This is a genomic window from Turicibacter sp. H121 (assembly GCF_001543345.1).
GTDB lineage: Bacteria > Bacillota_I > Bacilli_A > MOL361 > Turicibacteraceae > Turicibacter > Turicibacter bilis.
This window is the reverse complement of the sequence record NZ_CP013476.1, coordinates 2528700-2586370: the sequence shown is the minus strand read 5'-3', so window position 1 is coordinate 2586370 and position 57671 is coordinate 2528700. Positions and strand designations below refer to the sequence as shown.

The 57671-nt window shown below is 34.5% G+C and carries 48 protein-coding genes, 1 pseudogene and 2 riboswitches (2 of these 51 cut by a window edge); of the genes and pseudogenes, 11 read left to right on the top strand and 38 right to left on the bottom strand.

Annotated elements, in window-relative coordinates:
- The 5 genes from AT726_RS12340 to AT726_RS12320 all read left to right on the top strand — a co-directional run.
- A protein-coding gene (locus AT726_RS12340; protein ID WP_068759724.1) for an ABC transporter substrate-binding protein crosses the window boundary here: on the top strand, positions 1-553 show its 3' portion. The gene continues 428 nt to the left of window position 1, outside the view; the window shows 553 of its 981 coding nt (coding positions 429-981); its start codon lies off the left edge, out of view; its stop codon occupies positions 551-553.
- Position 554: 1 nt separating this feature from the next.
- Complete coding sequence (locus AT726_RS12335) at positions 555-1469, top strand: ABC transporter permease (RefSeq protein WP_068759723.1); 915 nt, start codon at positions 555-557, stop codon at positions 1467-1469.
- Entirely contained in the window at positions 1444-2238 is a 795-nt protein-coding gene (locus AT726_RS12330; protein ID WP_068759722.1) for an ABC transporter ATP-binding protein, read from the top strand. The genes AT726_RS12335 and AT726_RS12330 overlap by 26 nt, the downstream gene beginning before the upstream one ends.
- A gap of 444 nt (positions 2239-2682) precedes the next feature.
- Positions 2683-3675, top strand: a complete 993-nt coding sequence (locus tag AT726_RS12325; RefSeq protein WP_068759721.1) for an ABC transporter substrate-binding protein — start codon at positions 2683-2685, stop codon at positions 3673-3675.
- Positions 3676-3860: 185 nt separating this feature from the next.
- Positions 3861-4841, top strand: a complete 981-nt coding sequence (locus AT726_RS12320) for an asparaginase (protein ID WP_068759720.1) — start codon at positions 3861-3863, stop codon at positions 4839-4841.
- 47 nt (positions 4842-4888) lie between these two features.
- Here the strand turns inward: AT726_RS12320 and AT726_RS12315 are convergent, their stop codons facing one another.
- From AT726_RS12315 to AT726_RS12300, 4 genes are all read right to left on the bottom strand, one after another.
- Positions 4889-6268, bottom strand: a complete 1380-nt coding sequence (locus AT726_RS12315) for a GTP pyrophosphokinase (RefSeq protein WP_068759719.1) — start codon at positions 6266-6268, stop codon at positions 4889-4891.
- 114 nt (positions 6269-6382) lie between these two features.
- Positions 6383-7012, bottom strand: a complete 630-nt coding sequence (locus AT726_RS12310) for a YiiX/YebB-like N1pC/P60 family cysteine hydrolase (RefSeq protein WP_237297129.1) — start codon at positions 7010-7012, stop codon at positions 6383-6385.
- A gap of 132 nt (positions 7013-7144) precedes the next feature.
- Positions 7145-8959: an asparagine synthase (glutamine-hydrolyzing) gene (asnB, locus tag AT726_RS12305; protein ID WP_237297127.1), complete on the bottom strand. Its 1815-nt coding sequence runs from the start codon at positions 8957-8959 to the stop codon at positions 7145-7147.
- A gap of 302 nt (positions 8960-9261) precedes the next feature.
- Positions 9262-10137 carry an SDR family oxidoreductase gene (locus AT726_RS12300; protein WP_055241764.1) on the bottom strand — a complete coding sequence of 292 codons (876 nt, stop codon included), beginning with the start codon at positions 10135-10137 and terminating at the stop codon, positions 9262-9264.
- A 187-nt stretch (positions 10138-10324) separates the two neighbouring features.
- Here AT726_RS12300 and AT726_RS12295 point away from each other — a divergent pair, with 187 nt between their 5' ends.
- Positions 10325-11236, top strand: a complete 912-nt coding sequence (locus AT726_RS12295; RefSeq protein ID WP_068759716.1) for an FUSC family protein — start codon at positions 10325-10327, stop codon at positions 11234-11236.
- Between the two features lie 25 nt (positions 11237-11261).
- Here the strand turns inward: AT726_RS12295 and AT726_RS12290 are convergent, their stop codons facing one another.
- The 5 genes from AT726_RS12290 to AT726_RS12270 form a co-directional block, all read right to left on the bottom strand.
- Complete coding sequence (locus tag AT726_RS12290; RefSeq protein WP_055276156.1) at positions 11262-11846, bottom strand: hypothetical protein; 585 nt, start codon at positions 11844-11846, stop codon at positions 11262-11264.
- A gap of 81 nt (positions 11847-11927) precedes the next feature.
- Positions 11928-13943, bottom strand: coding sequence for a thioredoxin domain-containing protein (locus AT726_RS12285; protein ID WP_068759715.1), 2016 nt, complete (start codon positions 13941-13943; stop codon positions 11928-11930).
- Between the two features lie 54 nt (positions 13944-13997).
- The gene (locus tag AT726_RS12280; protein WP_068759714.1) at positions 13998-14423 is read right to left on the bottom strand and encodes a DUF3888 domain-containing protein; all 426 of its coding nucleotides are present in this window, start codon (positions 14421-14423) and stop codon (positions 13998-14000) included.
- Between the two features lie 145 nt (positions 14424-14568).
- Positions 14569-14982 carry a hypothetical protein gene (locus tag AT726_RS12275; RefSeq protein ID WP_068759713.1) on the bottom strand — a complete coding sequence of 138 codons (414 nt, stop codon included), beginning with the start codon at positions 14980-14982 and terminating at the stop codon, positions 14569-14571.
- A 296-nt stretch (positions 14983-15278) separates the two neighbouring features.
- Positions 15279-15656 carry a zinc ribbon domain-containing protein gene (locus AT726_RS12270; RefSeq protein ID WP_055241779.1) on the bottom strand — a complete coding sequence of 126 codons (378 nt, stop codon included), beginning with the start codon at positions 15654-15656 and terminating at the stop codon, positions 15279-15281.
- 180 nt (positions 15657-15836) lie between these two features.
- On the opposite strand from AT726_RS12270, the gene AT726_RS12265 reads away from it, so the two are divergent.
- The gene (locus tag AT726_RS12265; RefSeq protein WP_144436979.1) at positions 15837-16586 is read left to right on the top strand and encodes a hypothetical protein; all 750 of its coding nucleotides are present in this window, start codon (positions 15837-15839) and stop codon (positions 16584-16586) included.
- A 178-nt stretch (positions 16587-16764) separates the two neighbouring features.
- Here the strand turns inward: AT726_RS12265 and AT726_RS12260 are convergent, their stop codons facing one another.
- On the bottom strand, positions 16765-18126 hold the full coding sequence (locus AT726_RS12260; RefSeq protein ID WP_068759711.1) for an MATE family efflux transporter: 1362 nt from the start codon (positions 18124-18126) through the stop codon (positions 16765-16767).
- Positions 18127-18210: 84 nt separating this feature from the next.
- Entirely contained in the window at positions 18211-20145 is a 1935-nt protein-coding gene (locus AT726_RS12255; protein WP_068759710.1) for an LTA synthase family protein, read from the bottom strand.
- A 221-nt stretch (positions 20146-20366) separates the two neighbouring features.
- Between AT726_RS12255 and AT726_RS12250 the strand changes: the two genes are divergently transcribed.
- Complete coding sequence (locus tag AT726_RS12250) at positions 20367-21662, top strand: ISL3 family transposase (protein WP_055277709.1); 1296 nt, start codon at positions 20367-20369, stop codon at positions 21660-21662.
- A 221-nt stretch (positions 21663-21883) separates the two neighbouring features.
- Here AT726_RS12250 and AT726_RS12245 read toward each other — a convergent pair whose 3' ends face one another.
- From AT726_RS12245 to AT726_RS12225, 5 genes are all read right to left on the bottom strand, one after another.
- Positions 21884-22645: a S1 RNA-binding domain-containing protein gene (locus AT726_RS12245; RefSeq protein WP_068759709.1), complete on the bottom strand. Its 762-nt coding sequence runs from the start codon at positions 22643-22645 to the stop codon at positions 21884-21886.
- Between the two features lie 294 nt (positions 22646-22939).
- Positions 22940-23041, bottom strand: a riboswitch (purine riboswitch).
- Between the two features lie 560 nt (positions 23042-23601).
- A riboswitch (purine riboswitch) is annotated at positions 23602-23703 on the bottom strand.
- 97 nt (positions 23704-23800) lie between these two features.
- Positions 23801-24850: a M42 family peptidase gene (locus AT726_RS12240; protein WP_068759708.1), complete on the bottom strand. Its 1050-nt coding sequence runs from the start codon at positions 24848-24850 to the stop codon at positions 23801-23803.
- Positions 24851-24866: 16 nt separating this feature from the next.
- Positions 24867-25514 (bottom strand): SIMPL domain-containing protein, encoded by a 648-nt coding sequence (locus tag AT726_RS12235; RefSeq protein WP_068759707.1) that lies wholly within the window; start codon positions 25512-25514, stop codon positions 24867-24869.
- 121 nt (positions 25515-25635) lie between these two features.
- Positions 25636-26121: a hypothetical protein gene (locus tag AT726_RS12230; RefSeq protein WP_055276135.1), complete on the bottom strand. Its 486-nt coding sequence runs from the start codon at positions 26119-26121 to the stop codon at positions 25636-25638.
- Between the two features lie 197 nt (positions 26122-26318).
- Positions 26319-28760, bottom strand: a complete 2442-nt coding sequence (locus AT726_RS12225; RefSeq protein WP_201023063.1) for a DEAD/DEAH box helicase family protein — start codon at positions 28758-28760, stop codon at positions 26319-26321.
- 114 nt (positions 28761-28874) lie between these two features.
- Between AT726_RS12225 and AT726_RS12220 the strand changes: the two genes are divergently transcribed.
- On the top strand, positions 28875-29183 hold the full coding sequence (locus tag AT726_RS12220; RefSeq protein WP_055304121.1) for a nucleoside triphosphate pyrophosphohydrolase: 309 nt from the start codon (positions 28875-28877) through the stop codon (positions 29181-29183).
- Positions 29184-29487: 304 nt separating this feature from the next.
- Here the strand turns inward: AT726_RS12220 and AT726_RS12215 are convergent, their stop codons facing one another.
- The 15 genes and pseudogenes from AT726_RS12215 to AT726_RS12160 form a co-directional block, all read right to left on the bottom strand.
- Positions 29488-30216 (bottom strand): hypothetical protein, encoded by a 729-nt coding sequence (locus tag AT726_RS12215; protein ID WP_055304123.1) that lies wholly within the window; start codon positions 30214-30216, stop codon positions 29488-29490.
- Positions 30206-31054: a hypothetical protein gene (locus AT726_RS12210; RefSeq protein WP_068759706.1), complete on the bottom strand. Its 849-nt coding sequence runs from the start codon at positions 31052-31054 to the stop codon at positions 30206-30208. Before AT726_RS12210 ends, AT726_RS12215 begins: the two co-directional genes overlap by 11 nt.
- A 2-nt stretch (positions 31055-31056) precedes the next feature.
- Positions 31057-32931 (bottom strand): hypothetical protein, encoded by a 1875-nt coding sequence (locus tag AT726_RS12205; RefSeq protein WP_068759705.1) that lies wholly within the window; start codon positions 32929-32931, stop codon positions 31057-31059.
- A 382-nt stretch (positions 32932-33313) separates the two neighbouring features.
- Positions 33314-33541, bottom strand: coding sequence for a hypothetical protein (locus AT726_RS12910; RefSeq protein WP_068759704.1), 228 nt, complete (start codon positions 33539-33541; stop codon positions 33314-33316).
- Positions 33525-34094: a GNAT family N-acetyltransferase gene (locus tag AT726_RS12195; protein ID WP_068759703.1), complete on the bottom strand. Its 570-nt coding sequence runs from the start codon at positions 34092-34094 to the stop codon at positions 33525-33527. The genes AT726_RS12910 and AT726_RS12195 overlap by 17 nt, the downstream gene beginning before the upstream one ends.
- Positions 34095-34291: 197 nt before the next feature.
- Complete coding sequence (locus AT726_RS12650; protein ID WP_237297125.1) at positions 34292-34489, bottom strand: JAB domain-containing protein; 198 nt, start codon at positions 34487-34489, stop codon at positions 34292-34294.
- A 125-nt stretch (positions 34490-34614) separates the two neighbouring features.
- Complete coding sequence (locus AT726_RS12190) at positions 34615-35718, bottom strand: endonuclease/exonuclease/phosphatase family protein (RefSeq protein WP_068759702.1); 1104 nt, start codon at positions 35716-35718, stop codon at positions 34615-34617.
- 769 nt (positions 35719-36487) lie between these two features.
- The gene (locus tag AT726_RS12185) at positions 36488-37768 is read right to left on the bottom strand and encodes an urease accessory protein UreH domain-containing protein (protein WP_068759701.1); all 1281 of its coding nucleotides are present in this window, start codon (positions 37766-37768) and stop codon (positions 36488-36490) included.
- Between the two features lie 42 nt (positions 37769-37810).
- A complete protein-coding gene (locus AT726_RS12180; protein ID WP_055275819.1) occupies positions 37811-39145 on the bottom strand; it encodes an ATP-binding protein in 1335 nt (444 codons plus the stop codon).
- Between the two features lie 3 nt (positions 39146-39148).
- Positions 39149-39820: a response regulator transcription factor gene (locus tag AT726_RS12175; protein ID WP_068759700.1), complete on the bottom strand. Its 672-nt coding sequence runs from the start codon at positions 39818-39820 to the stop codon at positions 39149-39151.
- A 272-nt stretch (positions 39821-40092) separates the two neighbouring features.
- Positions 40093-41316: an IS256 family transposase gene (locus tag AT726_RS12170; protein WP_201023062.1), complete on the bottom strand. Its 1224-nt coding sequence runs from the start codon at positions 41314-41316 to the stop codon at positions 40093-40095.
- Between the two features lie 128 nt (positions 41317-41444).
- A pseudogene (locus tag AT726_RS12765) lies at positions 41445-41555 on the bottom strand (IS1595 family transposase); the annotation flags it as partial.
- Between the two features lie 735 nt (positions 41556-42290).
- Positions 42291-42377, bottom strand: a complete 87-nt coding sequence (locus AT726_RS13665) for a hypothetical protein (protein WP_144436993.1) — start codon at positions 42375-42377, stop codon at positions 42291-42293.
- A 130-nt stretch (positions 42378-42507) separates the two neighbouring features.
- Positions 42508-43017 (bottom strand): PadR family transcriptional regulator, encoded by a 510-nt coding sequence (locus AT726_RS12165; protein ID WP_068759699.1) that lies wholly within the window; start codon positions 43015-43017, stop codon positions 42508-42510.
- A 58-nt stretch (positions 43018-43075) separates the two neighbouring features.
- On the bottom strand, positions 43076-43924 hold the full coding sequence (locus AT726_RS12160; RefSeq protein WP_068759698.1) for a sialate O-acetylesterase: 849 nt from the start codon (positions 43922-43924) through the stop codon (positions 43076-43078).
- A 597-nt stretch (positions 43925-44521) separates the two neighbouring features.
- Between AT726_RS12160 and AT726_RS12150 the strand changes: the two genes are divergently transcribed.
- Positions 44522-45654 (top strand): IS3 family transposase gene (locus AT726_RS12150; protein ID WP_144436946.1). Its coding sequence is split into 2 segments (ribosomal slippage): positions 44522-44783 and positions 44783-45654, totalling 1134 coding nucleotides; the frame shifts between segments, so codons are not numbered across the junction.
- Between the two features lie 473 nt (positions 45655-46127).
- On the opposite strand, the gene tetB(P) is transcribed toward AT726_RS12150, so the two are convergent.
- From tetB(P) to AT726_RS12110, 6 genes are all read right to left on the bottom strand, one after another.
- Positions 46128-48086 carry a tetracycline resistance ribosomal protection protein TetB(P) gene (gene tetB(P), locus AT726_RS12140; protein WP_068759696.1) on the bottom strand — a complete coding sequence of 653 codons (1959 nt, stop codon included), beginning with the start codon at positions 48084-48086 and terminating at the stop codon, positions 46128-46130.
- Complete coding sequence (gene tetA(P), locus AT726_RS12135) at positions 48070-49332, bottom strand: tetracycline efflux MFS transporter TetA(P) (RefSeq protein ID WP_006440994.1); 1263 nt, start codon at positions 49330-49332, stop codon at positions 48070-48072. The genes tetB(P) and tetA(P) overlap by 17 nt, the downstream gene beginning before the upstream one ends.
- Positions 49333-49704: 372 nt before the next feature.
- Complete coding sequence (locus tag AT726_RS12130; protein ID WP_068759695.1) at positions 49705-50976, bottom strand: ISL3 family transposase; 1272 nt, start codon at positions 50974-50976, stop codon at positions 49705-49707.
- A 2998-nt stretch (positions 50977-53974) separates the two neighbouring features.
- Positions 53975-54820, bottom strand: coding sequence for an aldo/keto reductase (locus AT726_RS12125; protein ID WP_237297123.1), 846 nt, complete (start codon positions 54818-54820; stop codon positions 53975-53977).
- Between the two features lie 75 nt (positions 54821-54895).
- Positions 54896-55324: a MerR family transcriptional regulator gene (locus tag AT726_RS12120; protein ID WP_055304143.1), complete on the bottom strand. Its 429-nt coding sequence runs from the start codon at positions 55322-55324 to the stop codon at positions 54896-54898.
- A gap of 1140 nt (positions 55325-56464) precedes the next feature.
- Positions 56465-56824 (bottom strand): hypothetical protein, encoded by a 360-nt coding sequence (locus tag AT726_RS12110; protein ID WP_068759693.1) that lies wholly within the window; start codon positions 56822-56824, stop codon positions 56465-56467.
- Between the two features lie 148 nt (positions 56825-56972).
- Here AT726_RS12110 and AT726_RS13465 point away from each other — a divergent pair, with 148 nt between their 5' ends.
- Entirely contained in the window at positions 56973-57101 is a 129-nt protein-coding gene (locus AT726_RS13465) for a hypothetical protein (RefSeq protein ID WP_256637908.1), read from the top strand.
- Between the two features lie 54 nt (positions 57102-57155).
- Here the strand turns inward: AT726_RS13465 and AT726_RS12105 are convergent, their stop codons facing one another.
- On the bottom strand, positions 57156-57671 hold the 3' portion of the coding sequence (locus AT726_RS12105; protein WP_068759692.1) for a class I SAM-dependent methyltransferase. 75 nt of this gene lie beyond the right edge of the window; the window shows 516 of its 591 coding nt (coding positions 76-591); its start codon lies beyond the right edge, outside the window — the gene reads right to left on this strand; the stop codon is at positions 57156-57158.

The window sequence follows — 57671 nt, the reverse complement described above, 5'->3', positions numbered from 1 at the left end:
TGATTTAACGCCTGTTGCTAAACAAATGGAATTGATTACCGAGTTAGTTCCAGAGGCAAAAACAGTTGGTGTGATTTATACAACGAGTGAGATCAATTCGGAAGTTCAAGTCAAGATGGCAGAAGAAGCCGCATCTAACTTAGGGTTAGAAGTGATTCGCGTGGGAGTCACAACGGTTAATGATATTCCTCAAGCAGTTGCATCTGTGATTGATAAAGTTGATGCGATGTATGCCCCAACGGATAACTTAATTGCAAGTTCGATGCCAGTTTTATGGAATGTCTGTTTAGATAAAAAAGTTCCGATTGTTGCTGGAGTGGATACGATGGTCATTGATGGTGGCATCGCAACTGAAGGAATTGATTACTATCAATTAGGATATGAGACAGGTTTAATGGCTGCCCAAGTATTAGAAGGAAAAGATCCAAGTACGATGCCAATTAATACCCTTCAAAATACAACGTTAATCGTGAATCAAAAAAATGCAGAAGCCATTGGATTATCGATTCCTGATTCGATTTTAAAAGGCGCTGAAATTGTAGGAGGTGAATAATATGGGAGTTTTATTAACAGTCTTAGAGCAAGGACTCATTTTTGGGATCTTGGCTCTAGGTGTTTATTTGACTTATAAAGTGTTAGATTTTGCTGATTTATCGGTTGAAGGAACCTTCCCACTAGGAGCCGCTATTACAGCCTTCCTTCTGACACAAGATGTCACTCCCCTACTCGCTGTGTTGATTTCTTTTTTAGGTGGCATGTTAGCTGGCGCTGTGACAGGAATTTTACATGTTAAGCTTAAAATTACGAATTTGTTATCAGGGATTTTAGTGATGAGTGCTCTTTATTCCATTAACCTACGTATTATGGGAAAAGCGAATATTCCACTGTTTAATGAAGAACGTATTTTTTCAGGTGCGATTCCTGTTTTATTAACCATTGTGATCATCGTAGTGTGTGTTAAAATCATCGTCGATTTATTTTTAAAAACGAAGTTTGGATTTATGATTAAGGCCACAGGAGATAATCCCCAATTAGTGACGACATTAGGGGTGAATCTAGGATGGGTTAAAATTGTCTGTTTAATGGTTTCGAATGGATTGGTGGCTTTAGCAGGATCATTAAGTGCTCAGTATCAAGGATTTGCTGATGTTGGGATGGGAACAGGAACGATTGTCATTGGCTTAGCCGCCGTTATTTTCGGGGAAGCGATTTTTAAAAAAGCATGTTGGATTCTTCCAACAACGATGGCTATTATTGGAGCGATTTTATATCAAGGATGTACAGCTATTGCGTTACAGCTAGGATTCCCTGCAACAGATTTAAAATTATTAAGTGCGTTAATTGTTACATTAGCTTTAGCGTTAAATAATCATAAAATTAAAGCTTTTCCTACCCTATTATCTAAAACTTCGAAACCATCTAACATTAAAGGAGGGATTGCGCGTGCTAAACATTCAACAATTAAGTAAAACTTTTTATCCGAATACCGTCAATGAAAAGAAAATTTTTCAGGGGTTGGATTTAACGATTGAAGAAGGAGAGTTTGTGACGGTGATTGGAAGTAATGGTGCCGGAAAGTCAACCTTATTAAATCTAATCTCCGGAACGTTAACACCCGATGCAGGGGTTATTTCCTTACTTAATCATGAGATTACCCAACTAAAGGAATATCAACGGACACGCTTTATCTCACGCGTCTTTCAAGATCCAACGCTCGGAACTTCACCTTCTTTAACCATTCAACAAAACTTATCCTTGGCTCGTAATAAGGGAAAACGATTTGGTTTAGCATTTTTAGAATCTAGAAAAGATATTGAAACATTTAAAGCAATAGTTGCTCCTCTCCAACTTGGGCTTGAAAATCAATTGCAAACTCCAGTTGGTCTATTATCAGGAGGGCAACGTCAAGCGCTCTCTTTAATTATGGCGACTTTGGTGAAGCCCGATTTATTACTGCTTGACGAGCATACGGCAGCACTCGATCCTAAAACATCCGCTAAAATTATGGATTTAACGAATCAAATGGTCCAAGAATCAAAGATTACGACGTTAATGATTACGCATAATTTAACGCATGCGATTAAATATGGATCTCGTTTAATCATGCTACATGAAGGACAGATTGTTCTTGATATTAGTGGCCATGAAAAACAAGAACTAACGCCTGAAAAATTATTACATCAATTTGAAAAAAATGTGCATAATGGATCGCTCAGTGATGAATTATTATTCTCATAAAAAAGTGATGTCACGTAGCGACATCACTTTTTTTATGAATGGAAAAGAGACGATTCGATCTCTTTTATAAAACTGATCTAATATCATGATATCGTCGTATCTCCCCTATTCTACGATTTAAAGACTTTATTTTTAGTCGTTGATAGCTACGATTTTAAATACGATAGGCTACTTTTTTAAAACGTATTTAAAAATACCTTTTTGGAAAAAAATAGAAATAAACGTTTGACTTTTATTATTTAAGCTCATATAATAATCATAATTCATTGAAATCCAACTTAATCAATAGAAAATAATCCATGAGGTTGGTGTCTTTAGTAAATAGAGAGGTTTGAGAGACAACTCCTTTATTCTCAGCCAAAAGGTAATGTGATGTGAAGATAAAGAGGATGGTTTTACTCATTATGAGTTGAACAAAATAGATAATGATAGGAGGATGATCATATGAAAGCTAGTAAAGTATTAAAAGGTCTAGGGGTTGGGATGATTTGTTGTTATTGTAGCTTTCTAGCTGGTTGTAGTCAAAAGACGGATTCAGATATGAAAACGATTGGTGTTTTACAATATACAGAACATGCTGCCCTAGACGCTTCTTATGAAGGATTTATTGCTGCTTTAGAAGATGAGGGATATGTTGACGGAGACAACATTCACATTGATTTTAAAAATGCACAAGGACAAAATCCAACGGCACAAACCATTGCCAGCCAGTTAGTGAATAGTAACGTTGATTTAGTTTTTGCCATTGCGACACCAGCGGCTCAAGCGGCTTATAACGCGACAAAAGATATTCCAATTGTGATCACAGCGGTAACTGATCCTGTGGAATCAGGGTTAACAAAGGCATGGGATGTGAGCGGAACAAATGTGACAGGAACGAGTGATTTAACACCTGTGGCTAAACAAATGGAACTGATTCAAGAACTGTTACCTGAGGCAAAGACAGTTGGGATTTTATATACAACGAGTGAAGTGAATTCGGAAATTCAAGTGGCATTAGCAGAAGAAGCTGCGGCTAAGCTAGGGCTTGACATTATCAAAGTTGGAATTACATCTGTCAATGAGATTCCAAATGCCATTGCTTCTGTTGTTGATAAAGTTGATGTGATTTATACCCCAACGGATAATTTAGTTTCAAGCTCAATGCCAGTCGTTTGGAATGCCTGTCTTGAGAAAAAAATTCCAGTTGTCACAGGTGAAGAAGGAATGGCTAAAAAAGGTGGCGTTGCAACCGAAGGTATTGACTACTTCCAGTTAGGTTATGAAACAGGTTTAATGGCTGCTGAAGTATTAGAAGGAAAAGATCCAAGTACCATGCCAGTTAAAACGTTAGAAAATACGTCTTTAGTTGTGAATCAAGAACATGCCAATGCGATTGGTTTAACCATTCCGGATAGTATTTTAGAACGAGCTGAAATTGTAACGAGTGAAGAATAACAGGCTGGATTCCCCTACTCTAACATAAAATGATTAATTGGTTGCTAAAATGTATATCAAAGAAAGAGAGGTCTAAAAATTAGACACCTCTTTCTTTTTTTTGTCAAAAGGTTGCATCAAAGAACTGGAATGAGTAAAATAATTACGTAGTAAGATTAAAAAATAAATAACGTGGAGGCTTTTTTATGGCAAAAAAAGTAGCAGTAGTATTTACAGGTGGAACCATTTCAATGAAAGTAGATCCACGTCTGAAGGCCGCCATTCCGTCAATGTCTAGTGAAGATATTATGTCAATGGTCACAAACATTGATCAAATTGCTGAGCTTGATATTGTAGAGTTTGGAAAACTTCCAGGACCACATATGACACCTGAAAAAATGATGGAGTTAAAACGTGTGGTGGAAGAAAAATTAAATCAGGACGATATTGTAGGTGTTGTCGTGACACATGGTACGGATAACTTAGAAGAAACAGCTTATTTATTAGATGTTTGTTTAAATACTGAGAAACCAGTCGTTGTCGTTGGAGCGATGCGCAATGGATCAGAACTTGGTTATGATGGGCCAAGTAATTTAGCAGCTGCTATCTGTACAGCGGTTCATCCTAAATCACGAAATAAAGGAGTCTTAGTTGTCTTAAACAACGAAGTCAATGCAGCCCGTGAAGTGACTAAAACTCATACGATGAGCCTGGATACATTTAAATCGTTAGAATTTGGTCCGATTGGTATTGTCGATCAAGATGATGTCATCTATTATCATAAACAATCGATTCCAACTAAGCATGTGCAGACGGATCGTATTGAAACAGATGTTCATTTACTGAAGGCTGTCTCAGGAATGGACTCTACCCTTTTAGATTTCTTAGTTGAAAAAGGGGCGAAAGGAATCGTCATTGAAGCGATGGGACGAGGAAATGTTCCACCAATGATGATGGAAGGAATTAAACGTGCCGTTGCTCATCAAATTCCAGTCCTTATCGTGTCGCGTTGTCCAATGGGACGTGTCCTTGAATCGTATGGTTATGACGGTGGTGGTGCTCAATTAGTTGAAGCGGGAGCTATTTTAGCAAGTAACTTAAATGGTCAAAAAGCTCGTATTCAATTAATGTTAGTTCTAACAGTTGCTAAAAACTTAGAAGAAGTCAAATCATACTTTATAGATTAATTAAAAAGCGCAAAAGGAGGAAATTTCGCCTTTGCGCTTTTTTTCTATTAAGATAATTCTTCAAGTAAATATTGTTTGAAGTCTTCTATCAGACCTTCTTTTTGAGTTAGCCATTGATCGTAAGTCGTTATTTGGACTGTTATATCACGCAACGTATCCGCAATGACAGAGGCAACTTTGGTAATATTGTTTTCATAAATACATTCAACGTCATCAATAGAAACAATGGTATGAGCGACGGTTTCCATGAGGGTCTCCATGACTTCATCAGCATGCTCTTCCAGTTGTGAATATAAAATCTTTTTAAGTCGTGTGATTGAAGATGAAGTTTGATACGCTTGTTCGAGGAAGCCTAAGAACTTTTCAAAATCATCGACGCTATCTTGAGGTTCGATTTCAAATAAGATTTTAAAGAAGAGATTCCAATGGAACTCTTTATTCATTACATCTCTAAAATACGGCCCAACAATCTGCGCGAACTTATTCGTATAATTGGGTTCGCGTGAGAAAATAATTGGAACGTTGAATTCGACTTGCTCATTTGAAATTTGAGAAATACGTTCGAGTGCCTTAATAAGGGAATCACTAATATTTTGAATTTCTAGCATCCCATTTGGAAAGAATGTATATTTCATGATGGTTTGACATGCTTTTTTAATATTAACGTTCATTCCCAGTTGCTCTTTTAACTGTTTAGCAAAGACATCATTACACATTTTAGCCATCACGTCTTCTAGGTTACGACGTTGATACTCTTCATCCGTTTGTCGTTGTTCAACATTTCGGTAAATGGTTAATAATTGTTTATCGAGTAAAGCTAAGTTATTTTTAATCGAGTGCATCATTTCAATTAATAAATCATCGACTAAAAGGAAGTTATAATTTTTATAAATAATTTTATGTTCAATTTCACCCCAGAATGAGTTAACAAGTGATTTAATCTGTAACTCAAAGGGTAACTCATTATTCGTATCTGTGACAATTCCATCAATTCTGAAGATTTTGAATCCATTTTTCTGTTTTTGTGGTTGACGCTCGTCTAAGCTTAATTTAACATTTGGATTCATTTCATTGTAATAGTACCCATCATCATTTCTCACATTAAAATGTTTTTTTAAAACTTTATAAATCGCACGTTCATCTTGTTCAAAGCGACATTCAATACGTACTCCAATTAAATCGGATAATTGATAAATCAGGCGGATGGGGTCATTGTATTTTTTATAGTATCCTTGGCGAAGAATTTTTTCTTTTAAGCTGTCTCGTCCTTTCACACGAGTGGTAATATTTAAATACTCCATCGTATGGAGGTTCATAATTTCAGTGAATTCCATCTGAAGTAATTTTGAAATGACTTCTAGTTGGTCACGTTCTTTATCAAGTGTCGATAATGCTTTTTCAATATATCTAAATTCTGCTAATGGCAAGGTTAACTCCCCTTTTTGCTTAAAATCTTATATCTTTATTTTAACTCGATTTTTAATGTGATGCTAATGAAAAATTAGTATAAATTAAAAACCTAGCAAAATATCATTGCTAGGTTACCAAGCGCGTTCGGCTGAAAAACCATAAGATTCAACTTCATAAAGGTATTGACTTTGACTAATATCTTTTGGAGTGACCAACCAGCCACCATTACTATCGATATCCACGCCAATAGCATTAAAAACTTTCCAAACAATATCTGAACAATGCGTGAGATTCATGTTTGTTTTAGTTGCAATCAGATTATAATTAATATCTAAAAAATCTGACATCGCTCGTTCAACGAGTTCACTGATGGTTTCTTCAGTGCGGTTTTTGAGGCGTAGCACCTTCACAGTCGGATAATAGTTCCATTTTTCAAGTGATTCTAATCGCGAACTGGTTCCATACCCTAAGGCTTCAAGGACTAGTCCCGCTTCTGCATCGACCACAATTCCCGCATGTCCATGGCGATAGAGTAGCGTATGATTGGATTTGGTGATTAAAATATCTCCATTTTGAATATCTTGAAGCTGATGGCACTTGACTTGTTGATTCTGCTCATCGACACAACGCTCTTCTAACGTGATAAGACTAATAGGATAATCTACGACTTTAAAGTCTTCAGTTGTTTGCTTCATCACTGAAATAGAATTCTCAGCATGATTTGGCGTATAAGCATTCAGTTCAACTAAAAAATTTAGCATGGAAATGATTAAAATAAAAAAAAGAAATGTAATGAAATAATAGTTTGGTTTCATTTGATCCTCCAAAAGTGGTATAAGACAAAGTAGTTTCTCTATTATAACATACATTTCTTTCATTTATACAAGATTTTCTTACTTGATCCACGATTCATACCATAAAATAAAGGTCATTAAGGTCCAAATTTTACGACTATGATCCCCTCTTCCTTTAGCATGGGCTTCTAAATAGGAAAGCGCCACCTTTTGATTGATGAGATGCTCACAACTTGGCGCTAAAATGATGTCCCGTGCTTCGTCGAAAAGTTCGTTTTTAAACCATTTTTTTAAAGGGACCGGATAGCCTTTTTTCGGAGCCTCAAGGACATGAGCTGGGATAAAGCCTTCAAAAGCTTCTCGTAATAAAATTTTTGTTTGAACCCCCTCTATTTTTTCACGATGTGTTAAATATTTCGCTAGTTCGAGTACCTGTTGATCTAAAAATGGTACCCGAAGTTCTAGAGCATGTGCCATCGTTAGTCGATCTGATTTCACTAAGAGATCACCACGAAGCCACGTTTTTAAATCAATCATTTGCATTTGTGTTAGTGGATCGAGATTCTTGATTTGATCATAGATCGGATGGGTAATCTCCGTAAAGGAGTGAGATGGCTCATAAAAGGATAGGAGCTGCTCTTTTTCTTGCTCGTTAAAGACGAAGGCATTCCCAACATATCGATCTCTTAACGGAATACAGCCGCGTCTGATAAAGTTTTTCCCTTTCATATTCGGCAAATGATTCGCCACCCATAGAAGTATTTGTTTCATTGGTTTAGGAATCGGGTTAAACAGTTTTAAGGCATCGACTTCTCGATAAATTCGATAGCCACCGAAAAGCTCATCGGCACCCTCACCTAATAAGATGACTTTGACATGTTTTCTTGCTTCTCTCGCGATGCTATAAATGGCAACACTTGAAGGATCAGCAACGGGGCTATCTAAAAACTCAATGGCTTGCCTAGCTTCTTTCATGAATTCATGAGCATTTAACGTTTTTGTCGTTAAATCTAGCTTTAATTTTTCTGCTGTTTTTATGGCCTCATTGATTTCGCTATAACCCTCTTCTTCAAAGCCGATTGTAAAAGCTTTTAAATCCTCTTTAAACGCTTTAGCACATGTTGTAAGGATAGTAGAGTCTATGCCCCCTGATAAAAAACAGCCAACTTCTACCTCACTTTGTAGGTGAGATTTGACGGAAGAAACAATGGCTTGCTGGAGTTCTTCCTTTAAGACATAGGACGTTTTTTTAGTCGGTAATAATTCTACTGTGGCATACGTCTTTATCCTTAGTCCTTTCTCAAGTGAATAAGTTAAATAAGTCCCTGCTTCAAGTGCTTTAATATCTATGAGGCATGTATCAGGCTCGGGAATGTATTGAAAGGTAAAGTAATGCTGGAGTGCTTTAAAATCGAGAAACTGTTCTTTATCGTATATGGATTTAAACACTTTAAGTTCCGATGTTAGGAAGATTCCATCGTCAAGGTGGTAATAATACAATGGTTTAATCCCAAACCGATCTCGAACAGCAATTAACTCTTGTGTTATTTCATCGTATAGCACAAGGGAGAACATCCCTCGCAGTTGAGACATGAATTCTAACCCTAATAACTGATAAAGAGTCACAATCACTTCCGCCTCACAAGAAGTTTCAAAACTGAATCCTAATTTCTCAAGTTGAGTGCGAAGTTCTAAATAATTATAGATTTCTCCGTTAAACACAAGGTGGCACGTCTTATCACTTGAATGAAAAGGCTGTGATCCACCTTCTAAATCAATAATACTTAAACGATTGAATCCTAAAATAAGTTGTTCAGATACATATAATTGTTCATCGTCTGGTCCACGGTGCTTTATTTGTTGTAAAGCATACTGCATGAATTGGAGATCCTCAATCGTTGTTTTATTTTTCATCAAGACAACTAATCCACACATGGTTATCACCTATTCAGCTAACTTATAAGATAGTTTACGAACTGATTGTCTTAGAAAGAACTAAAAAACAAAATAATTAACACAAACATTTGTTCGTTCCTTGTTCGAACGGTGAGAAAAATAGACTCAGCTACGTGTATTTTTTGCTAAATGAGTGATAAATGACTTATTTTCATGCAATGATAACGCTTAATCAGGTCAGGTGCCATTTTGCCACCGTCTGGATAATCTTAGAACGAATGTTCGGAAATATAAAAAAAGATAGCAAATGCTATCTCTTTTTAACAGTTAATAATCGTTCCACCATTGACATGGATGGTAATACCAGACATATAAGATCCTTCATTAGAAGCTAGCAACACGTAAGCACCTGCTAATTCTACGGGATGTCCCATACGTTTCATTGGCACATTCGCTCCATGTTGAGACACTTTTTGAGCATCAAATGACGCTGGAATAAGTGGTGTCCAAATGGGACCTGGTGCCACTGCATTCACGCGAATCCCTTTTTTAGCTAAATTAGAAGCCAGTGAACGAGTGAAGGCTGTTAAGGCTCCTTTTGTAGATGAATAATCCAATAAAGTTTCATTTCCTTCATAAGCAGTGACTGATGTTGTGTTAATGATGCTATCTCCTTCAGTTAAATGCGGCACCACAGCACGCGTTAAATAGAAGGTTCCGAAATAGTTGACCGCAAATGTTTTATGAAGGTCTTCATCTTTAATTTGAGTGATTTCATTTTGTGGATATTGAACAGCGGCGTTGTTTACTAAAATATTAATTTGATTAAATTTTGCTAATGTTTGATTAACAATGTCCTGTGCGAAGCTTGGATTCGTCAGATCCCCTTGAATTAATAAGCATTCACCGTGCGCCTGCTCAATAGCTTGTTTAGTTTCATTCGCATCTTCTGTCTCATCATAATAAACAACAACCACTTTTGCTCCCTCTTTGGCAAAAGCAAGCGCAACAGCACGCCCGATTCCGGAGTCGCCACCTGTAATAATCGCCACTTTATTTTTTAAGCGTCCAGAACCATTATTGTATTCAGGATGATCATAGATCGGTTTGGGATCCATTTGTGATTCAATCCCTGGTTGTTTCGTTTGAGTTTGTGGTTTTGCGGTTTTGGGAAACTGACTGCATGGGCTAGTCATTTAACAAATCCTCCTTTTGATTAAAACATTCATTGATAGTTTTCACAAATGTCCTATTTTTATAAGAAAACCTGGAATGAAAATATGAACAAAAAGGCCATTAAATGTCTCTTGTCGAACCGCAAGACACATGCTATATTATAAGGTAGCAAAGTTCAAACTTTTTAGAGATTTAGGGGGACATGAGATGGATATTAAGCAACATGTTGGAATGAGAACACTAAAAACAGGAATAGCTGTTGTCATCACCGCCTGTCTCGGAAATACCTTTTTAATTAGTAACCCTTTTTATGCCGTGATTGGGACGGTGTTTGCGATGCAAAATACAGTGAAAAGTTCATTTGTTGCAGGAAAAAATCGATTACTTGGCACCGTACTAGGAGCTATCATTGGTTACCTATTTGCACTGATCCATTTTGATCACCCGCTTCATCTTGGTTTGGCCGTCATTGTGACAATTATTTGTTGTAATGCTTTAAAAATAAGCTCATCTATTATCATTGCAGCAACCGTCTGTATTTCGATTTTAATGGGGATTACATCCGACCAAAACCCACTGATTTATTCTCTGCTACGCACGACAGATACTTCAATCGGAATCATCGTGGGGATTTTAGTCAATTATTTTATTGCACAGCCGAATTATTTAGGGCGTTTAACGGATGAGATTGAAAAGATTGAACAAATGACGATTGAACTGGTCAAAAATATTTTAATTCATCAAGACTTAAATATATCTCCTTTAAATTCTGAATTAAGTCGTTTAAATGCGTTATATCATAATTATTGTGCTGATACAAAATTTCATAAGAATCCTGTTTCCTCTAAAAAATTAAAGAAATCCATTGATGCGTGCCACGACATTTATTTTCATGCTAAGTGTATTGCTAAACTGGAATTAGAGCAAACAGAGATGACGTTTGATAATAAAATGGAGATTATTGAGTTTTTTAATCAAGGCTGTCAAGAAAAAGTCAAGCTTAGGGAACCGATTCATCCTATTTTTGAATATCATATTCATAAGATGTTAGACCAAATTTATTTATTAACGTCTACCGTTGAAGATTTAACGGAGCATTTGAATCCAACACAAGAATAAAAGGACTAATCAATGATTAGTCCTTTTATACTATTTTTAAGGTGAATCGGTTGATGACGTGATGTTTACCACATCCAGGCATCTGCATGGCAAAGATAAGAGCTTCTTGTTTCGTTTTCCATGCAGAGTAATGACAGATTTTTACGTTATTTTCGGGAACAACATAAAGACAAAGCCAAAAGCATTCTGGATGAGCCAACACCATTTCTAAGTCATCAATATCAATGATGACATCTCCATCTAGTTCTAAAATTAAGATAGCTTGAGCTAGTGTATATTTATTAATATCAATATCTCCTTCATTCCATTTATCTTCGATGGTTTGAATGATATCGTTGATTTCTTTAATTAACTCATGTCCTTCAAGGGTCAAATCTAAGACATAAGGTGTGAATTCAGTCTCTAAATGACTGTAAATGCGATACAGGGCTTTTCGAACTTTTGTTAGCTTGGCACACTCCTCTTTGAGTTTGTGATAAAGCGATCGATTAATCAAGATGATAATGTTATTGTTTTCAAGCAAACTATGACAACATTCTAGAATTTCATCCATTTCGGATAGACAAGTTCCAATATTTGTCTTAATTCGTAACATTGTTTGACTTAACATCGCCTAAACACCCCCTTTTCTATAATATATGACAGTACCTCCTTCCGTGAGAACATAAAAAAAGAAGGCAGTTGCCTTCTTTTAAATAAACTGTTTTAAGTCACCCAGTGTATGGACGGGGGCGTGACAGCTTCCACCTTCACAGACGTAAAATGAGGGATCTTTTGATAAAGGATAGTCTGTTAAAAATGGAATTAAATCTGCTAATTTATTGTCATTTTCAGGGGTTTTTAAGATAACGGTTAAATTAAACAATGGAGATAAGGAAAGAAATGTTTTAAAATCTTCGATTTGACTGTCGTTTGTAACGATAGCGATGAGTTCTTTACTTGATTCGAGAGCGAATTTAGCAGCGATTAAGTAAAAGGCATGACTAATTTCATAATGGGTCGCATGAGCCGCCATGAAGTTTAGTTGCTCCATCGCTTCTTTTTCTAATGTCGCGTCTCCTGTTAACCGAGCTAAACGAATTAAGTTATAAGCTGCGACTGAATTCCCTGATGGCATAGCCCCATCGTACGTTTCTTTTGGACGGATCATTAAATGCTCAGCATCACTTCCGTATAAATAATAGCCTCCCGCTTCACCATCCTTAAACAAGCGAATCATCTCTTGCGTTAGTTCGATGGCTTGTTTAAGGTAGTCTGGGTTAAAAGTACTTTGATAGCTTTCAATTAAACCATAGACATAAAAAGCATAATCATCTAGATAACCTGGATAATGACTTTTTCCTTCACGGTAACGAGCGAGTAATCGTTTTTCTTCAAAGAGATGTTGGTTAATAAAAGAGATTGTTTCCTGAATGAGGGTCTCATACTGCTGATCTTGTGTCACATGGTAAGCTTTTGCTAGAGCGACTAGCATTAAACCATTCCATGACGTTAGAATTTTATCATCTTTATGTAAATGATAACGTGAAGCACGATACGTTAAAAGCTTCTGTCTTAACGGTTCGATGTGTGATTCGTCAAGATCAATGGATGCATGGAGACGATTGAGAATGTTCTTTCCTTCAAAATTTCCAAGTGAGGTGACGCCATAATACGTATTAAAGAGCGCCCCTTCTGTTTCACCGAGTACCTCAATGATTTCTTCTGGTGTAAAGAGATAGTACTTCCCTTCTTCGCCTTCACTATCAGCATCTTCAGCACAGTAAAAACCACCGTCAGGATGATGAAGATTATTGAGGACATACTGAAGGGTTTTAGTAGCAATCATAAGATATCGTTTTTCTTCGGTGACTTCGTAGGCTTCTAAATAAGTGATAATAAGTAGGGCATTGTCGTAGAGCATTTTCTCAAAGTGTGGAACGAGCCACTCATCATCGGTGGAATATCGGGAAAACCCAAAACCTAGATGATCGAAAAGACCACCTTTATACATTTGATCGAGTGTCTTTTTCACCATTTTGATGGCATTTTGATCACCGGTACGTAACAGATACATGAGACGATGTGGGGTTGGAAATTTTGGAGCATCTCCAAACCCACCGTTTTCAAAATCATAACTCGCCTTAAAATGTTGCATGGCATGGGCAAAAAGTTTTGAATCGACTTCTTGATTAGAGTTTCGCTGTTCATTCATTTGTTCAAGATGTTCTTGAATGCTAGTTGTTACTTGCTCAATTTTTTCACGATTTTCAGACCATGTTTTAACAATGGCTCTTAACACATCTAGTAGTCCTGGTCGACCATAGCGACTATTTTTAGGAAAATAAGTCCCCGCATAAAACGGATGAGCTTCTGGCGTCATTAAAATGGTGAGCGGCCATCCACCCTGCCCCGTTAAGCTCTGACAAACGGTCATATAAACACTATCAATATCCGGGCGTTCTTCGCGGTCCACTTTAATTGAAATAAAGTGCTCATTTAAATAAGCCGCCACTTCTTCATCTTCAAACGATTCATGTTCCATGACGTGACACCAATGACACGTCGAATAACCAATACTTAAAAAAATTGGCTTATCTTCGGCTTTTGCTTTTGCAAAAGCTTCTTCATTCCATGGATACCAATCGACCGGATTATACGCATGTTGCAATAAATAAGGGGATAATTCATGAATCAAATGATTGGGGTGTTTACTGGTTGTCGTCACAAAATCAACTCCTATTCCTTTCAATAGCTCTAGTGTTTGAAAAGATCGGGCTTCCTATTCCATTTCAGGCAAGGTTAATTGAAAACGTTCTATCGTTTCAGGATAAATTTTAAGTGGCTTGAAACTTAATCGCTTAATTTCTCCCGCATTATCTACTGAAAAATAGAGTTCATAATCACCAATGGGATGATGAGCGCCAATCATTGGAGTGATTTTTAGGGTAACGGTCGTTGGTTTATAAGGTTCAGCTGTTAGGTCAAGTATCGACATTTCATAGTTATAGAGTTCCACACGCTTACCTAGGTCTTCTCCATAATACTTCACCATTTCTTCTTCAATAGCAGGTTGTAATAAATTGATAATGAGTTTTTCACAAGATTCAGGATTAACATTCATGGCATGAGCAGTCTTAGGAACTAAGTTGAAGGTAAGAACAAGAGAGAACATGACTAAAAACTGTCTCATTCGGTGAATTTTCATCCATAAAACCTCCTATTTACATGAGCTTTCTCATATTATTTGTCATTCAAGGATTAAAAAAACACGACGTTGAATGTTTTTGATTTTATTCCCCTTCAGTCAGGAAGAATTGATTTAATTTTCAACATTCATTTATAGACTGGCTTCAATTATCAAATATAGGGATGTCGTCTAATTCTTTGGTCTCTTGAAACGTTTGGGTTTCAATGTCTCCTAAAGAATCAATCAAGTACGTGGCGATATAATTAGCATAAACTTTCTCTTCATTTAAAAAAGAGGAAAAGGCTAATTTAATGGAAATTTGTGTTTCATTGATTGGTTCAATGTGAAGAAGATTGATCTCCTCTGAGTTGACTTTTAAGGGTGTAACGGCTCTTTCTTCTCTTATTTTTGCAATAATTTTAGGATATAACAGGTTAATAATCAGTTGACTTTTTAAGTCCATCCTTGTTATGTTTTCCTTTTCCTGAGATTTCTGTTTAGAATCTGGTGGGATCATTAAACATAAAAACATCATACTGATGATTAGAATGAGACTATAAACGAATCGTACATCCATACTGGCTTCCTCCCTTTTAACGCTTAGCTTAATATTTGAAAGAAAACAGTGACTTATTCAAAAAGTGATGATTAAAATGCTAAATAGCCTTACTAACTCATCCGTTCATCCCCAAAGACATAAAGTTGATTTTTTTAGAGGGTCATCATCACTCATGGGATAAGACGACCTTTAATCGATTTAAACAGCCAGTCAAAAAAACAAGCAAGCCAAGGCCTATAAAGCCTTTACTTGCTTGTTCATGATTGCTATGGATTAAAAACTAAGATGATTTATTCTAGAGGAACGAATGGTCATCACGCCAAATGATTTCCACAGTGAGGACAGTATTGGTACGTGGCGTCTACCACTTCGTGACAGTGATGACAACGTCGTTTATTTTCTGATGGGGTATAAACGATTTCTTGATCCCATAAGGTGAGTTCCATCTTCTCATCCGCTTCAAGTGCTCTCCCCTTTTCTAATGGGATTTTAGCAATGGTTTGGCAGGTGTCACAAACAATATAATATTCTAAGCGCCATTTCCAGAGTGGAATAAAAAAGAAATGGAATTGATGATAGTGTTTAAATAACGTGAATTTTTCCGTTCCACGACAGTGTTTACACATCGTAGCCGGTAGTGGTTTAAGTTCAACGTTTTTTGTCTCTATTCCAAAAATACCAATAAAAAACATAAATCAAAAATCCTTTCTTAACATGCTCTTTCTTTTATTATAATGAACTTTTCGTGTGTTTTAAATAAGAACTCATCAGAAACATTCCAACTTTTAAGAATTTTTACAATCAAATATAGGAATAGAAACACCATCTTTTTGACTTGTTTTTATATAATATAGTAGTTTATAGAAAAGGACGTGAAAAAAGATATGGGTAATACGTATCAAACAATGCCTTTAGATCCCACGACAAATTATCTAAAATATGGTCAAAAATTTCCCCCAACTCAAATGACTTATGATCAAACTTCAAATAATGTAGCAGCCATTAACCAGCGTAACGATTTATCACAGTTGAATGATTTAATTAATTTAAGTAACGCTGACCTAGATAACAATTTTATTTCAACGTTAACTAGTATTTTTCATGTGGGTGATACGATCATTATATATGAAAGTATTTCCGGTTACATTTCTTCTGGAGCCCTTCTTTCAAATATAACGATTAAACCCGGGACTTATGTTATTTCTAAAATAGTAGAAGGTAGTCGCCATCCTATTCGTATTTCAAAAACTGGTAAAGCAGCAGGGGCGTGGATTGATGGCATGACCCTTTATAAACCTTTGTCAGGCTTCTTTGTTGAAGATAGTATATCTACTAGCCAACCACTTGTTCCTATTTTTACTGATACTAAAACACAAGGTTTTTGGGGTGATGATTCAATCGGATTAAACCTTCCCAATCTCTTTATTGAAGGTGAGAAAGTAATTGTGACAAAAAATATCGTAGGTTACAAAACGTCAACCTCATTGAAACGAGCCAAATTTATAAAACCCGGGACTTATTATATTTATAAATACGTTGAAGATGCTACTCATCCTCTCAATATTACTTCAAATCCTGGAATAGCGGGCACTTGGGTTGATACAACTTACATTGAAAAATAAAACAAAAAGGATATGCAAATTTTTACGCATATCCTTTTTGTTTTGATAGAACTGAATTAAACGATAAAAAGTAAAAGTCACAGAAGTGCAATTATGAATCCATTGTTGTTTCTTACTGGGACGATGGGATGTAGAAGATTTATGTGTCTATATACAAAAAAGAGAGAAACTCTCTCTTTTAAACTAATTGATTAATCCATTTTTTCGAGCGCACACGGAACATTCCGAAGAAGACTTTTACCACTTCTTCTAATTGAACGATAATAGCAACAATCAGAAGTGGCGCATGGAAGAATTTAACCGCGATAAAGGTACCTAAAACACCAACCGTCCATAACACCCCTAACTCTAAAATCATCGCATATTTCGTGTCTCCACCCGCGCGGAAAACACCAACGATATTAATAATATTAATAAAACGGAACGTTAAGCCTACCGCAAAGACAATTAAAACGTGTGACATGAGTGTAAGTGTTGATGGTTCGAAGTCCTTATATAATTGAAGCATCACAGGAATACACATGACAAGCATTAGTCCTGAAATAATTCCAAGGACAATCCCTACCTTTAAGAATAAGATTGCATCTTGATAACTCTTTTCTTTCTCCCCAGCTCCTAGTTTCTTACCAAGCATGACCGTCGATGCATTTCCAACCCCAATTGCTGCAATAAAGAAGATATTAAAGATTGAATTGACAATATTCATAATGGAAATCGACTCCACATTAATCATCCCGTAAATCACCATGTAAGCCGTTGTACCAAGTCCCCAGAAGCATTCATTGATCACGACAGGTAAACTTGTGACAATCAGTTTATTAATGAGCTCACGATCAAACGCTAATAACACCGATAACTTAGGATTCATTGTCTCTGTTTTTAAGTAAGCAAAGCCAATCACTAGGATAAACTCAACGATACGTGAAACAAGGGTCGCAATGGCAGCCCCGATGACCCCTAATTGAGGGAATCCCAATAATCCAAAAATTAAAATTAAGTTAAGGATCGTATTTAACGTTAGGGCAATGATCGAAGCAATCATTGAGAATTTAGGTTTTTCCACTGCTCGTAACCCCATACTAAATCCAAACGATAAAATCATGAACGGATAACTTAAACAAGCAATACGTAAATACTTGGCACCGAGTTCTTGAACCGCGACATCTTGAGTAAAGATACGAATAATCTGTTCTGGAATTAATAGAGCTAAGCCCGTAAAAATCGCAGCTAATCCAATCCCTAAGACTAAAGTAAATCCTAGTAAGCGGTGAATGTTTCGAATCTCTTTCTTTCCCCAAAACTGAGCAAAGTAGACCATTCCTCCACTATAAATTCCGAACATCACCATATTTAATAAAAAGTAATATTGGTTTGAAACCCCCACTGCGGCCACTGCATCAACTCCAACTTTTCCAACCATCAGTGTATCAACCATGTTTAAGCTTGAGGTCACTAATTGCTGTAAAGCGATAGGAAGCGCAATAATCCATAAATCTTTGTAAAAGGCAGCATTTTGTTTAAAATGTTGCTTCAAATTCATCATATCACATCCTTATTTTTTTCCATTAAAAAGAGGAAGACTCAACGTTCTTCCTACGATTTACTTCTCTATAATCTATCAGATTCAATTTCCCTTGTCAATGACCGTTTCGTGTTCTGCGATTAAATTAATTTCATCACCTAAGACTTCATGGCGACGACTGAGTTGTTTTAACGTGAGTGTGTCAAAAGTTTTACATTCAATCGCTGCCATTAACTCCGTATCACTAATAAAAATGGTCTCAACTTTACGCTGATCAATATATAATTGCGAATCAATATTAAAGCCCGCTCCATAAACCATGAGCCCCGCTTCCGTCCAATGATAATCCTCTAATCGTTGTTCATTTAATCCAAAATGAAGTGTTGTTTGATGGGTAGTAAACACCTGATTCGTCAAATAAGCCTTTCCTTCTAGCTGATCATATTGCGACAAACGTAAAATATCTTGATAACATTCATGGTCTTTATAGGTAATATGAAGCTGTTGCATGATCGATAATGGGATATTCAATGTTTTCATCAGCCAAGTCCCTAATTGATAGCACTCCAATTGTTTCGGAAGTGGATAGTCAAAGCTTGGATGAAAGTGTGAGATAAAATAAGGGACTTCATACGGATTATAGGGATACATCGATTCATCATTTAAAATTGGAAGATTAGGTAAATGATCAGCAAACATCATGAGAATTACCTCTTGCTCAGATGCTTGAAGTTCCTGAATTAAACGATGAATTTCTTGATCCAGCTGATAAATACGTTTCGCATAATCTTGTAGGGCATATTTCATCTCTATGGCGATAGGTCCTTCCACTTGTATCAAGGGATGATCATCAGGCGTCTCATCATAAGGCTGATGAGTTCCAGCCGTAATCCCGTAAATAAAGGCTGACTGATCAGTTACTAATGTTTTTAAAACATAATTGACTAAATCCGCGTCATTCATTTGAGATAAATCATGGGGTATCCCTACTCCACTCATATATTCGATTGGAATATAGCGTGAAAAGCCAAGGTTTTCATATGCTAGATGTCGATTATAAAAATTTCCTTCATAATTATGAATTAACGTTGAGCAGTAGCCCATTCGTTCTAATTGAGAAGCCAATGACTCAACGGGTGTATGTTTTAAAAATGAATGATGCGGAATTTCTCCTGGTTTTAATAGCTCTGCATTCATCGACGTCAAAATAGAGAACTCCGTTTTAGCTGTTCCTCCCCCAAAGGTCGGGACACGCATGACGCCACTTTTTTCTTGCTGCATCAACTTACGAAAAGTTGGAATGGGATCTTGGCTAAATGAGACCCCCTCTAACCTTAATGGATCAAAAAATGATTCGAGCTGTAAGAGAATGATTTGCGGGCGATGCACGGGCCCCTTTGAAGGGGGATAAGTGATCCCTTTCAAAATTTGAGTCATCATCTCTTCGTTATAAGTATCTGGTTTACGGTTAAGGTACGGATAAATCGAGTCTGCCATCGCATAGGCAAAGCCTATCTCCTCATCCTCAACGGAAGACGACTCAACAGGCTGCCCTTTCTCGATTCGATTAAAGATGAAGGCAGCAAGTGTCACGTAGATCGACGCTAATAGATAATCAAGAGATTTCACGGAATATTGGATTTGATACCAGCCATATCCAATATGGAGAATGATCGCAATTCCAGCAATAATAAGAGCAATCACCCATGGTTTAAAATAATGTGAAGATAAACTCAGTCCGTCTTTAATCAGGAAGATATCCGAAAACATTAAAGGGTATCCTCGTAAATGGGTCACAATGGCATTCATGATCGCAAGAAATAACCAAAAAAACGTCATAAATCCAATAAAAAAAAGTTTACGTGAAACGAAGAATGAAAAAACTAACGTTGCAGAGACAATTAATAAATTAATGGCAAAATAACCTGGCCGTTTTCTAACAAAGTTGAAAGTCTTAATGATGGATTGAAATTTAATCATCTCCATGATTAAGGTTAAACTAATTGATAAGAATAACCATCCGATCCAATATTCCATATTCTCCCCCCATAAAAGAACATCTGCTTAAAAATAAAAATTAACACAAAATTTGGTATCTTTCAAGTATCTTCAAGATAAATGGGTTCTATAATATTTGGTGTGGGTGATTCCCACACTTCTTTTATTTGGAATAAAAAAATAAGTATAAAAAAAGAGACATCACGTCCCAAATTCTATACCATGTAATTGACCAAAAAAAACACGAAAGGATTGGGTTTATGTCTCACAATAATTGTATCTTAACTTTACTCGATTTAAAAGATAAAAATATTACTTTTTCAGAAAATTGGATGAAAGATGTTCAGATTAACGGGATCCGCTCTAAGGTGATTTCTGGTATCCTCTCTTTTCAACCGACCCATTGTTACAACTGTGGTCATCTCTTTGACTCACAAATCATTAAACACGGCTTCAAAACCTCTCGTATTAAGATGATGAAACTCTCTGGCTTTGATACCTATCTCGATTTAAAAAAGCAACGCTATAAATGCCGTCATTGTGATCGTACCTTTACGCTTAAAACCTCTCTCGTAGAATCTAATTGTTACCTTTCTAATCCCCTTAAACAAGCCATTTTCCTAGAGGCTAGCCATAAAAAATCCGAGTCAGATATTGCCCGTGAACTCAACGTATCCCATTCAACGGTCAATCGGATCATTCATACATCGTACGAGGAACAACCCCTTCATTTTAACTCTCTTCCAAAGGTGCTTTGTTTTGATGAGTTTAAGTCGGTCAAATCAGCGGAAGGGGCTATGTCATTCATTTTTTGTGATGCTTCTAATGGGAAGTTAATTGATATCGTTGAAGACCGTCGTCTAAGCACTTTAAAACCTTATTTCATGCGATTTTCTAAGGAGGCCCGTGAAGGTGTAACTCACGTTGTTATTGATATGTATGCTCCGTATATGACACTCATTAAAGAGGTGTTTCCCAACGCTAAAATTGTTTTAGATAAGTTCCACGTCGTTCAACTTTTATCTCGTGCCCTCAATAAAACTCGTATTCGCTTCATGAACCAAAACAAAGAATTCTACAATAAATTCAAACATTATTGGCGCCTTTTATTAAAAGCCCAAGAGGATATCCATTCTACCCACTACTTCTATTCTAACTGTTTCAAAAAGCAGATTTCTCAACAAGAAATCATCGACTTTTTACTCGCTTTAGATCCTGAATTAAAAGCGACTTATGACTTCTATCAAACCATCAAACAGGCCATCAAACTTCGCAACTTTGATGCTTTTCATCATGCCATTCAAAACCCCTCTGACTTACTTTCACCTGAAATGAAAACAGCTTTAAAAACATTAACTAACTACCAAGATTATATCAAAAATACGATTGAAACATCTTATACCAATGGAGTGCTTGAAGGGATTAATAACAAGATTAAAGTGATTAAACGCATGGCCTTTGGATACCGTAGTTTCTATCATTTCAAAGCTAGAATTTTGATTATCCATAAGTACACCTTTGAACAAAAAAATAAAAGGAATCAAACTGCTCAATGAGCAGCTTAATCCCTCACGATTACAGGTATAAAATTTCTTCACCCACACCAGTTGACAAAGAGCCGATAAATGATTGTATAAATAGAGTGAAACCCCGATGAGTTTGCCTGTCTTTCAGAGTAGAAAGCATCACCCATCGGGGTTTTCAGTTTATGCATGGGTTGAAATTGACTAAACAGATTCATTCGCAACGTTTTATAGGCTAGATTAAAAATAAACCTTTAACGCTCAATAACTTTTATAATTTTACCTCGGACACGTCCTTCCTCTAAACGAACTTGATTAATTCGAAAGGCGACTTTCATTCCTTCTTTGACCGTGAAAAAAGTTGGGACTGGACAAATGGCGTCTAAATTTGGTGCAATATTCACAAAGCAAGCCCACGGTTTCACGCTACGCACTAACCCATAGACGACCGTTTGTGGTTCAAAATCTTCGATAGTGATTGAAGAGTGACACTCATATTTAGTCACTGCTTGAACGTTGATTTTGAGATTATCATTCACTTTCAACAAACAAACTGAAATTTGATCCCCTTCTTTATACACATCTGAAACTGTCGTATAATCATTGGCAAAATCTTGATTTCTTAAAATCACAGAGACACCGTCAATACTTAAGTAAGCGCCAAAGTAAACTAAGCGGGTAACTTTAGCATCAAACGTTTCTCCTGCCTTTAGACGTTCAATCAGTTCTAATCGTTTTTTATGTTTGATCTCTCGACATGAACCGAGATAAACGTGACGATTAGCATCATACGCTGTAATGATATATTGAAGCCTCGTCCCGATATAATGATTTAAGCCGCCCTTAATCTCATATAATTCGAGTTCTTGACGCGGAATGATCACTTTGTCTCCATCTAAATCTAACCAAACGGCATAATCATTTAAAATGATATCGTATTGAACGAGTCTAACAATGCCTTCTTTAATTTCTTTCTTTGTTTTTAATGGAATCATTTGTTGAGAAAATTGCTCCATTATTTATCCCCCCCACATTTAATCAAAATGATTAAGCGTTATAAAAGCTCGCCTCCTAAAAAGAAAGCGTTTCTAATGATATTTTACCAATAAGTAGAGGAAAATAAAACTCTCATTTTCATAAATAACGGGTATTTATTTTACATTTTTCGAAAATGAGCGTTCTCTGATGAAAAGAAGAGATAACAATCAAAAAAACCTACCAACAGGTAGGTTGAATCATTCATAATGTTATAAAAAAGAACACCGAAGGCCATTTCGGTGTTCTACAAGTAAAAAGGATGTATGATGAGGACATACAAATTTTTTACCTGTAGTCCACGAGATAATCGGTCGTGGGTAGAAACTAGTTAACCATACCTTAACAATTATACAAGTAAAATATTATAACTATTTGGAGTAGGAAATAAATTAATTATTCATTTCCAGGGGTATATAATATCATCATCTCACATCATTTGCAAGCGGTTTTTATCATTTTTTTGAAAAAACACACTAGAACATTCTGGTAATAAGACATATTTCTAGATTATTCTAAATTTACAAAAAACATGAAATGAAATGAATGATGTTCTTAACATGAGCCTCACTATCTGAATGTATATATCGAAGTGGAATGAAAATAAAAGCTAGTGGGATGCTATCATTTTCAAGGTGATTACAATCAACCATCGGTACCAGTCTGATCAAGTGTAACTCAGTCTGGCAAAGGGATGTTTAATTCTTAGCTAAGGTCGTTAACTGTTTATTTAAAATATTAATAATGATTAAATGACACGAATAAGGAGCAAAAGATGAAACACCCAGTTTTATAAATAAACGTTCTCTGATCAAAAGAAGAGATAAAAATCAAAAAACCCTACCAACAGGTAGACTGAATCATTCATAATGTTATAAAAAAAAGAACACCGAAGGCCATTTCGGTGTTCTACAAGTAAAAAGGATGTATGATGAGGACATACAAATTTTTTACCTGTAGTCCACGAGATAATCGGTCGTGGGTAGAAACTAGTTAACCATATCTTAACAATTATACAAGTAAAATATTATAACTATTTGGAGTAGGAAATAAATTAATTATTCATTTCCAGGGGTATATAATATCATCATCTCACGTCATTTGCAAGAAATTTTTCTCGTTTTTTTCGAAAAAGATCATAGAATATTTTGGTAAGGAGAAAGATTGATAGAATCTTCCAAATTAACTAGAAATTGTGCGATTAATTCAATGATTTGCTCAACATCTTTGAGGGATCCCACTTCACTACCTGAATGCATATATCGAAGTGGAATTGAAATAAGAGCTAGTGGAATCCCATCATTTTCAAGATGAATTCGGTCTCCATCTGTTCCAGTACGTCCGGGTGCGGCTTCGTATTGAACAGGGATGTTTAATTCTTTCGCTAAAGTCGCTAATCGTTCATTTAACAGGTTATTAATAATTGAGCCATTAGCTAATACCGGTCCGCCACCCACTTCAATCTCTCCGATCGCTTCGGCATTCGCATCTGGATAATCCGTCGCAAAGGTCACGTCAACGACTAAAGCTAACGTTGGTTTCACACGTTTAGCTGCCCAAACCGCGCCACGCATCGTTGTCTCTTCTCCAACGGTTGTCGCACTATAAATCCCAACACGTGCCCCTAATTCTTTCGCTCGTCGCAAGGCTTCAATCACAATAAATGCACCTAAACGGTTATCTAACGCACGCCCTGAAATGCAGTCATTCATTAATTCACAATAATCCGTGGCTGCTACAACATAATCACCAGGTTTAACAACCTTTAATGCTTCTTCCTTTGAACTTGCCCCTAAATCAATGAACAAATCAGTTGCTTCTAACGATTTATTTTTAAGAAGTGAGCGATTCACCCCAACCACTCCATTGACGATGCCAGATGACGTTAAAATTTGAACTTTCTGTCCCAAATAAAGAGCTGGACGAATTCCACCTACATTGGTTACTTTTAATAACCCAGCATCTGTAATCATGGTTACCATGAGTCCAATTTCATCGACATGTCCTGCTAATAACACCTTACAAGGTGAATCAGGATTTAAGACACTAATCACATTTCCTGTGACGTCTGTCTCAAAGGTGTCAACAGTCTCTTTCATGTAATGGATGATTTTCTTTTGTAAGTCAAATTCAGCCCCTGATGGAGAGGGTGTTTGAATCATTTCATATAAAAAGTCTTTATTCATTTCGGTTACTCCTTTATTAAATTAATTCCCAAACAATCGTGACGTAATCAGTGGCACTGATATCTTGAGGTTGTAAGTCTATCATGGCCATTGAATAATTAGCACTCTCACTTAATAGGAGTTCACGTGGTTGATAACTGATGGTACTCCAATCATAATCAATTGCTTGAATCGGTCCTAATGTCACACCCGCTGCTTGTGCTAAAACATTCGCCTGCTCAGTTGCCTGCTTAACGGCATCCTGAAGAATTAACGATTTTAACGCGGATTCATTTTTTAATTGATACTGAATGGAGAACTCTGGATGCGCTGGGCAATTACTAATGACTTGAATGACTTCGCCAAGTTTTTCATGATTAAAATCAAATCCAAACGTTAAACGATGTCTGACAATGTAACCGCGAAAAACACGAACATAATTCCCCTCTTCGTCTTTCACTTGCTCATAATCCGTATCAACTGTAAAACTACTTGTTTTTAAGTCTTCTTTTTTAAAACCAATCTCCTCAAGACAATGCTGTAATTCTTCAAGCTTTTGACTAGCCAACTCGATGGCTTGGTCATACTGTTCATCTCTCGATTCTAAATACAGTGGAATCTCAATATAATCTGGCGGTAAAGACGCTTGCCCCGTTCCTTTCACCGTTATCGTCCGTTGTTTCATCCCATTCCCCCTTCTTTATGATTTATGCCTATTATAGCATACCTTACGTGGTTTAACCAAAAATGACTAAAATAAAAATGATATCCAAAAGGTAGGATGGATATCATTTTCGCAAATTCGTTTAGATGATTGATTCTCTCTCATAATCGCCTAGTTGAAAATCCTTTTCAATATAATAACTTCCCCACTCTACGTTTACTACCAAATCTGGGCATTTGCAGGCGATCGTCTCCGGCATAGGATTAAAGGCACGAACTAATTCAGGATAAATGGCTTGATCATAATCTTTTTCATTTAAATCAAATTCAATCTCATCCGAAAGATGGTGTGTGCCGTAATAAACCATATAATTCACTCGGTATTTGAGTACCTCTTTATTCAAGCGTTGGTATAAGCGAGTTTTATGCTTTAAATTTGAACTAGAAAATTTCCAACACTCATGACTTTGAACCTCTGGTGTTAGAAAAAAAACAGGATCACCTTCATTTTCATCAATTCCCATGGAATAACGATACTCGCCAGATTTTTGAATCCAGTCTAAGTAGACCTTCATTTGTTCTTTTGGACCACTGACCCGGACCTCTACACAATTTTCAATTTCTCTCATAGTCTCTCCCCCTTCATCTCTTATTTATATATTATACTCTATTTTATAATAAAAAAGGTAATTAATACCAAACGCGTGTAACGTTAGTTAATTTTATTAAGGATTTAGATTTAATTAGAACATCTCCATCTTTAACTAGGTCGAATAAACAAAAAAGCTATCGTAAATGATAGCTCTTTTGTGTTATATGCTCTAATCTATTTAGATTCTAGTTTTTCTAAACGGTTCTTATAAAACTCTTGTTTTCTAAGTTCGATGGCATCTTTGATGTGTTGAATAAATAACAGATTCTCTTGGTATGGGGCTGAAGAATTAGTTAAATACATAAACTCCTCATCCGAACTAAAGAATTCAGATTCACTTTGGCACAAGAAGTGTACTGGATTTTTGCGTGCTAGTTTAACGTATTCTGCTTTTCCCCACTCCTTAAACGTTTGGCTGTTTTTGTCACGTAATAAATCGACGGCATTTGATCCATGAGAATAGAAATCGTTAAATGATTCATATAAATCATCATCATTAATTTTTAATTCTAAGCGCCCGTTTTTAATAAATGCAAGTATCGTTGGTAACTTATATGTTTTTGACATCGATGTTTTCTCGATCATATTGATAAAGTTGACAGCTGGAGTATCTAACCAGGCTATCTCTTCGTCACTTAAATCATTCTGATTCTTTAAGAAGTTTAAGTAGTTTTTAAACGGATTGATTTTAGCTTTGGATTTGATATTTAAATAAATCGTTTCATCCATATAGGTAAATAGCTCAGTACGTGAGGGACGATGACCTAACTCGGCTTTGATTCGTTCATATTCTTCAACTAAAAGCTTCTCTATTTTAATTGATGAGCGATCCATTTTCTCAAATAAGTCAATTAAGCGGAAATCAAAATCCATGATGCAATCTTCTGGTAATAAGGAGTCTTCTTTAATGACATCACTTGCTTTCTTGAATTGTGACTTTGATGCACCAGTCATTAAATAAGGTGAAAAGTTTGCTTTTTTATAGTTTCCAATAAAATCAAGAACATTTAAATAGTGCTTATCCTTATATAAACGTAACCCACGTCCTAATTGTTGTAAAAAGATCGTTGGTGATTCTGTTGGACGTAACATCATGACCATATCTAAAGAAGCAATATCTAGCCCTTCATTAAACATATCCACCGAAAAAATCACATTAATTTCACCTTTAACTAGTTTACTTAATGCTTTTTCTCTTGCTGTATTATGAACTCCTTCATCTCCACTGTACACAGCACAGGCGCTTACCCCGTGCTTCACAAAGTAATCTGCCATAAATTCTGCATGATGTTTACTCATACAAAATCCCATCGCACGTGTTGAACGATACTTTTTATAATGACTGAAAATTAAATCAGCGCGCTTATGAATACTTAATGCTTCTTCAAGTTGAGTGGTTTGATATTTCCCATTACGATAGTCAATCGTCTCATAATTTACTGTTTCATCAAAGATAGCATAATATCTAAACGGAACTAACCACCCTTGGTTAATAGCTTTTTTAAGGGGTGCTTCATAAACTAAATTATAATCACAAATTGCTAACACATCTTTACTGTCTAATCGCTCAGGTGTTGCGGTTAATCCTAAAAGGAATTTTGGTTTAAAATATTGAATAATATTTTGATAGTTTTGAGCCACCGCATGATGAAACTCATCCACAATGATATAATCGAAGTAATCAGGTTGAAATAGTTTCAAACTATCATTTTTACCTAAACTTTGAACAGATGCAAAAATAATGTCTTTAGTTGTATCTTTTTGATTGCCGATAAAGAAACCACGTTCACTCATGGGACGAACATTTTTAAAACTCTTTTCTGCTTGTTTCAAGATTTCCTCACGATGCGCCACAAATAAAATACGTTTATACTCACGTGAATCAAAGGCAGCTAAATACGTCTTCCCAATTCCAGTTGCAGCAACGACAAGCCCTTTATCAAACCCTTCTTCTCTTGTTTTCTTTAAATGATAAAGAGCTTCTATTTGAGCACCACGCGGTGAATATAAATCCGTCACATATGATGGTGCCTCATCAGCTGCAACTTCTGTAAAGTTTGTATTTGGAAACGGTGTTGTTTGATAGATTTTATTTTTCTTCCAATTCTTTGAATAGAAATCCAGTTCTGCATCGGTAATTTTAATGGAATGATTATAAAATAAATCTTCAAATACTTGATGGTACCGCTCATACTCTACCTGATGCGTCAGTTTATCAAGTTTGAAATTCCATTCTACCCCACTTGTAAAAGCTGATTTTGATAAGTTAGATGATCCAATATACATGTCGGCTCCATCTTCATATTCGAAAAAATAAGATTTTGCATGAAAACTCCGATTAGGCTCATTAAAAAATCGTAAATCAGCACTATCACCGAAAATATCTTTTAATCGATACAACGCCGAAGGCTGTGTAATATTCAAATAATTCCCTGTTAAGATTCGAATCGGAATATTTTTCGTTTTAAGTTCTATTAAATCTTGTTCTAATAGTTTAACCCCTGATTCCATTAAAAAAGAAACGATAATATCGATTTTTTTAGCTTTTTTAAAACTCTCTTTCATATGATGATACAGATAATCATCATACCCTGTAATACTTTTAATTGTTGTCACCATTTTCACCCTACCTTACACTTTGGTAATATTTTATCATTCTTTTGAAATTTTTGACAGAATTTATCCCTTGAAATATAATAAAACTAATTAAAGTACAGAGGAGAATGATCTATGATTCAATACGATAAACTAGTCCGTGATTTAATTCCCGAAATCATCGCAGCATCGGGAAAAACAGCAGATATTGAAATTGTTAATAATGAGGTTGCCTTTAATTATCTAGTTAAAAAACTAGATGAAGAAGTCACAGAATTCAAAACAGATAAAAATCTAGAAGAACTAGCTGATGTCATGGAAGTCTTATTTGGATTAGCTCATAAACTTGGATACACAGAGCAAGATTTACTAAACAAACGCCAAGAGAAAAAAGAAGCACGTGGAGGCTTCGAAAAAAATATCATCTTAAAATCAACAAAATAAAAAGAAACCACCCGTCCAACGGGTGGTTTTTACTAAGTCTATAAAATCTTATTACCAGCTAGTGTCGCACTAATCTAGCTTTCACTCTGTTCAAGTTGCTTCCCTTTTGCTATTCCTAAAAGAGATCTTTTATTAATTGAATCCTTATTCTGAAACAGAAAATAGTATAACACATTGTCATGATTGATAATTTAAAACACACAAGTACCTATCAATGTGAAAAGTTAGGGTGCTCTTGTGTGTTTTTCCTTATATAAAATTATGAATTTAAGTAGAAGTAAATTTTTATGAGAAACTAACTATTTTACTTCTCATACATCTTCAAATACTCAAAAAACAATGGCTTTAATTCATCCTTACTCAGCATTGGGAACAAGACAATTGGGTAGCTTTTATTAAACTCAAATAATACACGGCGTCCAACACGCTCATCTTTTCCTAAATCATCACGCCATGTAATTTTTTGTTTCAAGATACCTGATAGGTCATACTCATCAATAATATCTAAAATATTGATCATAAATTCTCCGTTACGGAATACTGGATACTTTAACATATAGTTAAACATATCTAAATTGTCAGCGATTAGGCGGAAATAGTGATCATGGCGTGTTTGATCATTCACATGATCGACGACATATTGGGCTCCAAGAATACATTTATAAATGTAGTTTTCCCAGTCGAATTTCTTTAGAACCACATTATTAAATTCTTTTATACTAGTTTTAACTTGAGGATAGTTTTCTAAGATATAGTCTCGTTTTGCCGTACATAGCAAGGAGTGCCAGAAGAGTTCATCAAAATGCGTATCACGATCAGTGTGTAAATAATGATGAGCAATAACTGTAAATGCCTCGATGAATTTATTTGTACGTTCAGTTTCATCTGATATATTGAGATAGATTGGAAAGTCTGGGGCAGATTTTAACTCTATTACCTCATCGCTTAAAAAATCTTCCATATTATTAGTCAGAAAGGCATTGTAGAAGGCTTCGTTATTTTTATAGCCCTTATCTAATAAATTAATCTTCATTTTTATACAGCCCCTTTACCGCACTAGTAAATTTGTTTAAGATTTTATCTGAGATTTTAGAAATAACTTCATCTATATTTTCAGTATTGAGCTCCGTAATCATTTTACTTTTCATCAAGTTATATAATTTGAAGTCAAGTCCATCTTCTGGATATTCGATATCATCTAAATAAACTTGATCATCCTCACCATATTTAATAATAAAGCGATAAAGGGCTTTTTGAAGACCCATATAAACGTATGGATTGTTTAAAATTCCACTCATGCTTGAATCATTAAATTGTAATTCGTCACTTTTATAATTAATGATAATTGTCTCGCTACCAAGGTCAATTGCAATTTCTGATTTTAAATCTGGATTTAGTTTCTTTTCAAATAGATCAAAAGGTTTGTTTGTACTTCCATCAAAGATGACACAATTTGAGAATCCAAGAACTGAGTGTTTAGGTACTGTAATACCTTCTTTTATGTCATCGTAAAAACTTGCTAAGTCATCATTTGCTGCAAAGTTTACATCCTCTACTGCCTGAATAAACAATTGGAGTGTTGTTCGTTTACTTAATGAAAGTCGTGTTTTTGGAATGATAATTTGATCTTGGTTTAACTTTACATCATAAAATTTATTGTCCTTTGACTGGATAACGAGGATAAGTTTTGCTTGTTTTGATTGAATTAGCTTTTTAATAAAGGGTGATTCAATTTCTGATGTAACATTGAAGTGATAATGCTCTGTGTTTTCTTGTAGATTGATATCTAAAGTGAATTGACATTGTTCATATGAGTCTGAGGTGTTGGTTAAGAGAGGGTATGGGAAATTGGCTTCTTTTTTATAAATCATTTCTACACCTCCACATAGTACACGAATTTCAGATTTTTGTTCAGATTATTAACACTTGATTGTAGTTTGAGCTGAGCTATCCCTTTATTTAACCCCACATCTTTAATGATACCACCTTCAACTTTTAATGTCTTACTTGTTGTTAAATCGGTAATTTGCGTATAGGCTTCATGAAGCTTTAATTCATTAGGATATTCTTTCCCCATCCCATCAACAACAGCAAGTGAAACATCACACGTACTTACGTTCTTAATCTCAGGACTTGTTGAGAAATCAAAGCGCAAAATTTCAGCATCACCAACGATTGCACGTTGCACACGATCAGGTTGTGCTTGATATTTAATTTTACCTTCCGCCTCATCTTTAGCTCGAGGTTTACGTTTTAGCGGTGGTTTTGGATTCTGCTCTTCTGATTCTTTATTTTTAGGTTTCTTCTTTGGAACATCTGTCTTAACCTTCACCACAGTTTTTTCTTTACTACCTTTTTTCAACTTTACAGGGGAAGCAGCTTTAGATAGCTCTTTCTTAAACTGTGTTTCAACCACATATAAAATATCACTAGTATCCATTTTCCCATCTGTTGGATTGTTTTGTTTAATTGCCGCCTCAATTACCTGACTAATTTGTCTGTTAATATTATTAATAAAACGTTTAGCATTTTTTTGAAGTTCTTGATCCTTAATATGATCAAAAGATAGCTGCGTATGTGATTCATTTTCTAGCGACTTTAAATATGCATCCTCTTTCGAAGACACCGGAATCAAAATCCCATTAAACAGTTTATTAATATGACCACTAATTTTCTTATCCTCAATCTTCATTCCAATTGTACGAATAATCCCAATGCGCCCTTTTGGAATAGATAAATCGTATCTAAAATATAAATTAAATTCATAGGCTTCTTTTTTATCTCTAATCGTAATGCGTTGTGGTTCATGTTCTGTATACGTTTGATAATAAAATGGTGTAAAATTCAAGTCTTTAGATTCTACATTATCTGGATAATAGATAGGATCAGACATATATTGACCAATTGTTTGAACATTCAAGCACTGATCATTAATGTAAACTTGCAATTTTCCTTCTAAAATAGACAAGAAGAAACTATCACAAACAGCCTTTACAATTTCGATCTCATTATTGAACTCAGTACGTAAAAACGGCACAATAATTTTCAAACCACGCGTCTGTTTTTGAAACACCTCGTGATAATGATTTTCAAAGGGATAAAATTTACCATTTTGTATTTGTGTAAAATAGCCTGTGGCACGATAACATTTGGTATTTAACTCATGCTCTATTAATTGAATTGTTCCACCGAGATGCTGATCCCCAAATTCATCACAGTTCGCAAAATACATTAGATATAAATCAGATGCTGCATTCGATGCGATTTTCCCTATTCCATGAGAACCTCCACGCGCCTGCTCTGTTGATTCATCCGCTTCAACTGTGTGTACCCCTTTGTTGTAGGCGTAAATACTCCACGTATCCTCATTAGAATTGGTTTGTCCATTCCTTGCGCCACGTAATCCTTTTGTATTACTATCTTCAAAAGAAATATAATCAATTGTTTGAGCGTGCATCTTATTTTGCATATGCGCAATTGTTTCTTTTGTATATGTATTACGCCCTTGTAAACTCAAAATACGCTCTTTTATTTCATGTAACCCAGGTATATGTTCTTTATCAATGGTTCCAGTTTTAATGGTTACTGTGACAGGATCATCATTTTCTTTTAACTTCCCATCCAACGAGTTTTGTATATTTTCACGAATCAGACCTGATATACCATTCTTATAAAATCGCTCCAAAACAGGATGAAAAGTCGACTCTTCAATACGATCAACTGGTGTAAACTGCCAGTATTGTGTCATTTTTATCTCTCCCTATTCTAACCAAATGTCACTTTATCGAAAAATGTATTTTTTTGTGTTATAATATTATTCTTACATATATTAGGATAGAGATCAACATAGAATAATTGTTATTTTCAATATTCTTAAGACAAAAAAATCATCTTATGTATTTTTATACATAAGATGATTTTTTATATCTTAGAATTCAATACATTGAAAATACTAAGGTGTAGCTATTTTTATGCCATGTTTATCACGATCATGTTTAGATTTGTATGCGGTATGTCCTTCGATTTAATTAAACTCAATGTTTCTTCATTTTTTAAATCATAGAAAATATCAATTGATCTTCAGTTCATATCTTAAAAATTTGTTGAAATCAGAATTGTTGACTCTGTTCCTACAACACAGATGGTAACGTATTCATGATCTCTGCGCCTGACATATGTCCGGTATGAGTGATAACTTTACAAGTTAAATAAGAATTATTGATCTTAGCCACCAACTCTTCAACTAGTTTTGTGGGACCAAACCTATCCGTATCTCCTTGTCCTATGACATATGGAATTTGAACCTTACTCCATTGATGAGAAAGATTAATCATCCATCTTTCATTTATTATCGGCATAAAAACAACAATTTTTCTGTCTATATTTTCTGTAGTAATAATAACTATCACTTATCATATTTGGCTGTTTATGACCGATTGGCGTTCGTTTTTCAAACAATTCAAAACCACTTTTCTCCGCAACTTTACATGATGCTATATTCTCACAATCAATTGTTAGTATCATATAATCTAAAGTCGACACATCCATGCACCAATCAAACAATGCAACTAAACTTTCTGTTGCATATCCTTTTCCCTGATATTCTTCATCAATAAAATAGGCCATTTCGACTTCATTTAAAGTATCCTCAAATCCCATTCCTACTGTTCCAATTAGTAAATCATTCTCTTTTAGCGCAACTGCATATCTTTTACACTCATACATATCTGTAGATTCTTTTTGTGCTTGATGCCAATCAACATATCCAGTTAATGATTCTGCAGAGGGTATATGTTCAGACCAATCTCTCATAAATCGAATCACTTCCTTCTGCCACACAATTTTAAATAGTTGTTCTTTATCTTTTTGTTCTAAATCTCTTATGACTAATCTATCTGTTTCAATTCTCATATCTGTTTCCCCGCTTACTTTATTAAATTATTACTTCCCATCAAAAAATATAATTCATAACCCGCTATGCTATATGAATTGACATGTTTTTAAATCCATCACTTACATTAACATCAGATGTGCCTTTTGTCAGATCAAGTATGCCATATTGATTGTTCCATGGATCTGAAACGACTGCACCTTTTCCTATAGCTGTATCAAAAGGTCCATTGATAATGTGTCAGTTGAATATCTAAATCACATGGTGTGGTATCTCCTGATGGATAATGATGGAATGTCATAATACTAGTCGCATTTGATAGAATTGCTGTTTTAAAGACTTCTCTTGAATAAACAATCGCTTTATTGAGTGGTCTAGTGATACGAATAGTGGGTGGTTCATGTTTAGTAGTCAAACAAGCAATGATGAATTATTCTCTATCCCAATCTTGAAGTTGCTTCTTTATCTAAAAATCTTAACTTTCATATCCAACACAACATGCGTCTGATTTAAAGAATATCTGATTTATTGTTATGCTGATTACTTTAATTTAAACGTTAATTTCACTGGATTGTGATCACTATACATAAAATCAGCATCAATGTTCTCAGCATTCGCTACAATATTATCTGAAATAATAAACCCATCTAATATCGTCATGTAATTAACGCCTTTTATATATGGAATATCAGAAGCCCTACATGTTGCAACTTCTAAATTATTACTTGCATTAACAATCTTCATTCCATCAGGCAATTCTTCATCACTTAGACTATTTACCCAACTAGGAACTAATTGTTCAGATGAAAAAGCCTCTTCATCAATATTTAAAACATGATTAAAATCACCACCTACAATCACATAATTTCCTTGATTGTATTCTTGCTTCATCATTGTATTAAGAAGTTCAAGTTGTTTAGCACGAATTATCCCATCTTTATCATAAGCAGACATATGATTATTAATTAAGACTAACTCTTTGCCATTACCAACTTCATACCGAGTAATAACAAAACATCTATCTAAATCAAAAAATTTAGCCAAAAAGCTATTATCTACTGGATAGCTCATTCGTTTTGCTGAACTGATCTGATATCGAGATAACGTCAGTAATCCCGATTCTACACTTCCATGAGGTTCATAAAAAGGATACAACATATACGGTGCATGAAAATTAAGAGCAAAGACACGACCATAATGACTTAACGAATTTTCAATCATTTCTTTTTGATTAATCTGATAACTACGTGTTGCCTTTACATCAACTTCCTGCAATAAAATAAAATCTGTCGCTAATTCATTTATTAAATGAATAGACCCTTTCGTATTTTTTAAAACATTTTCTTGACTCATTCCTCTTGAAGACTTCCCCGTCATCACGGTTCCATCTTTCATAGTTCCTACATCCATGAAAAATGAATACTGTTGATCATACGCTCCAAATCCAATGTTATAGGTCAGTATAGAATACTCGGTATCTTTTTCTAAAATAATCTTTTGATTATTTATAACTTCTAATGACAAATCATCTTCTATCCGATAATATGAGTTATTGATATAAACCATATAACTACACACTAAAATGACAAGTAATAAAAATAAACTTAAAACAACAATCAGAAACTTTTTCAGAACTTCTCTCATCCCTACTCTCCTAATACTTTTTGCCTATTCAATGTCAATTATATGAAACAGAATAATTATAAATTCTACATGATCTTAAAAACTGTCTAATTCATTTCAACCTATCCAAACCTCGCCATACGACAGTATGTGAGTGGGCAGATTGACTATTTAGTGATCATTCTGTTCTGAGATAAAAAATAGGTTAATGATGGGTTGACATGATTAGCCTTTCTATTAATGATTATGTTTCTTTTGGCATTAAAGTTTGATTAATTCTTATAGCAGAATTGAACCTGATGATGAAAAGACCTGTGGTGACATAAAGCACTCTAGGTTGTTTAAAACAGATAATTTAGATTTAAATACCTTTTTTTGAATAAAAATAGAAATATAACCCATAACATAATTGTAAGTTTAAAACTTGCTATTCCAAAAACTCCTTATGTTATAAATTCCCTTTCATCAAACAACTGATTCCCCCTATCAGTTGTTTTTTTATGTCTTTTATTCTTAATATATCCCGCTACGGCAATCACCTAAAACGTTTGGGATTGGTACTGCCCCCGCTACGCCAGTAGTCAAGGCAAGTAACAAGACCATTAGTTTTATGGTTGGGATTGAAGAAGGTGTTTTCTTTGTAGCGGGATGATTATGATTATTAAAATATCTGTTGTGACATAAAGCACTCTAGTCTTTTTCAAAACAGATGATTTATCTTTAAATACCCTATTTCTGAATAAAAAAACAGTCAAAAAAGCTCATCAGAATTTATCTGACGAGCTTTTGTTTATTCGATTACTTTAATGGTATTACGAATCATTCCCATCCAGCATGAGTAGGTAAATGTTCCTGTTTTGGTTGGGGTAAAAGTGACTTCATTATTTCCATAATCTAAATTCATCTGAATATTAAACTCTGGAATTTTCAAACTACGATTACAGCCGTTTAACATTCGAGGCGTCGCTTCAATTTGAAGTTTGACTGGAATTCCTTTTTTCACAACGATATCTCCATAATTACGTGACTCTAAGTTTAAGGAAACGACCTGTATGTCCCCGTCCATTTGAGCCTCGATTCGTGAAGATGACCCGAATGAAAAATCAGCGCCAATTCCTAAGGTTGCTAATCCACTCATGGTCATATTTAGTCCTAACACGATAATTAACGCTCCTCCAATTTTAAACACTAATGTTCGAGCGTAAATAGACATTCGAGTTAAAAAGACACCTAGTCCCAGCATCAACGGCACGGTTCCTAAACTAAAGAAGAACATCGATAAGGCACCTTGCGTAAAACTTCCCGTTCCTAGTGCATAAAGTTGCATCAACTGAAGCGGACCACATGGCATGAATCCATTTAATAGTCCAACAAAGAAAGGCCCATGATTCGAACCTGCTTTTCGCTTCACATGTCCCAACGTTCGATTGACACTTTTCCCCATAATCGTTGGCTTGAGTTTAATAATCCCTATCTTACCAAGCCCCATGAAAACCATCGCAATTCCAAGACCAACAGGTAGCACCTTAAAAACAGCTAAATCCGCCGTTATAAATGAACCGAGTGCTCCAATAATTCCACCTAATAACGTATATGAAATGACACGCCCTAGATTATATAACACTGATCGTTTCACATTATTCCCCTGATGAACGAGTTGTGATAGAACCATTCCACCACACATCGACACACAATGAAATGATGTCGTCACCCCAACAACCCATAACAATACAAAACTGACACTCTCACCCGTCGCTAAAACACCACTTAAGTCTGGAAGCACTCGTTCGAGTAACACATATGAAATCAGCGCTAGCCCAATAGCCCAAATCACTTGAATTTGATGGTGTTTCTGTTCATCCTTCGTCCATAATTGATACCCCTTTTTTTCAACAACACGCTTTAGTGCTTCAAGTGTGACCACTTTCTCATCATACTTTAGCTTCAATAACTTCTTTTCCACATTCACTCGGGCAACTCTCACGCCGTTTTGTTCTTTTAACGCCTCTTCAATGAGATGCTGACACGACTGACAGTGCATCCCTTCAACAACTAACTCGATTTGCTTCATCTTCTCACCTCTTCGATATCTTATCAAAAAAATATAAAGGAGTTATGAAGAATAGCGATGAAAGGTCAAAATAAACGTACTTCCTCTCCCTACTTCACTTTCTACCTCAATCAGCGCCCCATGGAGTTTGACAATTTTCTTTACAATAGTAAGTCCAATTCCACTCCCTTCGGTTTGATGACGGCTAGGATCAACTCGATAAAATCGGTCAAAAAGCTTAGAAAGATGCTCTTTCTCAACTCCAATTCCAGTATCACAAATACTGACTTGCACCGTATTTTGACTAGATGTTAAACAAATTTGAACTTCCCCGAACTCAGGTGTAAATTTATAGGCATTAGACACTAAATTAATAAACACTTGTTTTAATTGATCAGAATCCCCTTCAATCCATGCCTCTTGTAAATCGACAGTTAATTTTATTTTCTTTTGCCTAAGTAACGTTGTGAACTCTGGGACTTGCTGTAAGATAAGTGGTTTTAAATCAAGTGGTTTTAGTTCTAATTTCATGGTCTTCGTATCAAACTGCTTTAATACTTCTAAATTACTAATCAGTTTTCCAAAACGAACAACTTCTTGATGAAGAGCTTGAAGTCTTATTTCATTAACTGGGATGATCCCATCAATCATTCCTTCTAAATTGGTTTGCAAAATATTAAGTGGCGTTCTTAATTCATGTGATACATCTGATACAAGTTGCTTCCGTGCCTCTTCATGAGAGGTCAATGTACTGGCCAGAAGATTCATACTTTTTTGTAAACTATCAAGCTCTTCAATGTTAATCGACTCGATCATCTCTTCTTTGAAATCACCTTGCGCTAAGCGAAGCGCCATTTCTGACACTTTTTTAATCGGTTTTGATAATGGTTTGGAGAAAATAAAACTAATTCCCCCAACTACAGCGATTGTAATGACTGCACTCATCACAATACTTTGATTGATCGCTTGTTTGAAATAGATATCTTCTGTTGATAAAAGCAGTGGTGTATGTTGTCCGATTTCTAAATACCCAATCGTTTCATCGTTAACCATTAAATGATAGGTCTTTGCCTGATAGATTTCTCCCGCTTCTAATTTCATCTCATCTGGGCTCATACCCCAGATGACGTTAGAGTTAGCATCCATCAAAACCAAGCAATAATCATTCATGTAAGCTTCATGTGCAAGCTCTGCCCCTGCTCGCTCATCAAACGTTCCATGTGACTGGTAATAATCTTCAAAATACGTGATGAGGCGCTCATTACGCTTCGCTTGATTGTCATGCATATACTGCTCAAATTGATGTTGAATGGTTCGATTGACAAAAAAGGTAATAAGAACAGTCGTTAAAAGAGCACAGCCAAAAAGTAAGAGACCGAGTTTTCTTCGCAATGCCATGTTCTAACCTCCAAACTTATAGCCGACTTTCATGACGGTCACAATGTAGCGGGGTTGCTTCGTATCGACTTCTATTTTCTTACGAATATTTTTAATATGAACATCAACCGTACGATCATAACCATCAAAATCAGCACACAGCGCCTGTTCAATGAGTTGCTCCCGCGATAATACTTGCCCTCTGTGCTCAATTAAATAAGCCAATAACTTAAACTCTGTTGTCGTCAAGGAAATGACTTCACCGTTCACTTTGACCACATGCCCAGCCAAATCTAAACTTAAACGCTCATCAATTTGAAGTTCTGATGATGTAGGTTTCAATCGACGAAATAACGCATTGACGCGTGCCACTAGCTCACGTGGACTAAAGGGTTTCACTAAGTACTCATCAGCTCCCATATTTAAGCCGTCGATTCGATGTTCAAGGCTTCCTTTTGCCGTTAACATAAATAGATGAACATCAGATGTTTGACGAATCTCCTGACAAATCGACTCCCCGCTACGATCCGGTAACATTAAATCTAAAATCACAAGCTGCACCTCATGCTCATGAAACAGACGCATCCCCTCACGTCCTGTTGTCGCTGCTAACACTGAATAGCCTTCCTTTTCAAGGTAGGCACGCAAAACATCCAAAACCATCACTTCATCTTCAATCAATAAAATCTTAAACATAACCATAGCCTCCAAAAAAACAAACTAACATTAGTTAGGTTAAATCATACTTCCCCTATTATACAAAAAAGATATGAAGAACAAATAAAGAAATCATCAATAACTTTCAGGATGAGGTTTCGATTCCCCCATATCCACAAAAAAATAATCGTACGTAATGATTACAAATAAAAAATAGTTATCTATTGTTAGAAAAGTTCTAATTTAAGATAACTATTTTTTTATTTATTATCGAGCCTGTCAAGTTAAGCGTGTAAACTAGTTTTTAAAATTTATAGGTAAGGTGTTAAACGATCTGGGTATAAGATTAATAATTGATTTAATATTTGACTCCAATTTGAAAGTTGACGTCGCCACTTCTTAGTGGCTTCCATGGTTTGAAGATAGATTAATTTCATCACCGATGTTTCATTTGGAAAAGCTCCTTTTCCTTTTAGAACTTTTCTTAATTGGCTATTGTAGCTTTCAATGGCATTTGTCGTATAAATCATTTTTCGAATTTCTTTAGGAAAATTAAAGAGTTGATAAACTTCTTCGATGTTATTTTCCCACACTCTAACGGCTAAAGGTACCAGGGGACTCCATTTATTTTTAAAGGTCTCAAAGGCTTGTTCTGCTACTGATCGATTAATCGCTTGATAGATTTGTTTTAAATCATAACAGAATGATTTTCTATCTTGATAAGAAACAAATTTCGTTGATTGTCGGATTAAATGAACTAAACAACGTTGAACGAGGGCATGAGGAAAAACAGCTTGAATGGCCTGTTTAAAGCCACTTAAACCATCCACACAGGCAATACAAATATCTTGCACTCCACGAGCCTTTAATTCATCTAATAAACTCATCCAATAAGAGGCACTTTCTGCTTCTCCGATAGAGAGGCTTAAAACATCTTTGCGACCATCTAAAGACACACCTATGATACAGTAAACTGCTTTGTTTGAGGCACTCATTCCATCACGCACTTTGACATGAAGCGCATCTAAATAAATGATAGGATAAACAGGCTCTAAAGGCCGTTGTTGCCAATCTTGAATCAGTGGAATCACTTTATCAGTTACAGCAGAGATCGTTTCATGTGACGTTTCAAAGCCATAAATCTCTGCTAATGTTTTAGAAATATCACGCGTTGATAAACCTTTAGCATAAAGCGATAGAATCTTTTCTTCAATTCCGATGACATTGGTTTGACGTTTAGGCACGATTTGAGGTTCAAATGAACCTTGCCGATCTCTGGGAGTCTGAATCGTTGTTTCACCAAGACGCGTTTGAATGGTTTTAGATTGACGTCCATTTCGTGCATTTGAAGTTGATTTATTACGAAAATCATATCGGCTATATCCTAGATGTTGATCTAATTCAGCTTCTAATGCTTGTTCAATAAAGCCTCCAAACATGTCTAATAAAACAGCTTCAATATCACTAGCAGATTTAATGTTGTATTCATCTTGGAGGAGATTAAATAATTGGTTCATCGTAGCTTTTCTTGTCATAAATAATAAACTCCTTTGAAATAGTTAACTTATTATGGGTCACCTGGCGATTATCGAAGATAATCTAATCCTCAACTGCTAGGGAATGGTAACTGTTCTAAGAGTTTACACACTTTATCTTACACCCTCATTCTTAGCCATTTAAAGCATTGCATATAGTTTGAGATATATTTACTTGCAACACCGTTAAATCTACCCATCCATTTCTTCAAATTACTATGAAGGCTATTGATGTGTTTACATGATTAGCCTATCCATTGATTATTAGCAGGAATTGAAGTTGGAATAATTCTTGGTAGCGGGATACTCATGCTTATTGAACATTCTTTTTATATCTCTATCACAACAAAATCATGGATACCAACACCGTATCATACCGTGTTGGTTTTCTTAGTCCACTGTTGATAATTGCTACTTCTTTAATCAGTAGATATCGGTTAATAATCTGAGTAAATAACCGTTCATTTTTGAACCGTTATTTACGTCCTTATTTATAATATGGTTGATAATGATAAAACCCCAATCGTTGCATAACAGTTGGGGCTTTATCAAATTCTATGTACTCAGATTTAGTCTGTAATTAGAAAGAACACTCTCCCGCTACTAAGAAGCCTCCTCTATTAAGCAACACCTAAACATCAAGCCCTAAAGCTCCCAACATCAGCATGATGTGGGCGTATAAAGGGATTGGTGGTTAGTGATTGTCTTGTTCTAAGATAAAACATCCAATAAGAAAAGGCTAATGATGTGCAAACATGACTAGCCTATCCATTTACTTGTTGTTATTAGAAAGCCTTGAAGTTTAATCACACATGGTAGCGGGATGCCTATGATTATATAAATTCATATTTTATATCCTTTTTTAAGGTTTCATTCTCCTTTTATAAACGTAACATTTTTTGCTTCATACGTCTAATTTCCTCTAATGCAATCTCAGTATTATCAATTGTGGCAATTAGAGAAAACTGTTTGATCTATTTATAGATAGTAACTTCTGACACACCATATTCACGACTAAGGTCTTTGACTAAACGTCCCTTTTTATAAAGTTCAACAATCATTGATTTAAATTCAGTATTATATTTTTTGATAGCGACACATTCTTTGATTAAGTCTAGTATAACGACTTAACTTATGTGTGTCCATAAAAATATACTAGAACCACATACTCAAAATATAAAAAATAACTTTCTATAAATCTTTTAATAATCCTTCAAACCACTTAATATTTACTAAATGATGAGAAACTGAATTTTCCATCATTTGTCTGAAATAATTAGGAATACTATCATTATTTTCAAGAGATTTTTCTAATAAAAAAATTCTCTCCTTAGTTTGTTCTATTTGTGTTTCTATTAGCTTTTTTAATTCCTCGCTTCTATACTCATCAGCAAATAATAGTGCTCCATAAAAAGATAAATTTACATACTCAGTTTTAGCTCCATACTTTTGCATTAATCTTTCAAATTCTTTATCACCTAGTTCGGTTATAATATAATTTTGTGTATCTCTAGTATTATCTAATTTTTCAATTCTTTTAATATACTTTTTCTCTTCTAATTGTTGAAGATTATAATAGAATGACCCTTTAGTAAAATTCACTATGTATTTATAGTGTCTCTCTTCCATTAAGGATAATAATTCATATCCGTAAGAACCTGGGTTTTGTTTTAATAAACCTAAAATTAATAATGGTATCAAAAAAATATCTCCTTTACATTTCTAAAATTATACAATAATTATTTTGTCATTATAAGATTTAATCATTATTAATTTTCATAACCTGAGCCATAAATTCATCATATGATATTTTTCCTAATGCAAAGTCCATGCTGTTTATATACATCTTTTCTGTCTTTGTATATGTTCTTGAATAACTTAATTCTAATAATTCATTTTCATTAATTAATTGTTCTAATATATGTTGTTTCTTAGAAAAGGCCTCAAAATATCTTAAGCCAAATTTTCTTTGAGAAACTGCATCAATATGAATACCATCTGGATTAGAAGTTAAACCTACTGCAGTAACAAAATAACAATTATCTTGTTCAAAAGCAAACTTCTCTAACTCTTTATTAACCAAAGCATATTCAGTACAGTTTTTACCAAACCCTTCTTTTCCTAAAAAGTCTGGTAATCCACCAATAATAAGTGGAATATCTGGAGTATTTAATTCTTTTCTAAGTGTTTCAATAATTACAAGTAACTTTTCATAATATACTTTATAGTTACCATTAAAACTATCACTTTCTCCTTGATGCCATAGAATGCCGACTAATTCGCTAGTTTGCATAGCGAATTTAGCTTCACTTATGGCATGTTTAAAAAGTACCTTATCTATAGCCCAATCATCTAGTGAACTACCACCTTCAGCACAAGGAATTAAGCCAATAGTATCTTCTTGATTTTCACGACACCAGGCATCTGCAAAAGAACCAGCTAGACTGACTCCTGAAACAGGACGATCATAATTTATTGGTTCAGTCATCATTTGCCATTGTCCATTACGTAACATTTGTATTCTTTCATTGTAAATAGGAGGGACTTCATCAATAAAACCCCTTCCAGCCATGTTTGACTGTCCTAACATTAAAAATGATTTAATCATTTTTTTCATCCTTTCTTTTGTTTAATATTTTTAATTTGAGCAAATTTTATTAAATGACGAATCGTCAATACAAGTGCGGCACTTGCTCATGAAATAACTAAATCTATCATTAGTCTAATTAGACTAATGTACTTAAACAGTATAGTCTAATTAGACTATACTGTAAATAAATATTTTCATAAATTCAATAAAAAACCACACCTATTTATGATACGGTTCTCCGTTACACCTCCAAAGGAGCACGTTTTACTTTAATTGTTCTAAAGCCTTATATTTTTTAAGCTCTTTCATAAGTTCTTTCTCTATTTCTTTATCTAAATATCTCCTTGGAATTATATGAGCTACAAATCCACTTATATATAAGGATCATATCTTCGTAAACTTTTACATCTTTTATACTTTCTAACGATACTGTTTCTGATATAGAATCCCCTTTTACTACTATTGTCCCATCAATAATTTCTAAAGTCTTACTTCCAAATATTGATGAATTATCTCCTTAACTTATGAGTTTATCTGGATAGGTTACAATTAATTAGACAGTTTTTTTAAGGTCATGTAGAATTATAAATAATATCAATCTAAAGGAGCTTTAACATGACCCAAACTAAAACTCGTAGACCTCGCCGTACGTATACAGATGAATTTAAAAACCAATTAGTCCAGCTTTATTTAAATGGGAAACGTAAATGTGATATTGTTCGTGAATACGATATCTCATCGTCTTTACTCGATAAATGGATTAAACAGTCAACTTCTACAGGTTCTTTTAAGGAGAAAGATAACCGCTCAGAAGAAGAACAAGAGTTAATCCAACTTCGTAAAAAGGTTAAACAATTGGAAATGGAAAATGATATTTTAAAGCAAGCCGCGCTGATCTTAGGACGAAGATAAATGTGATTAAAAACAATACACACAAATATTCAGTTTCAGCGATGTGCAAAGTCCTTAATGTGCCTCGTAGCACTTATTATTACGAGTCTAAACCGAAGAAAGATGAAACTCAACTGGTTACTGATATCATTGAGATTTTTCGTCGAAGCCGAAATAATTACGGGACTCGAAAAATTAAGCAAGAGTTAAAAAAGATGGGACAACAAGTTTCACGTCGTCGTATTAGTCGTATCATGAAACAAGAAGGCCTTGTATCGAATTATACCGTTGCTCAATTTAAGCCGCATACAGCTAAATGTAACGAAGATAACACTGAAAATATCGTGGATCGTAACTTTGATGAACAACCACATTTAAACGTTGTTGTCAGTGATTTAACGTACGTTCGTGTAAAAAATCGCTGGCACTATCTTTGTGTGCTTGTAGACCTGTTTAATCGTGAAATTATCGGTTATAGCTCTGGGCCTAATAAGGATGCAGAATTAGTTAAGAAGGCGTTCAGTACAGTCCAAACTAACCTAAGTCAAATCAAGATTTTCCACACGGATCGAGGTAACGAATTTAAGAATAAAATCATTGATGAGATTTTAGAGGTATTTGAAATTGAACGCTCTTTAAGTATGAAGGGATGTCCCTATGACAACGCTGTTGCAGAAGCGACCTATAAAGTAATCAAAACAGAATTTGTAAACCATCAGATATTTGAAACCCAAGAACAACTAGGTTATGAATTTGCCGACTACGTTAACTGGTATAACAATCATAGGATCCACTCTTCACTAGGTTATTTGTCCCCAGTTGAGTATCGTAAAAACACCCTTAAAAAAGTTGTTTAGTTTAGTGTTGACAATCCAATCAGTTTCTTTAGCTACTAATTTTTTGTATTGCTTAGGATATGTTAAAATCCAAATGACTAAAAAAACTATCGCTACTATAATCCAATATATACTCGGTTGATTAAATATCCCCGTTCCTGTAAAGTAGATTGGTATAGAAAGTATTATGGGTACAGCATATCTAAGTATGTTAAATGTACTTTTCTGTGATTTCGAGTTTTCTAAATGATGTAAATTGAAGCTTATATAGTCATCTTTTGTTATTTTAAAGTCGATTTTCATTTGTGCCGTCCCCTTATTATTAAAAACTTTATTTACATTATATTACAAATTTCAAGCACTTACAATTAAGCATAGTAACATGAAAAAAGGAAGGGTCTTCATCTTCTTCAGACGACCCTTCCTTTACTTTTAGGCTTTGAATGTCTTATATTTAAATCCTACATATAAAAATTTAACTTATCTATTTAAATTTAATCTCTAATTGCGTTTAGTTTATGAAGCAAATACTCTTTTTTATTCAATGGATCATACGTTGTTTTTTTGCGTGCTTTTGAAAATTCAGCTGAAGCTTCCTTATACCCATAAAATTTTGTCACAAACATTCCTCTACCTTCTGTATATGAAGCTATTTTCATTTTATATTCTTTTGAATTTTCTACTGGAATTAATCCCTTTATTGAGAATTCATCCCCTATAACAATAGGATTATCAAAGGTTGCCCTCATAGTTTCTAAATCCCATACCGCTTTACTTAAAGCATTTTGAGGAATCTTTAACTCAAACTCATGTAATGGCTCTAATAAAACAGTTTGTGCTTTATATAATGCTTCCATGAATACCATAGGTGTCACATTTCTAAAATCTGCTGGAGTGCTGGCTGGACTAAAAAATTCACCACAGCTAAGAGTGACTTTTACATCTGTAACCTCCCATCCAAATAATCCTTGTTTACTTGTCTTAATAACTGCTTCTTCAATTGCATTTTGAAAAGATTTTGGCAATGACCCTACTGAAACATTAGAAATATACCTAAGACCTTCGCCTCTCCCTGCTGGTTCTATTTCTAAGCCTACTGTCGCCCAAAATGGATTTAAGTCTTCCTGCATATGCATTATTGACGCTCCAAAACCTTTAGGTGTTTCCTTATAGATAGTCTCAATATTCGAAAACTCTACTTTTATTCCATATAAATCATCTAACATGGAACTTAGTATTTCCGTTTGAACTTCACCGAATAAGTTGACATAAATTTCTTTATCTATGTCATTCATCTCTAATTCTAGTAGTGGATCTTCCTCTGCAAGTAATGTTAATGCTTTAAATAGCTCTGGATTTTTTTCTTTATCAATTGCAGAAATTGTTGTTTTTAATGCTGGTTTAGCTATAGATATATTTTTAATTTTATCATTTGAAATTCCAATAACATCTCCCACTTGGAAACTTGTAAGTCCATATAAAATACCTATATCCCCTGCTTCTATCCTCTGTGCTTCAACAACTCCCCCATTTTCTAACCTATTAATTTTCTTTACTTTTTCTGCTATCTCCTTATTAGGTACTTGAATTTTATCTCTTACAGATATTTTTCCTCCAAATAATCTTACATAAACCTTCTTTTCATTTTTACTTGTTCTTTCGATTTTAAATACTACTCCAGATAAATCACTTTCACAATCATCACCTGCAAATGGAAAATAACTACAAATTCCATCTAATAAGTCTTCAACTCCAAGTCCAATTGCTGCCGCACCACAAAATACTGGATATAGACTTCCTTCACTTGCATATAATGAAAGCTTTTCTTGTATTTCTTCTTTATCAGGTTCTATTCCACCAATATATCTTTCTAAAAATGCTTCGTCTAAGTCTGATAAAACATCAATAGCATCATCATTTATCATGCATGTATCAAATAGTTTTTTTATATAAACAGCTTTGCTTCCTACATCATATACTTCTTGTAATCTAACTACTTTATTGGACATATTCTTCTTTATATCTTCAAATACTTTATTGAAATTTGCCCCAATTCTATCTAGCTTATTTACAAAAATTATTGTTGGAATGTTTAACTCCTTTAATGTCTCAAATAATATTCTTGTTTGTGACTGAATACCCTCTACTCCTGATATAACTAGTATCGCTCCATCTAAAACACTTAATGAACGTTCAACTTCCGAAATAAAATCCACATGTCCTGGAGTATCAACAATATTAACCTTGACATTATTCCAATTAAAAGATATGGTTGATGATTTAATGGTAATCCCTCTCTTACGCTCAAGCTCCATAGAATCCGTCTGTGTATTGCCTAAATCAACTCTTCCAACTGATTTTATAGCTCCACTATAATATAATAAGTTTTCTGTTATAGTTGTTTTTCCTGCATCCACGTGTGCTACGATTCCTATATTAATTATTTTCTTCATAATCAATACCTCCAACTCTATCAACCACCTTTTTATCCATTATCATAGCAACAATATATAACACTAATACCGGTGTTACTAATAACGAAGTACATGCTATACCCATACTCACTGAAATATTTGTAGCTATGATTCCTATAATTGGTCCACCTAAAATTTGACCTAAGGAATTTATTTGTCCATTTATAGAAAGTACAGTAGATCTGGCCTTGTCATCTATATGTCCATTAAGCCATGCACTAAATATAGGTTCATTTATAGTTCTAAAGGTACTTGTCGCTAAATAAGCTATTAGCATTAAGTTAAATCTTTTTGTAATAGCAAATATGAACATAAATGATATATAAAATATATTTATACATAATAACAGCTTTCCATTTTTATTCTTATCATCATCCTTAAGCTTCTTTTCCATAAAATGCATTACTATAGCACTCAATATCATTCCTGCAATTCCAAAAATTCCGAACCAAGTCACTGGTTTAAGGTTTCCAAGTTTAGGAAGCATAGTATCTTGTAAAAAATGCATATTAGAAAGTCTATCATAACCTTCACTGGATAATCCATAAAATAAAGTTACTGAAAGCAAAATTATAATTATAGGTTTATTTTTTATAAATTTAAGACCAGATTTAAAGGTATATCCCATCTTTTTAAAAGTATTTAAATCCTCTGGAGCAGATGATTTAAAATTATTTTCTGGCATATATAACCATAAAAATAATGCAAGAATTATAAATAAGACTCCACTAACTATAATAGGTAGTCTTACAGATAAATTAGCTATTACAGTGCTTAGTACTATTCCAATAACCGATCCTATCTGTCCTGCTTGTGCTCCCTTTATATAAATTTTATCCAAATCTTTATCTTTCTCTTCTTCCGCAATCCAAGCTTCAACAGATCCACTAATAAAAGTAGAACCTAATCCCCATACAATCTGTGCTACAAGTACGAAAACGAAACTAGAAATAGAACCTTCTAAAATAAATCCCACTCCTGTTAAAACTACACCAATAACAATAGATAGTTTACGACTGTACACATCTGCAACTATTCCTGTAGGAATTTCAAATATAAAGCATGCTACTTCTAAAGTAGTTCCAACAAGTATAAGCTGAAGTGGATTTAAATGCACCGTTTCAATGTGATACACTATCATAACTGTAGCTACTAGTGAAAAACACATTGCTGTAATAGCTGAAAATAATAAATAAGTTTTATATGCTGAAAGTTTATTAACCATTAATAATCACCATCCTAGTATTTTTAAAAAAATTTATTTGTTTTTCATAATCTTCATATTTAAATATATAAATCATCAAAATAATCTCCTTAAATAAAAAAAGCTGTAAGTGAACATAATTCACTTACAGCCTCATAATTATATAACCTAAATATAAACATGAAATATACAACTTTAATTTATATAACTTATGATTAAGCTATGCAAATTAAAGTCTTATATCATATCTATAAATATAGTAAAAATAGGCATAAAAATACCGTGTTTAGAACACAGTTTTCCTATTCTTCAAATAAAGATGTAATATGCTCATTATAATACTGATTATTTTTAGAGTACACAAATAGACATGGTAATATCAATATTATTGGCTCAACACCAAAATTGGTTCTTGACACTTAATTCATCTATAAAAAATCGTTCATTACATTCCAACAAGATTCTATTCTCATAGATCGTTCGATTCGGAAGAAAATAACTTCTTCGAATTAATGTTTTAATTTTATTATTTCGTCCTTCTACTGAACCATTTGTGTAACGACACTTATGGTAATTAGAAATTTCTTCTGTCCAATTTTCAAAAGGTTTAAGTGCTTCAGTTAATTCAGGAATATTTAGGGCTTTAGCTCGAGCAATCCATTGAATTAAACGTCTATAAGAATTTGTTTCATCACTTAATTCATACCAATTAATCAGTGATTCTTTAATGGCATACACTTCCGTCAGTTCTTTTGAATAGCTTAGAAGTTTTCCTAATTTTCGTTCTTCTTTCTCGCTCAAAGAATCATATCGTTTACCGATAAGGTTTTTATTTCGTTTCAAATATTTACGACTTTCCGGTGTTAGCGATAAACTAATCCGTCTTCTCACAGCCTGTAAGGCATCTGTTAGATAACGATTCACATGAAATCGGTCAGCAATTCGGATAGCATCAGGAAAAACTTCAGCAACAAACTTGTGATAAGAACGTGCTAAATCCATCACAACAGCGTAGGGTTTCAACTCTTTGAGTTGCTTCATTAAGACTTGATTTTGAATTAACGTTTGATAAGTTCTTCCCATAACTAATGTTAACAGGTTACCATTTCTTAGGTCATGAAATCCTGTATTATAAGTATGACCTTTTCGAATCGCAAAATCATCAATGCCTAATATGAGCCGAGTTGATCCTTGAGCAGCAGCGATCACTTTTCTTTGAATAGACGGAATTAAATGAGCAAGATGTTGCTTAATGAAGCGTTCACCAGTTGAGTAAGGGACCTTAAACGTATCTGTTAATTGTTTAACAGTGGTACCGACTAACGGTTTAGAAAGTTCACGTTTATAATCGTTTGTATAGCGAGTTTTCCCTGTCAAAAATGCATATTGATAGGTAAAAGAAACTTCACACTGTTTACAGAAAAGACGCTTCATCGGAATCAATAAAATGGTTTCACGATTGAAACAACGTAAATGTCTAACTTGACGTAGTTTTTGACGGCTACCTTTACAAATAACAAATGCTTGAGTATGGCAACAAGGACAAGGTTGTTTACTCTTTGTTGGACACAGGCTTAAAACTAAAACATTATCTTCAGAAATATGATAGTTACTGACTGTAACATCTTGTAATTGAATTAAATCATTGATATGATGTAAGTGCATCTAAAATCTCCTAACTTTAGTTTGGTCGCACTTACTAAAGTACAAGATTTTAGATGTTTTTTTTATAGGTAAATATAAGCATTTATTTAGTCAAGCACCATTTCTGGTGAAGACTCATATTATTAATAATTGTTTCTACCACAAATAAACCTTGAGTTATCCAAGATTTTTTTCATATACTTTTTAAAATAATCCTTATTCAGTTAGTTTAGTTAAAAACTACCTCTTTGCGCATATTTACATCTCCTTTACATTTATATTTTTCATGTTTATATTTTAGTATAATTACATTATATATAAACTTTTATTTTTTTCAATACTTTTATATTCATATTTATCCAAATTCAATTGAAACTTTATTACTTCAAATAACTTATATACACAAAAGAATAACTACTAACTTTAACCTAAATCTGAAATGAATATAAAAAATATATTTGTGGAATGTTTTACAATTTCTTTCAATACTATAGATTAGAAAAAACAAATTCTAATTTGCTGAAATAGGTGAAAAACGAAGAACCTATGAATAAAACTACAATAACCTACAAAAATTCAAATTTTAGATTTTTGTGAGTTTCATTGCAGAATTAAAGCAGACCTACCTTTCATTTATATATCCAATTTTGGTAAAGTTCGCACTTACTTGTGATACGGTTCACCATCTCTTATGCTAAATCACATCTCTATTGAATTAAATGTTTCTCTAATTCTTATAAGCTTTATTACATATCTTTTGATTTATGGCATATATAATTTTTTAATATCATATATCTTGAAAATCACTTGTAACATGTATATGAACGTGGATGCTAACCGAAACACCCCATCTCTACCATGAAATTCCCCTGTAATAAAAATACACTATCGTCATACTAGAATAAGACTATCCATGCTTTATTATATAATTTTATATGGTAACTACGAATGAATTGTGATATACTATTTATGTAACGAATTAAAAAGTTATAACCCTTATTGTTATTTCTCTTTTAGTTAGTTTGTTTTGTTTGTTGAAGAACAGCCTAGTCAACTGTTCTTCTTTTTTTATTTCTGAAAACTGAAAGAAAAAGCCTAGCTGTCATTAGCTAGGCTTTTTTGATAAATTAACAGCAACTGTTCTATCGTTGCCTATTGAATATCATGACACGATATGCAAAAAATACCGTTTAACTTTTTTAGTCCTAGTTTTATACGTGGATATTTCCCGCTACTTAATGAACTTTGATAGATAGAGTATTTCATCAAGAAACACGTGCATCTTGTATAATAAGTATCTCCCTCTCCTAACAAAAAAACGCCTTAAAAACGTCACCCACACGCCGTACATCGTAGGCGCACGGTGACGTTTTTTAATGGCGTTCATTTTAGTTATAGGCTCTTTTTTCTTGTATGAGAAGATTAATTTGATAAATAATAGCCCCTGTTAAATAAAGAATATAAGATGATCTTCCATCCCCAATCGTTGCCTTGCAACCGTTTGGGATGGAAGGTCCTCTTTGTACTAAGGTTATATCTAAGTATCGTAATCCCGCTACTAGGAATTATCTTTGTTAAGTGGGCAACTAAACATCAAGCCCTCACTGCCCCACATCAATAGGATGGGGGCGTAAAAAGGAATTGATGCTTAGTGATCATCTTTGTTTGTAATAAAACATCCAATAAGAAAAGGCGAATGATGTGATGAACATGATTCGCCTATCCATGCCTTATTGTGTTTCTTTAGGTGAAATGCAATTAGATAAATTCTTGTAGCGGGAGGCTTGTGGTTATTAGGATAACTGCCGTTACAGGCGGCGCTTTAAAATCCCGCTACGATGAGTTTTTCAGATTAAATATAAAACTAAATAACACATCCACTTGGATGTAGGCATGAGTGGATTGATATTTAGTGATACTGTTATTAGGGATAAATGTAGTTAGAATGCTTCATGGTAGCCGAATATTCCATGTTTATTTCTAGCATGTTTTAAATCTATTACAAAAGATCATGGATACCAAAACCACATGAATTCATGTCGTTTTGATTTTCCTATTTTTCTTTTTATATCAATCTCTTTATTAATAAGAAGATACTATTTAGTGGCGGGAGTAAATAATAGTTCAGTTTCTTCAATACTGAACCGTTATTTACGTTCCTTATATTCATAGTTCTGTTGATAATGATAAAAGCCCCAATAGTTGCCTTGCAACCGTTGAGGCTTTTATTAATTTCTTGGTACTAAGGTTTATTCTTTATCCACAACGAAAAATCTCCCGCTACGATGAATGACCTTTATTAAATACAATACTAAACATCAAGCCCCACGCCCTTACCATACGCTAGGATGGTGGCACTGGCGGATTGAATGTTTAGTGATGACGCTGTTTAAGTATGGATTTCCACTAAGTGCAAAAATCGTTAGATTTGAGTCTTAGCATAGGATAAGAAAAGGCTAATGATGCACTTGCATGATTAGCCTATCCATTTACTTATTGTTATTTGGAAGCATTGAAGTTTCATCAGGCATGGTAGCGGGATTACACATGATTATGAAAATACCTGTTGTGACATAAGGCACTCTAGTTTTTTAAAACACATGATTTATCTTTAAATCTCCTGCTTTTGAATAAAAGCAGAAATATATTCCATAACATAATGGTAAGTTTAAGACTTGCTATTCCCAAAACTCCTTATGTTATAAAATCCCTTTTATTAAACAGCTGATTCCCCTCATCAGTTGTTTTTTTATGTCTTTTATTCTTAATACATCCCGCTACGGCAATCACCTAAAACATTTGGGATGGGTACTGACCCATCTCCACGATAATATTCACATCCGGAAATTTTACAGGGAATTGATAAAACAAAAACCATTATCTGAGTTCAGATTAAATGTGATTTGGGATAATGGTTTTTTCTTTTCCTACGTTATCAATTTAAATCAGACAATTAGTTATCACAAATTAAGTCATTGATTTTTGTTTACTTTATATTAATGAATATCTATTAAATAACTTAAATTTTATAGCTTGCTAATTGTTTGATCATAACTGGATCTGAATGTGAGAAGAACTGGCTTGAACCAACGTTTAATGTTGCGATTGCAGTTTTATCTTCATCTGTTAATTCAAAGTCAAATACATTGATATTTTCAGCCATACGTTCTGGTTTAATTGTTTTTGCTAATACTATGACATCTTGTTCAACTAACCAACGAAGGATAACTTGTGCAACTGATTTTCCATACTTTTCACCGATTTTTGTCAGAACAGGATTTGTAAAGATTCCATTTTGTCCCTCAGCAAATGGTGCCCAAGCTTGTGGTGCAATTCCTTCTTCACGTAAAGCGGCAATTATTTCTGTTTGTTGTTGAAATGGATTGATTTCAATCTGATTAATAGCAGGTGTTACTTCATTAAAAACAGCTAAGTCAACTGCACGATCAACTGCGAAGTTTGAAATACCGATAGCACGGATTTTTCCTGCTTTATACAATTCTTCCATTGCACGCCACGCACCGTAAACATCGTTATATGGTTGATGAAGTAATAGTAAATCAACATAGTCAGTGTCTAATGCTTCAAGTGATGCTGTGAATGATTTCATAACCCCTTCGTAGCTAATATTTTGAATCCAAATTTTTGTTGTAATAAACAACTCTTCACGAGCCACATTAGATTCTTTAATCCCGATACCCACTTCACGTTCATTCATATAGCTTTGCGCTGTATCGATATGACGGTAACCTGCTTTAATCGCATCTTTAACTGCTTGTGCCGTATGTTCTGGTTCAATTTGGAATACACCGAAACCTAAAATTGGAACATCTACCCCATTATTTAATTTTACTGTTTTCATCATTTATTCGCCTCCTGTAATTTGTTTCAATCAAATTTACAAGTATTACTATAGACTATAGAGTAAACTCTATAGCAACTAATTTTTTCTTAATTCCCATAATTTTTCAATATCTTCTTCTAATATCTTACCATTTTTAAATTTTGCAAGATGCTCATCATAAGTCTCGATTTTATAAGCAAGTAAATCACGAGCTTCTTGAATTTCAGCTAGTTTTTTTTCTACTTGTTCAAGCTGATCAATTAAAATCTGTTTTTGTTTTTTCTCTACGTCAGGGTTATCCGCCTCATGCTCTTTTGCAAGACGAGCAAACTCTTGTAAAGAATCAATTGTCATTCCAGCCTTTCTCAAAGTTTTGACAAGAAAAATCCAGTTTAAATCGCTCGTCTGATAGTCACGATATCCTTGTTTATTTCGTGTAACTGCTGGAATGACGCCAACTTTTTCATAATAGCGTAAGGTATCAATCGAAAGATTGAACATTTCTGATACTTGTTTTGAGTTCATCTGTTTCACTTCCTATCATTTACTTCTGTATTATAAACACTGGAGTGAACTCCATAGCAAGCGAATTATCTATTATTAATCATATTTTACACGTATATCCAAAAATTAACAACAATTGATCTATAAAGGCAATAGTGATTGAATTAAATCACTTTTACTAGTTCTCTATCTTAGATGATGATAAAAGCCCCAATAGTTGCCTTGCAACCATTGAGGCTTTTATCAATTTCTATGTACTAAGATATATTCTACATTTACAAATAATAATATCCCACTACTATAATCGCCTTCTCTTAAATAGCAACTAAATATCAAGGCACCTGCCACCACCATTCCCTACTAGTTGAGGATACATTTACTCCGTAAATGGCAGGTGACCCATCACCTCATACAACCTTTTGACTTCATCAGGCAATTCCTCTCTTGCACTGTAAGCCAAGTCACAATTTCCTCTTAATTTGTTTTCCATTTTCACTTCCCCTTTCACATTGATCGTTATAAAAAAGCCATTCAATTGAACGGCTTAAAAGAAAATATAAGAGATTTTACTTGAATTTTTAAAAATAGTAATGAGTATAGGGTAACGGTTTATCTCGTTACATTAATGATTATATCCTGATTTGTGCTTTCATCCCAGTAAGATTCAATCGCTTAAATTATATATCAAATCTTTATTTGACTGATTAATTGGTTGTTTTATTTGCTTGGCCGTTGGAGATTAGATATAACAAATATTTAGAGTATTGTCTAATTTTTTAATAATCTTATTCCAGTGCGTTTAAAAAAATACCCTAGTAACAATTGATAACGATAAGATCTGATCCTAGAAAACTAAACAGTTCATTCTCTCCTTATATCCCCTTGTATGTGTATAGCACATCAACAGAACACTAAACATCATTGCAAACTCGGGGAGTTTGCCACGTAACCTAAAACAAAGTGGACCCCCTGCCATTTACGACGTAAATGTATCTTCCGCTAGTAGGGAATGCGTACAGACCAACTATAAGTGTCAAACAGTTCAAACATTTACCGAGGTCCAAAGCCTGTATACAACGTTTGGCGATGATATCCTTAAAAGATATATCAACTATTCTTGAAATGAATTTGAGTGCCATCTTTTTTATCACGAATTATCCCCTAAAAAGGTAAATCATCATCACTAACGGAAATAGGATTCATTGCCCTATTTAGACTGCCAGCCAAAGTTGTAGCGGTTGTAAAGGGATTGTTGTAGTTTTGACTGGTGGGAGAGTAATTAGGATTTGAGAAGTTCGGATCATAAGGATTATTACTTGTTTCAGTAGTGGGATCATGTTGTGCCTTAAAGGTGTCTACTGATTCTAAGGCATTATTACTTTTCTTCGATTCCAAGAATGTGAATCGATTGACTAAAACTTCTGATAGATACTGGCGGACTCCCGCTTTATTCCCTACCAATTGAGGATGGCTAAGAGCTTCGCTACTTAGCGCAGGGGACCTATTCTCATAATTTCTCACTTGTAATCGCCCTTCTATCCCAATCATCTTTCGTTTAGGACATACCTATCAATGGTTTGAGCCGTTTTATTCCAGGCTATACAGTTAATAAAATCCGCCTGGTTCCTTTGATGATCTAGTTAAAAAACTAGAAGAACTAATCGATGTCATGGAAGTCTTATTCGGATTAGGTCATAAACTTGGCTACACCGAGCAAGATTTACTAAACAAACGCCAAGAGGAAAAAGAAGCATGTGAAGGCTTCCACAAAAATATCATCTTAAAATCAACAAAATAAAAAGACACCCGCTAACGTTAGCCATTAAGTCTAACAATGGAGGTGTCTTTTTACTTAATCTATTTTTTTCATAATCACGTTCAACCAACTAACGTTCTCACGACCTGGAATCATATCTGTTGTGACTTCTACTTCTTGAAGTTCTAAATTAGGAAACTCTTTCAGTAAGGTACTGAATGAAACTTCAGTAAAGTCATTAAAGTATCGTCCGTCACGCTCACCTTCAAAATCACCGTATTTGAATGAAGCATAGAAATAGCCATCCTTTTTTAACGCTTTCTCTACTCTCTTTAGTGTCTGTTTTAATTCATTAGTTGGTAAATGTAATAAAGAGGCGCATGCCCATACTCCATCAAACTCATTAACAGCATCTAGTTCATTAAATAACTGACAAATGACATCTTGCCCGATGTTTTTGCTTGCAATTTTGCATAATTCTTTAGAACCATCTACGGCAGTCACTTTATAACCCTTTTGAAGGAACCCTTTACTATCTCTTCCCGATCCACACCCTAAATCTAAAATATGCGCATTCGGTTGAAGATATTTTAACAGCATCTCACGCTTACT

Bases quoted from the DNA above. Each gene is read 5' to 3' on its own strand.
- AT726_RS12335 (WP_068759723.1), top strand. From the start codon at position 555: ATGGGAGTTTTATTAACAGTCTTAGAGCAAGGACTCATTTTTGGGATC.
- AT726_RS12325 (WP_068759721.1), top strand. From the start codon at position 2,683: ATGAAAGCTAGTAAAGTATTAAAAGGTCTAGGGGTTGGGATGATTTGT.
- AT726_RS12320 (WP_068759720.1), top strand. From the start codon at position 3,861: ATGGCAAAAAAAGTAGCAGTAGTATTTACAGGTGGAACCATTTCAATG.
- AT726_RS12310 (WP_237297129.1), bottom strand. From the start codon at position 7,012: ATGCTAAATTTTTTAGTTGAACTGAATGCTTATACGCCAAATCATGCT.
- asnB (WP_237297127.1), bottom strand. From the start codon at position 8,959: ATGAAAAATAAAACAACGATTGAGGATCTCCAATTCATGCAGTATGCT.
- AT726_RS12300 (WP_055241764.1), bottom strand. From the start codon at position 10,137: ATGACTAGCCCATGCAGTCAGTTTCCCAAAACCGCAAAACCACAAACT.
- AT726_RS12295 (WP_068759716.1), top strand. From the start codon at position 10,325: ATGGATATTAAGCAACATGTTGGAATGAGAACACTAAAAACAGGAATA.
- AT726_RS12290 (WP_055276156.1), bottom strand. From the start codon at position 11,846: ATGTTAAGTCAAACAATGTTACGAATTAAGACAAATATTGGAACTTGT.
- AT726_RS12280 (WP_068759714.1), bottom strand. From the start codon at position 14,423: ATGAAAATTCACCGAATGAGACAGTTTTTAGTCATGTTCTCTCTTGTT.
- AT726_RS12275 (WP_068759713.1), bottom strand. From the start codon at position 14,982: ATGGATGTACGATTCGTTTATAGTCTCATTCTAATCATCAGTATGATG.
- AT726_RS12270 (WP_055241779.1), bottom strand. From the start codon at position 15,656: ATGTTTTTTATTGGTATTTTTGGAATAGAGACAAAAAACGTTGAACTT.
- AT726_RS12260 (WP_068759711.1), bottom strand. From the start codon at position 18,126: ATGAATTTGAAGCAACATTTTAAACAAAATGCTGCCTTTTACAAAGAT.
- AT726_RS12255 (WP_068759710.1), bottom strand. From the start codon at position 20,145: ATGGAATATTGGATCGGATGGTTATTCTTATCAATTAGTTTAACCTTA.
- AT726_RS12250 (WP_055277709.1), top strand. From the start codon at position 20,367: ATGTCTCACAATAATTGTATCTTAACTTTACTCGATTTAAAAGATAAA.
- AT726_RS12245 (WP_068759709.1), bottom strand. From the start codon at position 22,645: ATGGAGCAATTTTCTCAACAAATGATTCCATTAAAAACAAAGAAAGAA.
- AT726_RS12240 (WP_068759708.1), bottom strand. From the start codon at position 24,850: ATGAATAAAGACTTTTTATATGAAATGATTCAAACACCCTCTCCATCA.
- AT726_RS12235 (WP_068759707.1), bottom strand. From the start codon at position 25,514: ATGAAACAACGGACGATAACGGTGAAAGGAACGGGGCAAGCGTCTTTA.
- AT726_RS12230 (WP_055276135.1), bottom strand. From the start codon at position 26,121: ATGAGAGAAATTGAAAATTGTGTAGAGGTCCGGGTCAGTGGTCCAAAA.
- AT726_RS12220 (WP_055304121.1), top strand. From the start codon at position 28,875: ATGATTCAATACGATAAACTAGTCCGTGATTTAATTCCCGAAATCATC.
- AT726_RS12215 (WP_055304123.1), bottom strand. From the start codon at position 30,216: ATGAAGATTAATTTATTAGATAAGGGCTATAAAAATAACGAAGCCTTC.
- AT726_RS12210 (WP_068759706.1), bottom strand. From the start codon at position 31,054: ATGATTTATAAAAAAGAAGCCAATTTCCCATACCCTCTCTTAACCAAC.
- AT726_RS12205 (WP_068759705.1), bottom strand. From the start codon at position 32,931: ATGACACAATACTGGCAGTTTACACCAGTTGATCGTATTGAAGAGTCG.
- AT726_RS12910 (WP_068759704.1), bottom strand. From the start codon at position 33,541: ATGCCGATAATAAATGAAAGATGGATGATTAATCTTTCTCATCAATGG.
- AT726_RS12195 (WP_068759703.1), bottom strand. From the start codon at position 34,094: ATGAGAATTGAAACAGATAGATTAGTCATAAGAGATTTAGAACAAAAA.
- AT726_RS12190 (WP_068759702.1), bottom strand. From the start codon at position 35,718: ATGAGAGAAGTTCTGAAAAAGTTTCTGATTGTTGTTTTAAGTTTATTT.
- AT726_RS12185 (WP_068759701.1), bottom strand. From the start codon at position 37,768: ATGAAGCAAATCGAGTTAGTTGTTGAAGGGATGCACTGTCAGTCGTGT.
- AT726_RS12180 (WP_055275819.1), bottom strand. From the start codon at position 39,145: ATGGCATTGCGAAGAAAACTCGGTCTCTTACTTTTTGGCTGTGCTCTT.
- AT726_RS12175 (WP_068759700.1), bottom strand. From the start codon at position 39,820: ATGTTTAAGATTTTATTGATTGAAGATGAAGTGATGGTTTTGGATGTT.
- AT726_RS12170 (WP_201023062.1), bottom strand. From the start codon at position 41,316: ATGACAAGAAAAGCTACGATGAACCAATTATTTAATCTCCTCCAAGAT.
- AT726_RS13665 (WP_144436993.1), bottom strand. From the start codon at position 42,377: ATGATTGTTGAACTTTATAAAAAGGGACGTTTAGTCAAAGACCTTAGT.
- AT726_RS12160 (WP_068759698.1), bottom strand. From the start codon at position 43,924: ATGATTAAATCATTTTTAATGTTAGGACAGTCAAACATGGCTGGAAGG.
- AT726_RS12130 (WP_068759695.1), bottom strand. From the start codon at position 50,976: ATGCACTTACATCATATCAATGATTTAATTCAATTACAAGATGTTACA.
- AT726_RS12125 (WP_237297123.1), bottom strand. From the start codon at position 54,820: ATGATGAAAACAGTAAAATTAAATAATGGGGTAGATGTTCCAATTTTA.
- AT726_RS12120 (WP_055304143.1), bottom strand. From the start codon at position 55,324: ATGAACTCAAAACAAGTATCAGAAATGTTCAATCTTTCGATTGATACC.
- AT726_RS13465 (WP_256637908.1), top strand. From the start codon at position 56,973: ATGGAAGTCTTATTCGGATTAGGTCATAAACTTGGCTACACCGAGCAA.